Genomic DNA, 57,671 nt, shown 5'->3' on the forward strand with positions numbered 1-57,671 from the left:
ATTTATTCACAATAGAAGAAGTACCACCAAATTTGACGAAGAACCAGATTTTTCTTTTTCATTTCTCATATTCTCATTGGTGGCTGATAAATAACATATAATCAAGTAAATAGCTTATGAGAAATACTTTCTAACATGTATTTCTCATAATATTCCTTCTATTTTAGCTTAAAATTCACCTTATTCTCATAGTATTTCAGGGTATTTCTCATAGTCAAATGCTATCTTCTCCCTTTTCCTGGTTGAAGATAAACAGTAGTTCTGATTGTCCCATATATTATGGGAAAGTGTTCCCTAATATTATGAGAATTTATTCCCATAAAATGAGGGAATCTTTTCCCGCAATATATGGGACAAAGAGAATATGTACTTCCCTGATAATGGTTGACTAGTTGTTGTTTCTTTATTCTTGTTATAGGTTGACTAGGGGTGTGAGTTCAAATTGATTGAAATATAAATTCCCATTTAGTTTATAACGGTTTGATTATGATCACAAAAGTAATTTCAAATCCGTTTTAATTTTGTTGGCCAACTAAGATAACGGAGAAATATCCTTGTTTGTTAAAAACGAAATTTATGCAAAAAAGATGTTTAAAATCAAAATAAACGGTTATATTTGTGGTGTCACAGTAATGTGGCAGACATATTAGAAATTGTAAATACACGAAAGTGTTTAACTGATTCTCAGGAATAAAAGTCTGGAAAACTTAAAGAACGGGATAGGTTAGCATCTCTCGCGTCATAGTATATGGCGTGGGAGACTGTTGCTTATTTTAGTTCAAAGGCATTTCCAGACGCCCTATTCCTTTAAATAAGTTACAGTCCCCGCGCTTTCGTTTTTTAAGGATTCTTCTTTGGGGGGCTGGGAAGAAAGTTTATCATCACACAAATGAAAGAAAGACGGTTTATGTCAGTGTTCAGTGTTGTTTCACTCCTGATTGCCTGTTTCAGCATCTCAAATTCTTCTTTTGGGCAAGTTTCTTCCTCATCCGGTTGGCACAAAATGTGTAATGACACCTTGCAAGGAGTCAGATCAGACGAAGCGCTCCTTTTTCTACAAGCAAAGAAAATCAAACCCGTAAAGTCATTGATAGTCGGCATCATTGATTCCGGCATAGACACTACTGCTGTCGACCTTCAATCGGCTCTTTGGAGGAATCTTAAAGAAAAGGCGGATGGAAAGGATAATGACAAGAATGGATATATTGATGACCTGCATGGTTGGAACTTTTTGGGAACTAAAGATAAGAGTTTTAATATGACCAGTGCGGGTACGGAAGAATATCGTGAATTCAAACGGCTTTTTCCTAAATATAAAGGTATAGATTCAACAGCTGTGAAGGATACAGCGGAATATGCTTATTATGAAAAGATGAAAAAGAAAGCGGGCATTGTCAATTATATTAAGTTTTTTGGATATAATGCAATGAAAGATGTAGCTTACCAATTGATAGATTCTGTGTTGAATACAACTCCCGGAGTTGATATAGATACGTTGACTGTCAATGGGCTTACGCATTTGCCTGTGAAGGGTGAAAAGTGGAATGATGCATGCCGGACATTGTTTGTTGATATGTATAAAGGGGGTAAAGATGCACTTTGGAAAAAGGTGAGAAATACACATCAGGCACAATTTGATTTGATGAAAAAGCGCATTGACGGTATTGAGAATGACGCGGATAAACGGCTGTTGATGGGAGACGACCTGAAAGATCCGGAAGATTGTTTCTATGGAAATCCTATTTTGCAAGTGGAAGGCTGTGACCATGGCACTTTTGTAGCCGGGGTGATTGCAGGACAGGGAGTCGGGGATGCTCGGGTGACGGGGATTTATCCACAGGCTAAGTTGATGATTATTCGTGCTGTGCCGGAGGGCGATGAATACGACAAGGATGTAGCCAGTGCCATTCGCTATGCAGTAGACAATGGTGCCAAAGTTATTAATATGAGCTTAGGCAAATATACATCTCCTGACGCCGGTATGGTGAATGACGCTATTGCCTATGCGGCAAAAAAAGATGTTTTGTTAGTTCAGGCAGCAGGCAATAATAAAAAGGATATTGATACTATAGCCTATTTCCCTTCGGCAAAAGACAAAGTAGGACATACTTTTGCAAATTATATAAGAGTCGGAGCGTCGGATAAACAGGGAAAAATCTGTTCTTTCTCTAACTATGGAAAGAATAAGGTTGATATTTTTGCACCGGGTACGGAAATAACATCTGTCACTTTAGGAAACGAATATACCGAATCGCAGGGAACAAGTATTGCTGCTCCTGTTGTCACAGCTGTAGCTGCTATGATACGTGCTTATTTTCCTAAACTGAAAGCTTCGCAGGTAAAAGAAATCTTAATAAGAAGTGCTCGTCCGATGCAGGAAAAAGGACTTTGCGCAAGTGGGGGTATTATAGATGCATTGCAGGCAGTCAAACTAGCTATGGAATATAAGAAATGAAAAAACTAACTATTGTATTTCTATTAAGCCTTTTCTGCATATTCGTTCCGGCACAGGAGGCCGATTGGCTCAAAGCGGAAAAATATTCTGCAGATTCATTGGAACAATATATAAAGGGTAGGTCTCCTTATCCTAATTGGGTAAAAGATAGTCATTATTTTACTTACGATGTAAGATGCGAAAATGGAAATCAGTATTATTTGGTGAATGCGAGAAATGGGAAAAAGCGAAACATGATAAAGGATAATGAGCAATTTGTTCTCCAATATGCCCGAATTACCGGAGATACTCTGGATGCGAAAGCCATACAGTTGTATGGATTCCGGTTTGAGAAAAATGATTTCAGTCGCTTCTATCTGGATAAGAAAGATAAATCAATGGTTTATAACATGAATACTGGTCTATTGTCCGAGCTGCCTTTTGTCAAGAAGAAGATTGAAAAACCGGATTACAAACAAGCTTGCCATTCTGCCGATTCATTATATTCTATGCTTGGATCTGGCTATGATCTGTTTGTCCGTGATAACCGGTCGGGAATAATTAAAAGAATCACCTTTGATGGAAAAGAGGATGCCGCCTATACGTATCGTAATTCGAAAGATACGCTATCTACTAATTCTAGAGGATTCTGGTTAGGACATCGGTATATTTATATGATGCAGGATATGAGCGAAGTGAAGGAAGTGAGCCTGATTCAGTCGCTCGGTCATTCGCGGCCTGTCACAAATACATTCAAGATGCCTATGCCGGGAGATGCCGGAGTACGCCAATATCGGATATACTGGTATGATGCCGATCATGGAGAAGGAAGATTATTACCAATTGAGAAATATCCGGATCAAGTGGTAGCTATGGATTTTCTACGTTCATCTACCACCTTGTATATTACGCGGAGAAGTCGGAAGGCTGATAAAATAGACCTTTGCCGGATTAATGTAGAAGATGGAACCGTGACCGAACTTATTTCAGAAGAATGTGTCCCCCATATCAACCTCACTTTATTTAATTATAAGATACTGGAACAAGGTAAGTATATCATCTGGTGGTCAGAACGTACAGGGAAAGGAAATTATTATCTCTACAACGGCAATGGAGAATTGTTGAACCGGATTACGAAAGGTGACAACCTTGTAGCAGGCAACATCACCCATGTCGATACGCTGAAAAAAGAAATCATCTTTGCTGGATATGGAAATGAGGAAAATGTAAATCCATATTATACATTCTTTTATAAAGCTCGTCTGGATGGTAAAAAACAAATTTTACTGACACCCGGCAACGGTAATCATGAACTGTCTTTATCAGAAGACAAGAAGTATGCAGTAGATAAATATTCGCGTATGGATCTATTTCCTGTGATGAATGTACTTTCCATTGAAAATCCTGAAAAGAATTATAAAGTAGAGCAAATGGACGGTAGTGAATTGCAGCGAGCCGGATGGAGACCGCCTGCCTTGCTGAAACTAAAAGCCGCTGATGGAAAAACGGACTTGTACGGATTGATGTATCTTCCTTCCTATTTGGATAAAAATCAGAAATATCCGATTATTAGTAATGTATATCCGGGACCACAGGACGATCAGATTCCACAATCTTTTGTACTCGATGATAATGGAAATCAGTCTTTGGCGGAACTGGGTTTTATCGTGATAAATGTTGCGTCTAGAGGTAGTTCTCCTTTGCGTGGACATGATTTTTATTGTTTCGGTTATGGTAATTTGCGCGACTATCCACTAGCAGATGATAAATACGTAATAGAACAGTTAGCTCAAAAGTATTCGTATATAGATTTGGATAGGGTGGGTATTTACGGACATTCCGGTGGAGCTTTTCAGACAGTGGCGGCTATGTTGACTTATTCTGACTTTTATAAAGTAGCGATAGCTGCTTCTGGTAATCATGATAATAATATTTATATTCAATGGTGGGGAGAGACATTTCACGGGTTGAATGAAAAAGTAGATCCGAAGACCGGAAAGACTACTTTTTCCGTGAAAATTCCAACCAATATGGAACTGGCAAACAACTTGAAAGGAAAACTGATGCTAATAACGGGTGATGTAGATAAGAACGTTCCACCTTCTTCCACTTACCGGTTGGCAGATGCTTTGATTAAGGCAAATAAGCGGTTTGATATGTTTATCCTTCCGGGAAAAGATCATGGGGTGATGTGTCCTTATTATCAGAATCTGATACGTTACTATTTTGTAGAAAATCTTCTTTATAAATCACATAGACACGTAGATATTATTAATCATAAATAGGAACAAACTTATGAAGCGTCCGGAAATTTTTAAAACGTTTTTGTTTGGTTGCTTCTGTTGTATTGCTGTAGGTATGTTTGCTCAGTCGCCGAAAGGTGCTGCCACTATTTTGGTCAAGGTAACAATAGTGGATGCAGACAGGAACCCGTTGCCGGGAGCTACAGTAATAGTTTCAGGAAAAGCACAGGGAGTTGTAGCCGACGAACACGGCGAAGTTTCTTTATGGGTAGATAGAAATACTCAAATTGAGTTTAGGTATGTAGGAATGAAATCCTTGTATATGAAGGTGACAAAGCCTGTTTCGGGGTATATCACTTTGGAGGATGAAATGTCGGAATTGGATCAGGTGGTAGTTACTGGTTACCAGCGTACGACCAAACGTCGTGCTACAGGTTCACTGGCGACATTGACTGCAAAAGACCTGAAAGGTGCGCCTACCGCCAATCTGGACATGTTGATGCAAGGGAAAGTGGCCGGGATGGATGTGAAGGCCGTTTCCGGACGTCCGGGAGAATCGGCAAAGATTCGTATTCGTGGTACGAACACGATTACAGGTAATGCCGAACCATTATGGGTAGTAGACGGAGTACCTTTGCAACGGGATATACCAAGTATTGAAACTAGCCGGATTAAGGCAGGAGATTTTAATGATATATATTCCAGTGGTATTGCCGGTATCAACCCAAATGACATTGAATCTGTCACAGTCTTAAAAGATGCTTCCGCAGCGGCTATTTATGGTTCTCGTGCAGCAGGTGGTGTTATTGTAGTAACAACGAAGCGTGGTAAAGAGGGAAAGATGCAAATAAATTATTCAACGAATGTTTCTATTGTTACCGCTCCCCCTCATGATGCCAATCTGATGAATTCTAAAGAAAAATTGGCTTGGGAACAGGAGTTGTGGGATGAGTTTTCCGCCAAAGGATTTGCTGAAGGTGGTCATTATCCAGTAATAGGTGTCGTCGGTATGATTCGTTCAGGATATGAGCGATATGCAGGTATGACTAAAGAGCAACAAGATGCGGAAATTGCAGCATTGGGAGAACATTCCACAGACTGGTTCAAGGAGCTGTTTCAAAACTCTATATCACAAAGTCATTACTTGTCTTTATCGGGTGGATCGGAGAAAAATTCTTACTATGTTTCTTTGGGTTATTCACAAAATAATGGGTTAGTGAAAAAGACAGACTATGATCGTTACAATGTGAGTGCCAAGATTGACATGAAGCCTAACAAAAGAGTAAAACTGGCTTTTACCGCTGATATGGCCATGCAGCACTCTAATTCTCCTTCATTAAATGTAGATCCGTTTAAATATGCTTATTTTGCCAATCCGTATGAGAAGGTTTATAATGAAGACGGTTCTTATTCGGCGGATAATACCTATTATTCGATAGCTAATGCCAATGGGCAGTACAAATGGAAGTTACCAGAAGGAGGGTATAATATTTTTCGGGAAATAGATGAAACATCCAGCAAAACGAAAAATATGTCGGCTTCATTGATTGCTAATTTGAGTGTAAATATCTTTGATAATTTGAGTTTTGAGGGACTCGCTTCGTATGGTTATGTAGCGGATATGTCTGACAATATCAATGGAAAGAACACTTACGCAGCGTGGACAGACCGTCCTTTTAACGATAGTAACACTGATCGTGTATATGGCTCAATTACACAATCATCAGCATATAATACGAATTACAACCTGCGGGGACAGTTGCATTATTTTAACACATTTGGCAGGGATCATTATATTAGTGCTTTGTTGGGAAGTGAGATCCGGGGACAATATGCTAAGAGTATTTATGAAAAGCGATATGGCTATGATCCAGTTACCGGCAATTCTGCTATGCCTACTTATCCGTCAGATACTAAATTGGAATATTCCGATTTATTGTCTTATGCTGCCATCATGGATGGGTTATCGGGACAAAGTATTACAGAAGATGCCTTTGCTTCTTTCTATTTTTCATTTGATTATGTGTTTAAGCAACGTTATATTCTTAGTCTTACGGGACGTACTGATGGGTCGAACAACTTTGGTAGTAAAGAACAATTTAACCCCACAGGTTCACTGGGACTGTCATGGAATGTGGATCAGGAAGGGTTTATGCAATCATTAAAGTCTGTAATCAGTAGTTTGTCATTTCGTGCTGCATTCGGATATACAGGAAACATAAACAAAAGTGTCTATCCGCAACTGGTGATGGACTATGATACGTCATTCCGCCGTACTGATACCGATTATTATCGCATCGGCTCAATAAGAAATGCTCCGAATCCTCACTTGCGTTGGGAAAAGACGCGTGATATGAAAGTATCAATGGATATAGGTTTCTTCAATGATCGTTTCCGTTTGCAGACTGAATTGTATGACCGCCGTACACATGATGCGGTAACTTCTGTTAACGTGCCTTATACAACCGGATTTTCTACACAATCATTTAATACTTCAGAACTACTGAATCAGGGAGCTGAAGTAACCTTGAATGCTCATGTGATAAAAACTAAAGATTGGGATATGACTGTTTCTGCCAATATTGCTTATAATCGGAATAAATTATTAAAATATGATGGAAATAAATCATTTTGGGGGACTAATTATGTAGGCTATCCTTTGGGAGCGATCATTAGTGGAAAAGTACAGGGAATTGATAAGAAAACAGGTGTCTACACTTATGAAACCCGCCCTGATGCAGTGCTTCAAACTGCTGCCGATCGTAATGATAAAAATAATTATGCATTTTACTTAGGAACAAGTACGGCTCCTACGAACGGTGGATATTCAATATCAGTTTCATACAAACAGGTGCATTTAAGTATAGGCGGTACCTATTCTTTGGGTGGGAAAATTCTTAATAATATAACCAGTCCGGTAAATTATGTTTCAATGGAAGGCCACGTTGTGGAAGTTCCTTTTACACAGGAGAATGATTTGTACATAAATTATTTGAATGTGACAAAAGATGCTGTAAATCGTTGGACACCTGATAACCCGATCACTAATGCTCACCCGCGTATAATTGATGCATACGGTGATTATTTGGGATTATCTGATTATGTGATAAACTCAGATGCTATTAATAAAGCCTCCATGTTGGAGAATGTTTCCTATTTTAAGCTTGGCTCAGTTATGTTAGGTTACAATTTTGTAGGAAAGTGGATGCAGAAAGTACATATCAATTCACTGGCATTATCCTTCAGCATGAGCAATTTATTCACAATTACAAATTATTCCGGCATTGATCCTGAAACTCCTGGAGCAGTTTACCCTACTCCACGTACATTTTCAATGGGGCTGTCTGTCGGATTTTAATAAAAAAGGCTATGAAAAGAAAAATTAGTTTATGGATATACGGATTTGTGACCTTCTGCTTGATGTCTTGTAGCAATTACTTGGATATCAAACCTTATGGAAAAACAATTCCCCAGACTGCTGAAGAGTTCTCTGCCTTAATGCATAATCATTTGGATGAGATCGATAGAGGTGAAGATAAGGTATTACTGGGAAATTCATCTGCCTTGATAGATCAAGATGCAGCATATGGAGATGATTTTGAGGTCTGCCTTACATCACAAAGTGGACGTGCTTTAAAAGTCTATATAGGAACTTTGCTTAATACAGCAGGTGTTTCTGACTATTATTGGATGTCCTATCAAATAATACGTGACTGCAATATCGTTTTGAACGAAATGAAGGAAAGCGGAACCACCGAAGCCAATGAAGTGCGCGCTACTGCTTATGCCATGCGTGCTGTTGCCTATTACCAATTGCTACGACTTTATTGCGAGACGCCTCAAACCAGTAATTTGAATAGTCAACAAGGCGTACCTTTGGTAATGACATTCGATATGGAAGAAAGGCCGCTTCGCAGTACGATGCAGGAAACAGTCGATTTGATAGAGTCTGATTTAAATCATTCGTTGTCTTATCATATATCTAACGATCTTTATCGTTTTACGGAAGATGTAGTCAAGGGGTATTTGGCTCGTCTTTACTTTTGGACAAAGCAGTGGGAAAAAGCTCTTCCGTTGGCGCAGGAATTGTTAGCGAAGTATACTTTATTGGAAGGTGAAGCTTATAAAAATATGATGACCACCAATTACGACCTTGCAGGCAACCAATTATTGAAGGCTTATCGAAGTATGTCAAGTACTACGGAGATTACGACTTCCAGAACTCATCTCCAGTATCGTCCTGTGAGCCTGAGATTCTTGGATACATTTACGGAAGAAGAAAAAACAACTGATATTCGTTACACTCTTTGGGTAAATAACAAAAGAATAGCTATAAAAACGTTTTTCTGTGGTATGCGTGCGGCTGAATTTAAGCTCATGGAAGCAGAATGTTATTATCATATAGGTAAACCGGAACTGGCATTACATTCTATCAATGAACTTCGCTCACATCGTATAAGTGATTACAAAGATCTGACAATGAATAATCTGCCATCAATCCAAGACATGGAGATTATCAAGACCGATGCAGAAGGTAATACCTTAACACCATTGATGGGACTAATTTTACGTGAACGTCGAAAAGAACTCTTTTTGGAAGGTGATCGTTTCTTCGAACAAAAGAGGAATGGAACACCGGAATATTGGACAGCATACAATGGACGGAAATATGTGACAAAAAAATATATGTATACACTTCCGATTCCTGCACGAGAAATAGATTTAGTGGACGGATTGGTGCAAAATCCGGGATATACTGAATTAATTGAGAAATAAATAAGAGAAACGATTATGATAAAGAATATGAGACATAAATGGATTTTGATTACATGCCTATTATTGATTGGTAATGTATACTCCGCTTGTGAGGATATAGATGAGGTACCACCATCTAGAGAATCTGTTGGGGTTGGAGATTATTACAAACTTCCTGATCCCGTAGTGTTGAATGCAGATGAAACAGCAATGATAGATGCTATTAAAGAGGAATATAACCAGCATATAGTCCAATAATTATTAATTAAAAATCATAGATTATGAAGAAAGTGTTGTTTTGTTTAATTACAGTGTGCTCACTTGTAATGGCTTCTTGTTCATCCGATGATGATAATCCGGTATCAATGTCGGAGCTTAATTTCGATCAGGCGCGCTATTCTATGGCAAAAGGAGAAGTAGAGTTAAAGATCATTTCTGACAAAGCCGCTACTACAACGGTTTCCATCCCTGTTTCTTTCTCTGGAACAGCCGTGGAGGGAACTGATTTTACTATTTCAGAGAAAGCATTTACGCTGAAAGCCGGTGAAACAGAAGCTGTGCTCACGGTGACACGTATTCTAGAAAACATTGGAGACGATGTAAAGGAATTGGTTGTAAATTTGGGAACAGCTCCTGATGGCTTTAAAATTGGAATTATGAGTTATACAACAGTGGAATTGCTTAGTAATAAAGCGATTCTTATGTCATTTAATGCTAATAAGGGAATTTTAAGTGAAAGTACTTCCTATGGAATCACTCTTGAAACATTGGAAGGGAAACCTTACAAAGTCACACAGGAAACGAAATTGGATATTGAAGTTGATCCATCGTCTACCGCAATCGAGGGTACGCATTTTGAGTTTGTAGGAGGGAAGTATGCAACAGTACTTAAAAACAAGAATAGCGGTGTTGTAGCACTCAAGTTTTTGAAAAAGGAAGAAGGAAAAGATAAGTTGGTTTTGCGCTTGGCAGAAAGAGATGGATACGCGCACGGTGATAATGCTACCATTACGCTTACTATCAATGGTCCGTATTTGCTTGCAGGAACTTGGGCATTCGACAAGGTTTCTAATATAGAATTTTATGAAACGATGTGGGGACAGGATACAAGTACATTCCCAACAGGAAACTCCTCTGATAAAATTCAGTTTGAAGGAAATTCTCATCAGGAATATACTTTTACTCCGACTTTAAATAGTGACTTGAAAAATTATTTCGGAACTTCACCTTGTGTGATAACTTATAAAGGAGAAGTAGAAAAGACGATTGAAGAAGAAAGTGCACTACTGTCACAAGTTATTGCAAAAATAGCTGTATTGCAGTTTCCTGCAATAAATGTAAATTTCTCTGCTGCCCATGTTAATACTCGTGAAGCTGTTGTTGGTTTCCGTATTATTGAATCAGATGGGAAGCAAATATTGGAATGTACAATTGATGATTTTGAACCTACAGATTTCATGAAAGATATTTATGACATGTATAAGGATTTTGGAGAGGATCCTGTTATGAAATCTGCTCCACTTCGATTGCACTTCACACAAGTAAAGTAAAATATGACACAAAAAGAATAGGTAATCACACAGAGATTACCTATTCTTTTTGTGATGTAAATGTGTATAGTTCATCCATTGAAAAAAATGTACTCCCAAGCGACTAACTGAAAATATAAACAATAATTCCGGTAATCGCTACATATACTAATGCATACGGAATAGCTGCTTTCAGTATTTCACCTTCTTTTCCCTGTTGGTTTCCGGCAGAAGTAGCAATGGCAATACTTTGTGGAGAGATAATCTTACCCCCTGTAGCACCTACTGTATTTGCAGCGGACAGCCAATCCGGACTGACATGAATCTGTCCAGCCACACTTGCTTGCAACTTTCCGAAAAGGATGTTGGAAGATGTATCGCTTCCGGTGATAAACGTTCCCAAACAACCGATAACCGGAGCAAATAACGGGTATAAACTTCCGGTAGCCGTAGCCAGTGCTGTGGCAATCACGGCGATCATTCCGGAACTATCCATAATAGTAGATAACCCCACGAGGCAGATAACCGTAATGAATGTTTTCTTCAACTGCTTCACGGTATTCCAAAGAACGATGAACAGATCTTTTACTTTAGCCCCCTGAATCAATCCACCGATAAAAGTACCGATGAAAAGCAATACTCCGGCATGGGTCAGCCAAGAAATAGTATAATTAACGGTGGACGCATTGATAGGAAGGCTGATTCTCGTAATCCAGTTATTCTCTAATGTATGACGTAATCCCGGAAAGAGGGGACTGGTTAAGATAATCAGAAACAGAATCAGTAGATAAATGCTCCATGCATTTAATATATCTTTCGTTTTCAGATGGCTTTTTCGTGCTTTCTCTTCTTTGGATGCAGTAAGTTTTCCATAAACAACGATTACGATAATAGAAAGAATACTGCCGATTATGGCCGGAGATTCAGCACCCATATATTTTGCTGCCACATATTGGCTGGCTAAAGAGACTCCGCCTACCAATAAAGCCAGGAATATATTTTTCGGGAGCGACTTAAGTTTGGAATCAGTAAGGAAAAGTAGAACTAGCGGAATCAGGAACATTAAAACGGATAATTGCAATACGACATTCGTACTAAGATGCAATACGTCCAAATTCGTTTCTTTGGCCAATACTAATACCGGAGTTCCGATTGCTCCGAAAGCAGTGGCTACACTATTGGCAATCAGACTCACCGTTGCCGAAAAGATAGGCTTGAATCCCAGACTGATAAGAATTGCCGCCGGAATAGCTACTGCTGTTCCGAAGCCGGCCATAGCTTCCAATAGACCTCCAAATCCCCAAGTCAGTAATAACACCTGAATACTTTTATCGGTAGAAATAGATGCGAATTGCTGTTTGATAATCTCCATCTTTTCAGCTTTCAACAATACATTATAACTGAAAATAGCCATCAAAATAATGATTAAGATAGGAGAGACAGCTTTTAATGCTCCATATAAAAAGGAGTAAAACAGATTGTCTACCGAGAAAGCAAAGCCGAAAAGAGCAATCAGCATCGTTACAATCAGAGAAATGATACTACTTTTATCACCTGACATTTTAAAAAATGCCATCAGTATAATCAACAGTAACACTGGAATAACAGCAAGGATCAAGGTCATAATTATCAGATTTAAAAAGTGGAACGTCGTTTATTATTGATATAACAAACGAACGCTCCACTTTGGTCGGTTGAATAAATAGATTTTTCTGTTTATTTCATCTTCACACTTAAAATTTGTTGTAATTGTTTTAAGTTGGCAAGGGCAGCTTCGTTACCTAGCTTTGCTGCCTGCTCGAATGCGGCCATGGCACGGTTAATGTCTCCGTTAAGGAAATTGTAGACTCCGGTATTGTTGATGAATTCGGCGGTATTGTGATCGGCTTTCTCCATAAACTTCACTGCTGCATTCAAATCTTTTTGTGATAATGCGACAGCTCCTGCGTTCAGGTTGGCTACAGCGTCAGTAGGATACATGCGTACAGCAATATCGAATACATTAACAAAATCCTTGCTGCCTTTCGGATAACTGTTAGCTACCTGATACATTTCGTTCAGACTAAGATATTTCGGATTTTCCCGGATAATGATGCGGCCTTGTTCAACATCGAAATTGACAACGGTGTAGTCAATTTTGCAATTCACTTTACGCAGTCCCGGATAAATCTCTTTCAACATGGTACGGTAAGGAGCTCCTCCACCTACGCGCATGATTTCCTGTTTACGTTTGGCATCGTCAGTCGTATTTTTGATGATGTTCAGGAATGTTTCCTTCTCCTTCATCGAAGAAGATTGGAGTGCTTTTACCAATCCATCCCAGTTCTCACCACCAAAAGTCACTTTATATAGTTTGGAAGACACTTTTTCGTTCTTAACCAGATAATCCTTCAAAGCTTCCGCACGTTTTTTGGAAAGCTGTTCATTGAAGGCAAGAGGTCCTTCCGGCGAGGCGAAACCTTCGATACTGATACCTTTTACAGTCAGGTTCCGGTCATTCTGTATTTTGTCAAACATGGCATGGATATTCACCAATTCAGCATGATTGTTCATGAAGTCGGTAAGGATCACCGATTTGTTGACCGGAAAATCCAGATGAGCTTCATATTGTTCGCTACGGTTTTTGACCACTTCTACGGTTGGCTGAATATAGGCAATGATAGGAGACATGGCACTTAAACGTTTGGCTTCGGTAGATACATCATTGGTAATCAGTTCCTGTGCATTCATTTCCTGATAATTGCCGCATCCGCATAGATTCTCTACAAGTTGCAAACTGGCATTAGCCATCCAGGGTTTGTAAGGAATCACCTGCGTATAATTAAAAGTTTCCCTTTTATTATAAGGAACGATAATGGCGGTAGGTTCTTGCTTAGTGATTGCCAGACCGCGGATATATGCTTTTTCGCGTCTTTTACCATTGACGATGATTTCTTGCAAGGGTACATTATGCTGTCCGTCCGTCAGCAGGGGAATAAGGCTTAAACTTCGGGCGGAACCTATTGTCAGATTCTTCATGTCGAAGGTCATGCCGACATAAAGAGAGTTACCTTGTTGCCATAAAGATACGTTCGAGAGAGTGAGCGCATCGTTCAGGAATTTTTGTGCATGAGCCGGTAGGATGGCGGCTGCAAAAGCTATAAATAGATAAATAAGTTTTCTTTTCATCATTGTAAGTTTTAGGGAGTTCGATTATTTGATGACATAAATGAAACTAAGACCGATTTTGGTCGGACCGAAATAATTGCGGGTGTTATGTCCCAACTTTTCACCTCCGTCACCACGAGCATACTTATCATATTCCAGACGGGCGTATCCCACTCCAATGGTAGCTTCCATACTCCATCGTTTGCTTATGATCCATTGATATCCGTAGGAAATACCGGCTCCGTACAGATTGCCGTCGTAACGGTCATGTCCCATTCCGAATATATTCAGATTGCTGACATTCATTTCTCCGTAATGTCCGTGCAAACCGAAGAAACTTCCGTTGAAACGTTCGCAGAGCCAATAGCGTAATTCCGGCTGAACGAGCCAATGTTTGATTTGACGGTCGTCACCAAACTTCCACGGATTGTAGTTACCGGATATGTCGAGAGTCAGTTTCTTTGCCAATCCCACTTCGATTCCTAAATTGGGCGTAGAAGTGGCCCAATAGAGAGCATTGGTCTTGATGGCAAATTTGGGTAGATAGGTTTCATTCCGTTGTACCTGTGCATGAATACTTGTACCGAACACGAGCAGGAAACCGGCTGCTAATAAGATTTTAATTGTTCTCATTTTGTTAGGGTATAGGTTTTATTAAAAATGATAAGCGATAAACAGAAAAGCGGAGAAGTTTGTTGTCGCAACCTGCAAAAAAAAGCTCCCTAAATAAATGGATAAAGATGTTTTAAGGCATAAATGCTAACAATTTCCACGCATGATGCGTTCATTATATAAAAGTACCTTTGTGTAATCAATATGACAATGATTTCATTTATTACTGTTTATTTTTACACACACATACAACTTTAATAATTACAGCCTATGAAAGAGCTTATTAGCAATCTGGAAGAACTGAACAGGAAAGCAGAAAAAGGCGGCGGAGACGCTCGCATTGAAAAACAACATTCTGTGGGCAAACTGACCGCCCGTGAACGCATCGATTTATTATTGGAGAAAGGTTCGTTTATCGAACTGGATAAGTTGGTAACCCATCGGTGTACCGATTTCGGTATGGAAAAGCAGAAATTTGCCGGAGACGGGGTGGTGACGGGATATGGTATGATTGGCAAGCGCCTAGTTTATGTATTCGCACAGGATTTCACCGTATTTGGAGGAGCTCTTTCGGAAACGCACGCTAAGAAAATTTGTAAAGTGATGGACATGGCCATGCAGATGGGAGCACCCATCATCGGATTGAATGACTCGGGAGGCGCACGAATTCAGGAAGGAGTACGTTCTTTGGCCGGATATGCCGAGATATTCCTGCGCAACTCTATGGCATCCGGAGTGATTCCACAGATTAGCGCGATCATGGGACCTTGTGCCGGTGGTGCTGTTTATTCTCCTGCATTGACCGATTTTATTTTGATGGTGAAAAACTCCGGTTATATGTTTATTACAGGACCGGATGTGGTGAGAAGCGTGACACAGGAAGAAGTGACAAAAGAAGAACTCGGTGGAGTAGGCGTACACATGACAAAGTCCGGTGTAGCCCATCTTTCTGCGGAAAACGATATTGAGTGCATCAATTATATTCGTGAATTGATCTCCTATCTGCCGGGGAATAATATGGAAGAGCCTCCGTTTGTAGCGACCAGCGATTCGCCGACTCGCCTGACTCCGGAACTGGCAGATTTGATTCCGTCCAATCCGAATCAGCCGTATAATATAAAAGAGATGATAGAAGTGGTGGCTGATGATAATAGTTTCTTCGAGCTTCAGGCAGAATATGCTGCGAATATTGTGACGGGATATATCCGCCTGAATGGAAAAACGGTGGGAGTGGTGGCTAATCAGCCATTGGTGCTTGCTGGTACACTGGATATCAATGCGTCTATCAAAGCCGCCCGTTTTGTCCGTTTCTGTGATGCTTTCAATATCCCTTTACTGACACTGGTAGATGTTCCGGGATTCCTTCCGGGAATTGATCAGGAATATGGCGGAATTATCCGTAACGGGGCAAAATTACTTTATGCTTATTGCGAGGCTACGGTACCGAAAGTGACGGTTATTACCCGCAAAGCATACGGTGGTGCTTACGATGTGATGAGTTCCAAGCATATCCGTGGAGATGTAAATCTTGCTTTCCCTACCGCCGAAATCGCGGTGATGGGACCGGATGGAGCTGTGAATATCCTTTTCCGTAAGGAAATAGATAAAGCCGAGAAACCCGAAGAGAAACGGAAAGAACTTCAGGATGATTATCGCGGAAAGTTTGCCAATCCTTACCGGGCGGCGGAACTGGGATATGTGGATGAAGTGATCGATCCGGCAGTAACCCGTTTGCGGTTGATTCGAAGTTTCGAGATGCTTGCCAACAAACGGCAGTCGAATCCTCCTAAGAAACATTCTAATCTACCGCTGTAAGCCTGTTTATGGATTAAATCCGTGCCTAAAATTATTAAATTGCTCTTTTAAGTTTTGCCTTCTAAAAAGAAAAAGATTATGATAAAAAAAATATTAGTAGCCAACCGGGGTGAGATAGCGATGCGCATCTTTCGGACTTGTCGGGTGATGAATATCTCGACAGTGGCTGTTTATACCCATGTAGACCGCGGAGCTTTGCACGTGCGTTATGCGGAAGAAGCCTATTGCATCTCCGAATCGCCCGAAGATACCTCCTACCTAAAGCCGGAATTGATATTGTCCATTGCCAAAAAGACCGGAGCCGCTATTCATCCGGGATATGGTTTCCTGTCGGAGAATGCGGATTTTGCCCGCCGTTGCGAAGAAGAGGGAGTGATTTTTATCGGACCGAGTGCGGATATTATTTCCAAAATGGGAATCAAGACGGAGGCCCGTAAGATTATGCGGGAAGCAGGATTGCCTATTGTGCCCGGAACCGAAACACCCGTGCAGGGCATTGATGAAGTGAAGAAGGTAGCTAATGAAGTTGGCTATCCCATTATGCTGAAAGCACTTGCGGGAGGTGGAGGAAAAGGTATGCGTCTGGTACGTACGGAAGAAGAGGTGGAAACAGCTCTCCGTTTGTCGCAATCCGAAGCAGGGACATCCTTTGGCAATGATGCGGTTTATATTGAAAAATATATTGAGAATCCGCATCATATCGAAGTTCAGATCATGGGAGATAAGTATGGAAATGTCGTTCATCTGTATGAACGTGAATGCTCCATTCAGCGTCGTAACCAAAAGGTGATAGAAGAAAGTCCTTCTCCTTTTGTGAAAGAGGAGACGAGAAAGAAGATGTTGAAGGTAGCTGTGGAAGCCTGTAAAAAAATAGGTTATTACAGTGCCGGGACATTGGAGTTTATGATGGATAAGGACCAGAACTTCTATTTTCTCGAGATGAATACCCGTTTGCAGGTAGAGCATCCTGTGACGGAGGAGTGCACAGGCGTTGACTTGGTACGGGATATGATAACTGTTGCTGCCGGAAATCCATTACCTTACAAACAGGATGATATTGAGTTTAGCGGAGCAGCGATCGAATGTCGTATTTACGCCGAAGATCCGGAGAATAACTTCATGCCCTCTCCCGGTGTAATTACTGTCCGTGAAGCTCCCGAGGGACGTAACCTGCGTCTTGACAGTGCCGCTTATGCCGGATTTGAAGTCTCTCTGCATTATGACCCGATGATTGCCAAGCTATGTTGTTGGGGGCGTACCCGTGCTTCTGCCATTTCCAATATGGCACGTGCTTTGCGCGAGTATAAGATTCTGGGAATTAAGACAACGATTCCTTTCCATCAACGTGTATTGAAGAACGCAGCTTTCCTGAAAGGTGAATATGACACGACGTTTATTGATACACGCTTCGATAAGGAAGACCTGAAACGTCGTCAGAATACAGATCCGACAGTGGCTGTCATTGCTGCCGCAGTGCGACATTACGAGCGCGAGAAAGAAGCGGCTTCCCGTGCAACAACACTCCCGGTAGTAGGAGAATCACTCTGGAAGTATTATGGTAAATTGCAGATGACTGCTAATAATTATTGATTTGAGACTAATAAATAACGGAACAGATTATGGGTACAACATTAGCTACATATTACGCCAAGCTCCAGGATATGCCGGACAGTGAATATAAGGTAGAAATTCTGGAGGACGGGCCAATCAAGAAGATTGCAGTCAATGGTAAGATATATGAGGTCGATTATAACATGGGTGGCGACTCTATCCATTCGATCATCATCGATCACCACTCGCATGGAGTGCAGATTTCTCCTTCTTCCAATAATTCATATACGATTATGAATAAAGGGGAGCTTTATCAGATTGAATTGCAGGGAGAAATGGAGAAGATACACAATGCCCGCACTGCTGCTGAATCCGTAGGGCGTCAGGTGGTACAGGCACCGATGCCGGGAGTTATCCTGAAGACGTATGTAAAGAAAGGAGATCTCGTGAAGCGGGGTGATCCGCTTTGTGTATTGGTGGCGATGAAAATGGAGAATGAGATACGTTCGGTGACGGATGGAGTTGTGAAAGAAGTATTCGTGGAAGATGGCATGAAGGTGGGATTGAACGACCGGATTATGGTAATTGAGTAATTCTTTGAAAAAAACGGGGTAAATACGTGCTTTTATTCAAAAAAATATTTACTTTTGGCAGATAAGTACGTATTTACACCGTTACATTATGAGCATCGAACAAAGCAAAGAAGCATTATTAGAACAGTTAGAAGCACTTAAAAAAGAAAACGAGCAGCTTAGAAAAGAACTTTCTACCCTTAGGGATGAGAAATATAACGATTGTCCTGTTAGTTTTAAAGAAAAATATGCTGTTAGAATACTAGACTCTCTTCCCGATATGCTGACTGTCTTCAATCAGAGTGAGGTAGGTATTGAAGTTGTTTCCAATGAGGAAACCAACCATGTAGGAATATCAAACAAGGATTTTAGAGGGATGCGTATGCAGGATATGGTTCCACCGGAAGCATATCAGAATATTCACTCCAATATGCGTCATGCTATCACCACCGGAACTGTTTCAACTGCACATCACGAACTGGATTTTAATGGTGAACGCCATTATTACGAGAACCGTATTTTTCCGTTGGATGAGGAATACGTGCTGATTATGTGTCGTGATATAACGGAACGAGTAGCTACCCAAAGGCAGTTGGAAGTTTTTAAAAGTGTGCTCGATAAGGTGAGTGACAGCATTCTTGCTGTGGCGGGAGATGGAACGCTGGTTTATGCGAATAAGCAATTTATAGAAGAATACGGTGTAACGCAAGAGTTGGGTACACAAAAAGTATATGATTTGCGTGTCTCTATGACCGACAGGGGGGCGTGGGAAAAAAGATTGCAGGAAATTCGTGATAACGATGGTAGCTTTGCTTATCGGGCGGCTTATATACCTTACGGGCATACGAAGGAGAGAGTACATCAGGTATCTGCTTTTCTGATTCGTGAAAATAATCAGGAACTCATTTGGTTCTTTACGCAGGATATTACTGATGTTATCAAGAAACGGGATGAACTCCGCGAACTGAATTTATTGTTGGATGGTATTTTAAATAATATTCCGGTCTATTTGTGTGTGAAGGACCCGGAAGATGATTTTAGATATTTGTATTGGAATAAGGCATTTGCCGATCATTCAGGTATTCCGGCGTCTAAAGCTATCGGGCATACGGATTATGAAATATTTCCGGTGCATGGAGATGCGGAGAAATTCCGTAAAGATGATTTAGAATTACTTCAGACTCATAAGCGCATTGATATGCAGGAAACTTATTTGTCCGCTAATGGAGAAGCGCGTATCGTGCAGACTTTGAAAGCACTTGTACCGATGGAGGGACGTAAACCGTTGCTGATTGGCATTTCATGGGATATTACTAATCTTCAGAATATTGAGCAGGAACTGATTAGGGCAAGGATTAAAGCGGAGCAATCCGACAGATTGAAAAGCGCTTTCCTTGCTAACATGAGCCATGAGATCCGGACTCCGCTGAATGCTATTGTAGGATTCTCCCAGTTATTGCCTTCTGCCGAAACTGCTGAAGAGAAAAAACTCTATTCGGATATAATCAATCAGAATTCGGATATTTTGTTGCAATTGATTAATGATATTCTGGATTTATCGAAGATAGAAGCCGGGACACTGGAATATATCAAACGTCCAATGAATCTGGGAGAGGTCTGCCGAACAATTTATACTGTTCATAAAGAACGTGTGAAAGAAGGGGTAACTCTTGTCTTTGATAATGAGGAGGAGGATTTGCTCATGGAGGGAGATCAGAACCGTATCATGCAGGTGATAACGAATTTCCTGACTAATGCAAGTAAGTTTACCTATGAAGGAGAGATCCGTTTTGGTTTTGGACGAATGGATAAAGATATTCGTGTGTATGTAAAGGATACAGGAATAGGGATAGAACCGGAAAAGGTAGATCATATCTTCGAGCGTTTTGTCAAACTGAACTCTTTTGCCCAAGGGACAGGATTAGGTCTGTCTATCTGTCGGATGATTATCGAAAAAATCGGTGGAGAAATAGGGGTGACTTCCGAACTGGGTAAAGGCTCCACATTCTATTTCACGATCCCTTATGAAGAAACCGGAGAGCATGGTAAATTCTTTAAAGAGTCGAAAGTGGTATCTAAAGGAAATACAGTCAATCGTGTACAACAGATTAAGAAGATTCTGGTAGCAGAAGATGTGGAGAGCAATTTTATCTTGCTGAAGAATCTGATTGGCAGGGAATATACATTGCTTTGGGCTAAAGACGGAGTGGAAGCTATCGAAATGTATAAGCAGTACCAACCGGACTTAATCCTGATGGATGTAAAAATGCCGCGTATGGATGGACTGGAAGCAACCCATATTATCCGCTCTTATTCTAAAGAAATTCCAATCATTGCTTTGACGGCTTATGCTTTTGAGGCGGATAAAGAATTGGCATTGGAGATGGGTTGTAATGACTTTGTGACCAAACCGATTTCGGAAAGAACATTGAGAAAGGCTTTAGATAAATATTCGACTACTGTTTAAAAAAAGGATTATGGCTATATGTATCCGGTGAAAGTTACTTATGATAGCCATAATCCACAAAAGAGTACGATTGTTGTTGAGTGAAAGTAGTCGGTGATTACTTTTCTATAGATTCTTTTTTATTTCCGGAACCAGTATAAACTTCGTTTCCGGAAAATACTTTTTCAGCCAGGTCCGGATAAATTCCATTGTATCATTCTGAATCGTCTTGTCTTCTACGGTAGGATATAAATTATATAATACGGTATCTAGTACAATGCCGCGTTTTTGTATTGCTTCGAGACTAAGCAGGGTATGATTGATACTCCCCAGTTTGCCCGAAGTAACAAAGATAAGCGGATATTTTTCTTGGACGATGTAGTCAATGGTTAAAAGTTCAGTTGTCAGGGGAACCATAAGGCCGCCTGCTCCTTCAAGTAAAACAGAGTCATACCGTTCACTCAATTCTTCGGTCGCACGTTTTATTTTATCAAAGTCGATGGGACGGTTATCTAGCTGGGAAGCAAGATGCGGAGAGGCGGGATAAGAGAAAATCTCCGGCATGGTTAGTCCCTCTTGGTCTTCTTTGGTGAAAGGGATTCCCATGATTTGCCGATGTAGGTCAATATCTTCGGAATGACCTACATTTCCCGTTTGAATAAATTTCTGGGTGATGGTGCGATGGCCATTCTTGTTCCATTCACGAGCTAGAAAGCCGGTGGCATAGCTTTTTCCGGCATCAGTGTCGATACCGCTTACGAAATATACATTCTGTTTCATACTTTTTTCTTTTTTGCGATGATATAAATGGGATGATATGTTAAGGACACAGAAGCGCCCTGAGTAAATTCCTGCGTGTAACGTTCACAGAAGAGTTGCAAGTCACGACGAGTCCATTGTTGTTGGGGGAGATTGTTCTTAAAATTATTCTTTGAATTGTTGTCTGATGAACACAAATCGTTCTCTTGTTTTCCGGTAGGAGAGGATTGCGTTGATAAGCCATTGACTCCGGTTTGCTTCAAGTGATATAGTACTTTTATCGGGTCTTCGAACGAAAGCGGGATAAGCTCTTCTTCTGAATACAGTATGTCAAAATGGGGTGACAAAGCTACTTCGAGCTCTTCCCGTGAACGATAAGGAAGTCCGTTGCCGGTAAGTTCGCGTATTTCTTTCATGTTTTCTTTTCCAAAAGTGCTAAAAGCAAAATAACCCTGATTATTGAGTAGGGTATTACACCTTTCGAAAAAGTTTTCTGGTGATTCGAACCATTGCAAGGCGGAGCAGGAAGTTATCAATGTACTTTCGGTGGGGAAAGAGACTGTTTCGGCATCTCCCGGAAGAAAAGAAACCTGCTTCTTCATTAATAAGTCCTCACAGCAATATTTCATATCGGGGCAAAGGTCATTAAGTAATAACTCTTCCGGACGGAGGGCTTGGAGCAGCATACGGGAGTAAATACCGGTTCCGCAGCCAAATTCAATTACTTTCGAACAGGGAGAAGGTATGTGTTCTGTAAGCAAACGAATCATTTTACCTGCTATTTGCCGTTGCACGTTTGCTTCCTTTGGATAGGTAGTGATAGCTTTTGAAAAACGTTCTGCGATTAGTCGTTTATTCATAATCAATATTTATTTAATAGGCTGATATACTTGATAATCACTTTATTTTAAAATGATGGATGCATCAGTTCTCCGGCTGCATGAGTATCGTGTTAAAAAGCTCTTGTTGGTAATGTGCCGCTTCCACTTGTTCAAGAGAGTCCACTTGGTTTTCCCATGCCAAATATTGGTTATCCGGGAGGAAAATGTGGTCGCCTTTTCCTATGATAGCTTTTTGCCATTTAAAATCAGAGGGCGGCAATGATAAATATTGTTGTTGTATAGCGGCAAGTTCTTCTTTGAGTTCTTCCATCGGACGCTGGGGGGATATGGTTTGAAAAGTTTTATAGTCAGCTATTGAACCACACATTCTTCTTTGAAATTTTTGCAAGGTTTGTTCATTCAGCCCTTGAAGTGTGCCATCGAAAATAGAGTGAGCGATACCTTTGGTTTCGTGTATGGGGTAGAGGGTGCCGTTGATGGCGATACTTTGGGAGACAGGCAGATGTGGGTACTGCTTCATGATTTGCGAAGCTGCCCAGACTCCCATCGACCAGGCGATAAGTGTAATCTGGGAATAGGTTTCTAATAAGTCGGTATCAAATGCTAATGAACGGTAATCATAGCAAATCATCCAGTCCTTATCTGTAGGATGAATGGTCAGGAAAGGAGTTTCGTCCATCCCCCAACCGGCGAAGAAAAGCAATAGATGCTTCTGATTATTCTTTATGATAAAATGCTGCTTCATTCGTTTATCAATTTGATGAGTTGGTCAATTTCATGTTCAGTGATGTCCGCTGTCAGTGAAAAACGGATACGTGAAGTTCCGTCGGGTACGGTAGGCGGACGGACGGGCAATGCATAGAATCCTTTGCGCTGGAGTTCTTCTGCTTTCAATATGGTATCTTCACTGGCTCCTATAATCATAGGTACAATATGGCTCACCGATGGGCAATTATATCCTTTGGCTGTAAGGGCTACCTTTAGCTTTTCACTGATTTGTAGCAGGTGAGCCCTCTTATGTTGTAAAGCTGAAAGGCGTTCTAACATCCACGAAGTCCACTGGATATTGATAGGAGGAAGTGCGGTGGTGAATATAAACGTGCGCATTTTATTAATAAGATATTCCCGAATGAGTTGCCGACAGACAATATAGGCACCTGCCGAAGCAATGGCTTTTCCGAATGTTCCTACTAAAAAGTCTATATCGTTGATACAGTCCTGTTCTTCGGCACATCCTAATCCTTTTTTTCCTCGTACACCAAAAGCATGAGCCTCATCTACATAAAGAAGAACATTGGAATAACTCTTTTTGAGTTGAATGAGAGCGGGAAGATCAGCTTCATCGCCATCCATGCTGAAGATACTTTCGGTAACAATAATAAGCTGCTCATAAGCGTTATGATTTTCAGCAATCAGTCGTTGCAACTGGGAAATATCATTGTGACGATACCGAATACATTTAGCTGATGATAATTTAATTCCGTCTATCAGGCTTGCATGCACTAGCTTGTCGGCAAGAATCAGTGTGTGAGTATTGCAAATGGCAGGAAGTATTCCTGTATTGGCATGATAACCACTATTGAATATAAGTGCACTTTCCGTTCCGAACATCGTGGCTAGCTGTTGCTCCAACTTCTGATAGTCACTAAAATTGCCGGTCAGTAACCGGGAAGAGGAGGAAGTAGGCAGGAATGTTTCAGGGGTGAGTGTTTTTAAGAATTCCTTCCTCAATGAAATGTCATTGGACAGCCCGAGATAATCATTAGAAGATAGGTTCAACATTCGTTGTCCGTTCAGCAGAACATCTCGTCCTTCGTGAATAAGCGGTGGGAGAGAACGGTAGTTCTTTTTCTCTTTCAAGGTCTGGAGTTCCTGGTTTATATGTTCTAATGTCATGAATTATTGTTTTAAGTAATAAGTATTCGATATATGGATGGTTGAAAGCGTAATCAGTTGTCTATAAGATGTTTATTGTCTAAAGAAGTATCCCGAAAGTTTCTCACCGACCAAGGCATCCTTCCTCGGTGAGGAAAGGCCCGTTCCTCACCGAGGAACACCCTTTTGCTCACCGAGGAACAGATTCTTGGGTGAAAATCTGGTAATATTCTTCTTATCTGTCATCTTTTTTGAATAACTTTAAGTAAGCCGGAAGTCAGTTCGCTTAATTGTTCCGAAGTGATGATGAAAGGCGGCATCAGATATACCAGCTTGCCAAAGGGACGTACCCAGATTCTTTCTTCCACAAATCTTCGTTGCATATAGGCCATATTTACCGGACGTTTCATCTCAATGACTCCGATGGCTCCGAGTATTCGTACATCAGCCACTTCCGGAAATTCCCGTGCAGGAGCCAGTTCTTCTTTCAGTTGAGTTTCGATTCGCTTCACATTCTCTTGCCAACCGGATTCGAGCAGCAGGCGAACGGAAGCGCAAGCCACTGCACACGCAAGTGGATTCCCCATAAATGTAGGTCCGTGCATAAAAGCTCCCGGTGTGTGGTTAGAGATTGTATCTGCTATCCGGTTGCTGGTCAATACAGCAGAAAGTGTCATATATCCTCCGGTCAGTGCTTTACCGATACACATTATATCCGGTTCTACTCCGGCATGTTCCCAAGCAAAAAGTTTACCGGTTCGTCCGAATCCCGTTGCTATCTCATCGAAAATAAGAAGAATATCGTGCTTCCGGCAAAGCTTTTCTGCTTCGCGCAGGTACTGCGGATGATAAAACCACATCCCGCCTGCTCCCTGTACCACCGGTTCCAGAATAAGCGCCGCTAACTCTTTTGAATGTTTTTCAATCATCTCTTGTAGAGGTAGTATATCTTTCGGATTCCATTCTCCGTCGAACCGGGAAGTGGGGGACGGGACAAAATAACGTACAGGCAATGCCGAACCGAAAAGACTGTGCATACCCGTCACCGGATCACATACAGACATGGCATTCCACGTATCACCGTGATAGCCGGAACGGATAGTCACGAAATTGTTCTTTTCCGGTTTTCCTGCTGCATACCAATATTGTACAGCCATTTTCAGTGCCACTTCTACGGCTACCGAACCGGAGTCTGCATAGAATATTTTCTGCATGGAGGAAGGAACCAAAGGCAATAACAGTTTCCCCAGTTCAATGGCCGGATCATGCGTCAGTCCTCCGAACATGACATGAGATATTTTATCTAATTGTTCTTTTGCCGCCTGATTTAATACCGGATGATTATATCCATGCACTGCACACCACCAGGAAGACATTCCGTCAATGAGCGTTCGTCCGTCTTCGAGGGTAATGGTAGCGCCGTCTGCCCGTTTTACTTTGTAGACAGGAAGCGGATCGGTAGTCGAAGTGTACGGATGCCAGATGTGCTCGCGATCAAATTGGGAATCGGCGAAATGATAGCCTTCTTCCTGAATCATCTTTTTGTCTTCCGATACTTTGGAGCCGAGTGTTGTCAATAGGTCGCCTACGATAGCCGAGTTAATTCCGATATATAATGCCTTGTGCATCGCTTCGGAAGAAAGTTGTGAACGTCCTCCGGCAAAACGCAGAAAAGCGGTCGGATTGATAAAACGAAAGAGTGCGATGGTTTTAAGTATTTCTTCTTCGCTTAGAGGCTGCTCGTTTTCCAGTGGAGTTCCCGGAATCGGACTAAGCAGGTTGATAGGTATGGATTGAACATTCAGTTCTGCCAATGTGAAAGCAAATTCAATCCGTTGTTCCATCGTTTCTCCCATGCCGATGATACCTCCGCAACAGATATCCATGCCTACACGACGGGCTGCATCGAGAGTAGCCAGTTTCTGTTCTTGCGTATGCGTAGAGCAGAGTTTGGAAAAATAAGACGGGGCAGTTTCCAGATTACAGTGATAACGGGTGATTCCCGCTTCATGCAGGGAACGCAATTCTTCTTCATTGAGCAGTCCCAGAGAAGCACAAAGTTGAATCGACGAATGTCGACGCATATAACGGACTGTATCGCAAAGTTGGGTAATCTGTTTGGGAGATGGTTTTCGTCCGCTGGTAACGAGGGAGAATCGATTGACGTCCTGGGCTTCGTTGTATTGGGCCTGTCGAAGACATTCTTCAGCGGGAAGGAGATCGTAAATCTCGGCTTTAGTCTGGTAGTGGGAGGATTGTGCACACCATTTGCAGTTTTCCGGACATCGGCCGGACTTGGCGTTGATGATGGAACACATGTCGAACTCGTGCGAAGCACGCGCGACGGTAATCTCATGCGCGGCGGCATAAAGCGCCTCGCTGTCAGCCATGTTGGCTAGCCAAGCAGCTTGGTCGGGTGATATGTCGATACCCGCCAACACTTGGTCTTTGATTTCCTGAAGTGTCATAAATGTATGATAAGGGATAGTTTGTGCAGCATTCTGCTTACGAAGAGCAACGTCCACTACATTGATATGCAGATGACCGATTTGGAATTCACGTCCCATACTTGCAAAGGCAGCATAGTTCTTTCTTCCCCAGTAGCGAAAGCGGGAAAGGAGCGTGCGTGTGGTCTGTATGTGGCGTTGTTGCTTCATTGATTTTTTTACTTTTGTTCGTTAGAACGTGGCAAATGTACAAAGATTCTTTGGATAAGCAAGCAAGTTGATGATTTCTAGTTTCTGTGGTATTATTTCTTTTTCCTGTATTCTTTGCGGGTGTTGAAGTTGAATCCGGCATATATTTGGAGAGTACCGAATCCATTGTCTACAGAGAAGTTATTACGATGATAATTGTAATTTTTCCCAACAAAAGAAGTGCCTACATAATACTTCCCGGTATTGTAGACAATCCCTGCACGAACCAGAAAATCCAGATTGAATTTGCCGTACCATGCTTTTGCCTCGTTCGTTTCTGCGTCGACATCGGAAGCTTTGTAGGCAATGGCAGGGGTGAGAGATAAACACGCCAGGCAGTTGCGGGCAAAGACCCAATTGTAGGCGTAGCCGAAACTGATGTTGGCATTGGTGTATTTAATATTCTTGACTTTCATGGCAGGATTCATCGCATCCTGGATAAATCCCGGAAGTGCTGTATAGTCGAAGTTGAGATGATGCTTTGAAATGGAAAAACCTGCAATAAATGTACCTGCATTGCGTCGTTGATTAGTGGACTGACTGAATGCGGCAGGATAGGAGAATTTACGGTTATTGAAGATATAATATAGATTCAGTCCTTTGATATCTACCTTTATTCCGCTGAAATCTTCGGAATAGTTAGAGGGGATATCGTCTGAAAATCCTCTGATTTTATGTATTTTGTAATCATTACCAGTGCGGCGATAGAAGATATCCACACCCAGTTTGGAACTGTATAGGCTAAGATCGAATTCTGTTCCTCTGTTCTTTCGGGTACCTTTTTTGAAAATATCGTTCACATCTACAGACCATCCCAGGAAAATCCATCGCCAGCCGAAATACAATCCTATCTTGTTGTGCGGGTTGGGTGAAAAACTAAGTTTCTGTGGCTGCGGCAATTCACTGGTGATAGAATAATACTCAAAGTTGCTGAAATGAGTAACCATCAGCGCATAGTTATAACGGTTGGGACTGATATAGAGCGTATCGAAATCACTGAAGTTCATAAACTTCTTGATCGCTCTTTTAAAAGCACTTGGCTTGGCGGTTGCTGTGGAATCTACTTCTGTACTATTGTTGCCTAAAGAGACTTTCTCTTCAGTCTGCGCCTGTAAGGACAGTGAAAATAACAGAAAAAGATATAGAATAACCCGTTTCCCCATGTGGTTCTTTGTTGGTATAGATATTTTTTGTTTCACGAATGTACTACCTTTCGTTGATTTATACTAGCAATCTTCTAAAAAATGTTTCGTTTCCTAAACAAAAAAGTTCAATGTACTGTTAGTTACAACAAGCAAATAAATCTTAAGCCACAAAATTATGAGAATCTATTTACGTTTATTAGTCGTGTCTCTTCTGCTTTTTGCAGGAAATATAGTATATGCGGAAGCACAGCAGGAGAAACGCGTGACAGGCACGGTGACTTCTGAAGGAGAACCTTTGCCTGGTGTCTCCGTACAATTGAAAGGAGCATCTTCCGGCACTATTACCGATATTGATGGAAAGTATTCGACTGAGGTTCCTGCTACCGGTACTTTAGTGTTCCGTTTTGTAGGAATGAGAACAGTAGAACAACCGGTGAATAACCGGAGTGTGATTAATGTCACGTTGGAATCGGAAAGTAAGGAACTGGAAGAAGTAATGGTAGTAGCTTATGCTACCGCTAAGAAGTATAGTTTTACCGGAGCAGCTTCGACGATGAAAGCTGGTGAGATTGAAAAGTTACAGACTTCCAGCATATCACGTGTATTAGAGGGTACGGTATCCGGAGTACAGGCAAGTGCGGCAAGCGGCCAGCCGGGTACGGATGCGGAAATCCGTATTCGTGGTATCGGGTCTATCAACGCTTCCAGCGCTCCGCTTTATGTAGTGGACGGTGTCCCGTTCGATGGTAGTGTGAACTCTATCAATCCTGATGATATATCTTCGATGACAGTATTGAAAGATGCGGCTTCTGCTGCTTTATACGGTTCACGTGGCGCAAATGGGGTGATTATTATCACAACCAAGCAAGGAGATCAAAATACCAAAGCGACCGTAAAGGTAAAAGCCTCTTTAGGAGGTTCCAATCGTGCCGTGCGTGATTATGATCGTGTCAGTACCGATCAATACTTTGAATTGTATTGGGAAGCACTTCGCAATCAGTACGCCAAGAGCGCGGATTATACTCCGGCAACTGCTGCGGCACAAGCATCCAAAGACCTGGTTACGAAATTGATGGGAGGTGGACCGAATCCATACGGTCCCCAATATGCGCAACCGGTCGGTACAGATGGAAAATTGGTGGCAGATGCCCGTCCATTATGGAATTCAGACTGGAGTGACGCCATGGAACAACAAGCACTTCGCACAGAGTTGAATCTAAGTGTTTCCGGAGGCGGAAAAGCAAATCAGTATTTCTTTTCAGCCGGATACCTGAATGATAAAGGTATTGCGCTTGAATCCGGTTATCAGCGTTTCAATCTTCGTTCCAATATCACCAGCGAAATGACCTCCTGGTTGAAGGGAGGAGTCAATTTGAGTTCTGCACATTCTATGCAGAACTATCCGGTTTCTTCCGACTCTAAAACCAGTAACGTGATTACCGCAGGGCGTACCATGCCGGGATTTTATCCGATTTATGAAATGAATACCGACGGTAGTTACAAATTGGATGAGAATGGAGACCGCATTTATGACTTCGGCTCTTATCGTCCTTCCGGTTCGATGGCAAACTGGAATCTGCCGGCTACTTTGCCTTTAGACAAATCAGAACGAATGAAAGATGAAGTTTCCGGTCGTACTTTTCTGGAAGCTACGATTATTGAGGGATTGAAATTCAAGACTAGTTTTAACTTTGACTTGATTAATTATAATACGTTGGATTATACGAACCCCCAATTGGGCCCGGCTAAAGAAAACGGCGGCGGCGTCAGCCGAATGAATACCCGTACTTTCTCTTGGACATGGAATAATATTGCTACGTATGACAAGACAATCGGTGAACATCATTTTAATGTCCTTGCCGGTGTGGAAGCCTATTCTTACCGTTATGATGAACTGACAGCATCACGTTCCAAAATGGCGCAGCCTGATATGCCGGAACTGGTAGTCGGTTCGCAGTTGACCGGAGGTTCGGGGTATCGCATCGATTATGCGTTGGTGGGTTATCTGACTCAAGCATTATACGACTATCAAAATAAATATTTCTTCTCGGCATCCTATCGTCGCGACGGTTCTTCACGTTTTGCGCCGGAGACCCGCTGGGGAAATTTCTGGTCGTTGGGTACTTCTTGGCGTATCGACCGGGAAGAGTTTATGGCAAGTACTTCCGACTGGTTGTCTGCCTTGACTCTGAAAATGAGCTATGGTGCGCAGGGAAATGACAACCTAGGTACTTATTATGCAAGTAAAGGACTTTATACTATTGTTTCCAATTTGGGAGAAAATGCGTTAGTGTCCGACCGTATGGCAACTCCGAATCTGAAATGGGAAACAAACCTCAACTTTAATGTAGGTATCGACTTCTCCCTGTTCAATAACCGTTTTTCCGGTTCGTTTGATTTCTTTACACGTCGTTCGAAAGACCTGCTTTATTCACGTCCGATAGCTCCTTCCCTGGGATACGGTTCTATTGACGAAAATGTAGGAGCCTTGAAGAATACAGGTATAGAAATGGTACTTAACGGAACGATTATCAATCAGAATGGTTGGGTATGGAAACTGGGTATGAACTTGACGCATTATAAGAATAAGGTGACAGACCTCCCATTGAAAGATATGCCGCGAAGTGGTGTGAACAAGTTGCAGGTAGGTCGTTCGGTGTATGATTTCTATATGATAGAGTGGGCGGGGATAGATCCTGAAAACGGAGATCCGCTGTGGTATAAGGATGAGGTGGATGCAAATAAGAATCCGACCGGAAAACGTGTCACAACAAATGATTATGGTTCGGCTGACTATTATTATGTTGACAAATCGTCTCTTCCGAAGGTGTATGGCGGATTCAATACGTCTCTTTCTTGGAAAGGATTCGATCTTTCGGCTATCTTTGCTTACAGTATCGGCGGATATATCTACAATCGTGATGTTACAATGATTCTGCACAATGGAAGTTTGGAAGGTCGCGACTGGTCGACGGAGATTCTAAGAAGATGGACTCCCGACAATCGCTATACCGATGTCCCTGCTTTGAGTACTACCTCTAATAACTGGAACTCGGCTTCCACTCGCTTCTTGCAGAATAATTCGTATATGCGATTGAAAAACCTGACACTTTCCTATAACTTACCCAAACAATGGATTAGTAAGTTGTCATTGAGCAGTGTGCAGGTATATGTACAAGGAGATAATCTGTTTACCATTCACCGGAATCAGGGACTAGACCCTGAACAGGGAATTACCGGTATCACTTATTACCGTTATCCGGCTATGAGAACCATCTCCGGAGGTATCAATGTTTCTTTCTAAATTCAGACTAAATTATGAGAAAAATAAAAATTCAATCCATTCTTGCGGCAGTTGCCGGACTTTTCCTGGCAACGAGTTGTAGCAGCAGTTTTTTGGATACGGACCCCACAGATGCGGTAAGTTCGGATAAGGTATCTGTACCCGAAAATGCGGAGGCACTTGTGAATGGTGCCTGGTATAATCTGTTTGATTATTCAAGTACCTATGCCAATATCGGTTATCGGGCACTTCAGTGTCTGGATGATATGATGGCAAGTGATATTGTTTCCCGTCCGAAATATGGTTTTAACTCTTCGTATCAGTTTAATGATATAGCGCAATCCTCAAATGGTAGAACAGAGTTTGCCTGGTATCTGATATATAAAACGATAGATAATTGTAACACTGCCATTTCTATCAAGGGGGATTCGGAAGAACTCCGTCAGGCACAGGGACAAGCATTGGCATTACGCGCCTTTTGTTATTTGCACTTGGTACAGCATTATCAATTCACCTACTTGAAAGATAAAGATGCTTCGTGTGTTCCTATATATACCGAACCTAGCAATAGCTCCACTGTACCGAAAGGAAAATCAACAGTGGCACAGGTTTATCAGCTTATTTTCGACGACCTCACTTTGGCGAAGGACTATTTGAAAAACTATGTCCGCAGCGGTGATAATCAAAAGTTCAAACCAAATGTAGCAGTAGTCAACGGTCTTTTGGCTCGTGCTTACTTGCTGACAGGACAGTGGGAAGAAGCTGCGAAAGCTGCTGAAGCAGCACGTGCAGGATATACGTTGATGACAACTACAGCCGAGTATGAAGGTTTTAATAATATTTCCAATAAAGAATGGATATGGGGATTTCCTCAAATTCCTTCCCAATCGGATGCCAGCTATAATTTCTATTATTTGGATGCAACATACGTAGGAGCATATAGCAGCTTTATGGCTGATCCCCATCTGAAAGATACATTTACCGAAGGTGATATTCGTTTACCTTTGTTTCAGTGGATGCGTGAAGGATATTTGGGATATAAGAAATTTCACATGCGTGCAGATGATACGGCTGATCTGGTCTTGATGCGTGCTGCTGAAATGTATTTGATAGAAGCGGAGGCGAAAGTTCGTGATGGTGTAGCGTTGGCACAGGCTGTAGCTCCATTGAATACATTGCGTAATGCCCGTGGAGTAGGGGATTATGAGGTGACAGGAAAATCACAGGAAGATGTAATCAATGAGATTCTGATGGAACGTCGCCGTGAACTTTGGGGAGAAGGATTTGGTATTACCGATATACTTCGTACACAAAAGGCAGTAGAACGTGCTGCTTTATCGGATGAGATGCAAAAGACAGAAGTCGATTGCTGGCAGGAGGGTGGTAGCTTTGAAAAACGAAATCCTCTGGGACATTGGTTCCTCAACTTCCCGAACGGTAAACCGTTTACAGTAAATAGCACCTATTATTTATATGCTATTCCACAGAAAGAAATTAACGCTAACCCTAACATATAAATAGCTCTCTTAATTTTTTGACTTTGACCTTAACTTGTAGACCGGTATACGTCGTGACGATGCATACCGGTCGTTTTCTTTGGAAAAGAGGGAGCGCAAAATGTGACACACCCCATTTTATTTAATCTAATCTTATTCTATTTTTTTCTTCTTCAAATTCGGTAAAAAGAATGTGACCAATCCTAGTAGCGGCATATAAGCACAGATATTATATACATATTCAATACTCGTTTTATCCGCTAAATTACCGAGTACGGCAGATGCTACACCAGCCACCCCGAATGCAAATCCAAAAAATAACCCTGATATTAATCCGAGCTTGGTAGGAAGCAATTCCTGTGCATAAAGCAATATGGCAGGAAAAGCGGAAGAAAGCATTAATCCCACACAGAAGCTAAGGATAATAGTCCACAGCAGATTGGCATGTGGCATTAGTAAGCTAAATGGGGCAGCTCCTAAAATAGAAGCCCAAATCACATACTTCCGACCGATACGGTCACCGACAGGTCCGCCAATTAATGTTCCGATAGCAGTAGCTACCAGGAAAATAAATAAATATAGCTGCGAATCTTGTACACTTACATTGAATTTATGAATCAGGTAGAAAGTATAATAACTGGTGAGACTTGCCATATAAATATATTTGGAGAAAATCAGAATCAGCAATATCGCGATTGAAAGGGCTGTCTTATCCATAGGCAAAGGAAGATGAACTGGTTTTCTGACACTGACAGTCTGTGCTTTCATCCGGTTTAGATATGATTTATACCATTTGCAAATTGGGTACATCACTCCGATAGCAGCTAAAGCCACAAATGCAAATACGATGAGATGTTGCCTGCCATAAGGAGCCACCAACAGAGCAACCAGCAAAGGGCCTAATGAACCTCCGAAGTTACCACCTACCTGAAAGAGTGATTGTGCCAGTCCACGTTTTCCGCCGGAGGCAAGGAACGTGATACGGGAGGCTTCCGGATGCAGTACGGAAGAGCCAATTCCGATTAAGAATACGGAGGCTAATATCCAGTATAGATTATCAGAGAATGCTAAGTTTATCAAACCAATCAGTGTAAAGCTCATTCCGATAGGCAATGACCACGCGACGGGATGCTTATCAAAGAAAATTCCGGTAATCGGTTGAAAAACTGAAGCGGAAAGTTGATAGACTAGTGTGATAAGTCCGATTTGCGCGAAACTAAGTCCTAAATCATCTTTAAATAAAGGATAAGATGCTGATAGCACCGACTGTAAAAGATCGTTGAGGCAATGCGAAAGACTCAATGCAATCAAAATGGAAAATGTAATTTTTCCTACGGGTTGTTCCTGATTCTGTACCATAATACCTATTTACTATTGGAGTGTTCCTGAAAAATCGGCTGCAAAGGTACGTAAACTTCCCGTTTCTCAATATATATTTGCTGTGATTAATTCAATATGATAGGAATAAAGCTCTAAGACTAAGGATTGTAAATTGTCGTTAATTCAGTTTTGAGTGACTGAACTATTCTTCATACCTACTGTTGTTAAATAAAAAAGGAGGATTATATGGGCTTTATATGGTATATCATTATTGGTATTGTGGCTGGATTCCTCGCAGGTAAAATAATGCGCGGCGGAGGTTTTGGTCTTGTTATAAATTTATTACTTGGTATTCTTGGAGGTGTACTGGGCGGTTGGGTGTTTGCCCTTTTCGGACTGGCAGCTTCAGGACTGATCGGAAGTTTGATAACTTCCACCGTAGGAGCTATCCTTGTATTGTGGATTGCTTCTTTATTCTCGAAATCTAAATAGATATTTATATAATTTATTTTTAATCCTAAAAACAGAACTTGATTATGGAATGTAGACATGGAAATTTCTGGATTGGACTCGGAATTGGGTCAATCCTTGGCGCAGTAGCTTATCGTCTTTCACGTACAGCAAAAGCAAAACAATTAGAAAGTGAAATTTATAATGCTATCCATCGCATAGGTCGTGATGCTGAAATAGCTGCTGCTCATGCTGAAAGAAAAGCAGTGGATCTTGGACTTAAAGCAGTAGAAGCCGGTGCGGAAATTGCTGATAAAGTAGCAGATGAAGCCGATAAAGTGGCCGGAAAAGCAAAAGATAAGTGGGGGAAATAAGAACTCCAAAACGGGTAATCGATTTAAATAGAATCGGTTACCTGTTTTATTTTATATACGTTTAATCTTTTATTTCTAGCCTTATCAGTCACTATTTGAATGATGTGTGCACGAACACATATTGGTGTGTCTTCTCCATTATTTTCACTTCCTTCAAGAATCAAAAGCTATTTTCCCTCTGATTTCTCATCTGATAAATGCTTTTTTCTCTATACTATCTTTACTTTTTCTTATGTTTAACAACATGTATACTTCCTGGTTGTTCTGGTTAACTAGTTGATTATTAATAATATGTTCTTTATTGTATGTTATGTGTGTGCGCACACACTATTGCTTAATTCAATAATTCATTTTACTTTTGTCGATGAAAAACAAGATACTTATCAATAAATGGATAAAGAGTTTTCAAATATTCGGATTGTAGACATTGCTAAGATGGCAGGTGTCTCTGTTGGCACGGTAGATCGTGTAATCCATAATCGTGGTAGGGTATCTGAAGAAAATAGGAAAAAGGTACAGGCGATTCTGGAGATGGTACATTACCAGCCCAATCTGATGGCACGTTCATTGGCGGCCTCCAAAAAGCAATATCATCTTCTAGCGATTACTCCTTCTTTTGTTCAGGGAGAGTATTGGGAAGCTATTTCGGAAGGTATAGATAAAGCAGCGTCGGAAATGGAATCGTATAACATCACCATTACCAAACTCTTTTTCGATCAATATAATAACAAGACTTTTGATGATATCATCCGTAATCTGCTGAATGAGAAAGTAGATGGTGTATTGATTGCGACTTTGTTTACGGATTCTGTTATCCGGCTTTCGCAGGAACTTGACAGGAATGAAATACCTTATGTGTATGTTGACTCCAACATTGGAGGGCAACATCAACTGGCTTATTTCGGAACGGAGTCTTATGATGCCGGAGTGATTGCTGCCAGATTGTTGATGGACCGGCTTTCTTCGTCTTCCGATATATTGATGGCGCGAATTATTCATAGTGGGAAGAATGACTCTAATCAGGGAAAGAACAGGCGCGAAGGTTTCTGCCATTATCTCACGGAAACAGGGTTCAACGGAAATCTGCATGAAGTAGAGCTGAAAATAAATGATTCAGTGTATAACTTCATGAAGCTGGATGAAATATTTGAAGCTAATCCGAATATAAATGGGGCTGTTATTTTTAATTCAACTTGCTATATTTTAGGGAATTACCTGAAAGCGAGAGGAATGCAGTCTGTCAAACTGGTTGGTTATGACCTTATCGGGAGAAATACACAGTTGCTTTCCGAAGGTGTCATAACCGCATTGATTGCGCAGCGTCCGGAGCGTCAGGGATATGATGGTATTAAATCATTGTGTAATCATCTGTTGTTCAAACAGGGTAGTGAAAAGGTTAATTTGATGCCTATCGATATTCTTCTCAAAGAGAATCTGAAATATTATCTGAACAATAAATTATAAACATATAAATTTGTAAGAACCATGAATGAATTATTTAACGTAAAAGGCAAAGTAGTTGTTATCACCGGTGGAGCTGGTATTTTAGGTAAAGGTATTGCTGCGTATCTCGCAAAGGAAGGTGCAAAAGTAGTTGTGCTCGACAGAAGTGAAGAAGCAGGAAAAGCATTGGTAGACAGTATCAAAGCCGAAGGAAATGAAGCTATGTTCCTTTACACGGATGTAATGGATAAGGAAGTGCTGGAAGGTAACAAAGTAGAAATCATGAAGGCTTATGGCCGTATTGATGTATTGTTGAACGCTGCCGGAGGTAATATGGCAGGTGCAACTATCGCTCCGGATAAGACTTTCTTCGATTTGCAGATTGATGCATTCAAGAAAGTGGTGGATCTGAACCTTTTCGGTACAGTATTGCCTACAATGGTATTTGCTGAAATTATGGTAGAACAGAAGAAAGGTTCTATTGTAAACTTCTGTTCTGAATCGGCTCTTCGTCCATTGACCCGTGTGGTAGGTTATGGTGCGGCAAAAGCAGCTATTGCCAACTTTACTAAATATATGGCTGGTGAACTGGCTTTGAAATTCGGTAACGGTCTGCGTGTAAATGCCATCGCTCCGGGATTTTTTCTGACCGATCAGAATCGTGCATTATTGACTAATCCGGATGGTTCTCTGACCGATCGTTCAAAGACCATTCTCGCTCATACTCCATTCAACCGTTTCGGTGAACCGGAAGACCTTTATGGAACAATCCATTATTTGATTAGCGATGCTTCTAACTTCGTAACAGGTACAGTAGCTGTTATCGACGGTGGATTTGATGCATTCTCTATCTAATATTGGGATGATATCATTCTGTTTTTAATCATAATTAGTAACTTGTAATCAGGAAAGAATAATATGTATTTATGTGAACAAACTTGGCGCTGGTATGGTCCTAATGACCCGGTTAGCTTGTGGGATATTAAGCAGGCAGGCGCTACTGGTATAGTAAATGCTCTTCATCACATTCCAAATGGTGAAGTGTGGACAGTAGAAGAGATCATGAAGCGTAAGCAAATGATTGAAGAAGTGGGTCTGACATGGTCTGTGGTAGAAAGTGTACCTGTACACGAGCATATCAAAACACAGACGGGCGACTTTATGAAATACATCGAAAACTATAAGGAAAGTATCCGTAATCTGGCGAAGTGTGGCGTGATGGTAGTTACTTATAACTTCATGCCTGTATTGGACTGGACCCGCACAGATCTTGCCTATACAATGCCGGACGGCTCTAAAGCACTCCGCTTTGAAAAAGCAGCTTTTGTAGCTTTCGATCTTTTCATCTTGAAACGTCCGAATGCTGAAAAAGACTATACTCCGGAAGAAATAGCTAAAGCGAAAGCTCGTTTTGAGCAGATGAGCGAAGACGACAAGAAATTGTTGGTTCGTAATATGATTGCCGGACTTCCGGGTTCGGAAGAAAGTTTCACGGTAGAACAATTTCAGCAAGCATTAGATCGTTATGACGATATTGATGCAGAGAAGCTTCGTTCCAACCTGATTTTTTTCTTAAAAGAAATTGCTCCTGTTGCCGATGAAGTAGGAGTGAAACTGGTGATTCATCCGGATGATCCTCCTTATACCATCTTAGGTTTGCCTCGTATTTTGAGTACGGAAGAGGATTTCAAGAAATTGATTGAAGCCGTACCTAACGAATCTAATGGCCTCTGCTTGTGTACAGGCTCTTTCGGTGTGCGTGCCGACAATGATCTTGCAGGTATGATGGAACGTTTTGGCGACCGTGTGAACTTCGTACACTTGCGCAGTACACAACGTGACGAGGAAGGAAACTTCTACGAAGCTAATCACTTGGAAGGAAATGTAGACATGTACAACGTAATGAAGAGCCTTATTCTTCTACAACAGCGTCGTAAATGCTCTATCGCTATGCGTCCCGACCACGGACATCAAATGATTGATGACTTGAAAAAGAAAACGAATCCGGGATATTCTTGCCTGGGCCGTCTTCGCGGCTTGGCTGAACTTCGCGGCTTGGAAATGGGTATTGCAAAATCTATCCTCTAATCGAAGTACATAGTTAGCACTTTATTATCAAACACTACGGCTATTATTGATTGAAATAATAGTTGTAGTGTTTTTCATTTGCTCTTTTTCACTGGTTGAGGAATAAGTGAAGCGAATAAATCTCCAACATGTATATCTTTATCAGCTTTCTTTGTTTTTCTTGCTTTTTTCGGTTCGGGAATAATAAGTAAAGCTATTTGTGCGCAAGCCTCTGCATCTGCCAGTGCGTGGTGGTGATTCTCTAAATGATATCCGCATCGTTCTGCTACCGTATGCAACTGATGATTGGGCAAATCTTTTCCAAAGACTTTCCTCGAAGTACGGCAAGTACAATAAAACTTATAATCAGGATAAGTCATGTCATATAATTCGTGAACCGCCCGGAGACAACCTTCATCAAAAGGACTGTTGTGCGCTACAAGTGGCAGACCGTCTATCAATGGTTTGATTTCCGCCCATACTTCCGGAAATTCGTCGGCTTCCATCGTGTCGTCGTAAGTTAAGCCATGAACAGCTGTGGTCCATTGCGTATAATAATTGGGGCGGGGACGGATCAGACGATAGATTTTATTCGTTATTTTTCCTTCCCTTACGATGACAACCCCAACACTGCATACGCTGGTACGTTTGCCGTTGGCTGTTTCAAAGTCGATAGCTGCAAAGTTTATCATCGTTTCTATTATTTTTTCGGATACAAATATAGCATAAAAAATGAGGTTGGAGAAAATATAGTAACAGGATTGGCAAATAGAAACCTTTTACTAAAAATTGAATTAAAATGGACTTTGGGGAAACATTTCCAATAAAAAACTCTTCTTTTAAAGAATTTACACTATTTTTGTTCGACATAAACCAAAGGCATGGACAAAATGGAAAATCCGGGACCATTTGCCCCCTCCTGTCCAAATCAAATTGATCCCCTGAATCCAATCTAAATTGATCCCTTTTGTCCAGCTGAAAGTGACCCCTTCAAATTGAACGTACGGATATACTGGTGATGTTCCGCTTCCGGATATCACAACGAAAGAAAAGGCGCAGCAATATATCGGTTTGGATATGGCTGCCGAAAAGGTAGGCAAAGATAAATTTCTCGAAGAGATTGTCCCTGAATGGCTTCAAAAGGCAAAGGCAAACGAACGCATCGTTGATTAGAATTTATTTTCGCTATATTTGCGTACAAAATAGATCCATGTATACAGAATATCAGCCTTCTCATTTACTTGTTCCCTACATTGATAGCTATTGGGAGTTTAAGGGCAATCCGGATTATGGTATGCGCATCCATATTCTGCCGGATGGTTGTACCGATTTTATATTTACGCTGGGAGAGGTGGCTAATGCTGTTGAAGAAGGGAGTCTGATTATGCAACCCTATCGTTCCTATTTTGTAGGACCTATGACAAAATATTCGGAACTCGTCACTTATACAGAATCGATTCACATGTTTGGCGTTCGTTTTTTACCTTGTGGTTTGTCTTGCTTTACAAACCTGCCTCTACACGAATTTGTGAATAGCAGAGTCAGTACTAATGAGATGAAGGCTGTTTTTGATGACACTTTTATTGAAAAATTAGGTGAGCAGAAGCATGTCACAGATCGAATACGAGTAGTGGAAGAATATTTGCTGGCATATTTGGCGCGTCATTATCAGCCTGCCGATTCTCATGTCGCTATGGCAGTGAACATGATTAATCATTCCAAAGGAAAACGTTCAGTTCGCAGCTTGATGGATGATGTCTGTTTGTGTCAGCGTCATTTTGAGAGAAAGTTCAAGCATTATACCGGATTTACTCCTAAAGAATACAGCCGTATTGTTAAATTTAAGAATGCTGTGGAATTGTTGAGAACCACAACATCACCCAATCTGTTGACTACGGCAGTTGATGCAGGATACTATGATTTAGCGCATTTTTCAAAAGAGATTAAGTCGATGTCCGGCAATACTCCTGCGTCTTTTCTTTCCCTAACCGTTCCGGAAGAAACCACACTTACTTATATCGAACCACAAAGATAGATTAGGTAAAAGTCGCTTTTTTACAATAGAATGGGAAGATATGCCGTTACCTTTGCAAGGTTAATAAAAAACAATCAATTTATGACCACAAAAACAATGAAAGAGAAAGCAACAGAATTGTTGCAGAGATGTGAAGTAGTTACCCTTGCTTCTGTGAATAAAGAAGGTTATCCCCGTCCTGTGCCGATGAGCAAAATCCTGGCAGAAGGAATTTCCACTATCTGGATGTCTACCGGAGCAGATTCACTAAAAACAATTGATTTCTTATCGAATCCGAAAGCAGGATTATGCTTTCAGGATAAAGGAGACAGCGTGGCGTTAACGGGGAAAGTGGAAGTTGTAACTGACGAAAAGATGAAGCAGGAACTTTGGCAGGATTGGTTTATCGATCATTTTCCCGGTGGTCCCACTGATCCCGGCTATGTCTTGTTGAAATTTGAATCGAATCACGCAACTTATTGGATTGAAGGAATATTTATCCATAAGAAACTCGACTAATTCTACTCGGAAAGATAGAGGAATAGCGGATTTAATGAGGCTGTTCTCGAACAGCCTCGTAATTCATTTAGAATTCAAATTTTTCCAATTTCATTTCAGCCAATTTCTGAATGATACCTACATATTGAGCGAAATGAGGAGATTTTTCGTGTGCTGCCAATACTTCGGCATTCTGCCAAGTTTCGCAAATCATGAAAACGTCAGGACGCGTGCTGCTTTCGAAAGTATCATAAGCAATGCATCCTTCTTCTTTTAAAGAACAGGCAGTCAGTTCTTTTGCCGCTTTTATTGCTTCTTCGCGGTTGGATTCGTTTACACGAACAAAAACATTTAATCTGATCATAGTCTTTTTTATTTATATAATTAAAAGAATTGCTTTCTCACAGTATCTGTGAAAAGTCGGAGGCAAAGATACTATTTTTCTATACTTCTGGTGAGTTTATTTCAAAAATTCATATAAACTTCATGTCATCCTAAAAAAACAATTATATTTGCATCTGAATTCTAAAAGCAATGATTTTGGGCACAATTCTTAAATTTGTTATAGCTTAATATTAGCCTCATAAACCACAGGCTAATTTCTTTCGTTTGAGTAGTTCTATACTTGAACAGGTTTTTCATTTTATCATTTTTATTATTCACTGCATCGTTTTTCAAAACTGATGCAATTAAGGTATTCAGGCTTTTAGTCCGGTTTATGCTAATCAGATGGGAGTGGTGGGTGCGTTGAGAATGAATGGAAAATTTCGTAAGAAATAGTAAGCTGAACATAGAAGAAGAAATAAAAAGGATTGAGCTTCAGACGGTTGATCCTTTGGATAGAATCAGGCAGATCATTGGTGTCGTACAGGTTTCACTGACCTCGCTGAAAACAACTGTTGTCGGATATCAGTTTCGAAGTGCTGAAGAAGAGATTCTTTTCTTTAAAGTCTCGAAACCGCAGATTTCCGGTCTGTTGATGTTTTATGTCCGTTTGTATCAGATTGAAAAGAATCGTATCGACAAATCTCTGTCATCCCAATGCAGATATCTGAAGATTGAATTGGAGAACCTGCAAAAATCATTTTTGAATAATGACTTTTATGAATATTACCGTGCCGGTCGAACAGAGCTTGATAACCGCTATTTTATTCGGGAGAATTATGATATTCTTTCTGATATACATTGTCATCTACTGGATAGAGATATTTCTTTTACCACCTTGCATGATTCGAGTGTTGCAGAAATTCTGGCGAATAATCGCTTGATAGAATATGTGTCGGAGGAAATAGAGCAGCTGACAGAGAAACTTCATCTTAAATTCACTTCCATTGTAGACAGTAAACTGTTGCAATGGACGGACAGTAAAGTTGCTTTGGTTGAGTTTATCTATGCCTTGTATGCAGGTAAATGCTTTAATAATGGAAATACGAGTTTGAAAGACATTGCTTTTTGTTGCGAAACACTGTTTAATATCGAGATAGGTGATTTTTATCGTATATTCTTGGAAATCAGGAATAGAAAGAAAAGCAGAACCCAATTTCTGGATAAGTTGAAAGAACAGATTATAAAGATGATGGATGAGCTTGACAGATAAATTTCAGGGCGTCTTGTGACATCTTGTGAATTATACAAATGGCTATTATCCAACTTTGCGGAGAAATATAATTGATTCACAAAGAAAGATAATCGCTTTTGTATAGTTATGGAAACAACATTTACATGGGAGATAAGGGTGAAGAATTGCCCCTTATTAATTAAGAAATGCAGTCACTGTGATAGTGACCGCTTTTATTGCAGTGATAAGTTCAGGATGAATGCACAGAAGAAAAACATTGATGTCTGGCTGATTTATAGATGTGTGAAATGTGATAACACTTGTAATATGACTCTGTTGTCACGAACTAAACCCGACTTGATTGATAAAAAGCTCTTTCACAGCTTTTCTATGAATGACAGGGAAGTTGCCTGGCAATATGCCTTTTCTGCCGGAGTGGCAAGTAGGAATAATCTTCAATTAGATTATGACAGTGTTGAATATGAGGTGATAAATACCGTCTCTTTAGAAGACATCCTGAATATGAGTAGTGAGATCATAAGTATCCAAGTCAAGTGTGATTTCGACTTGAGCCTTAAATTATCCTCATTGATAAAAAGATGTCTGCCTCTTTCCAGTACCCGCTTGAAGCTGCTGTTTGAAAAAGGGTATATTTCTTTACTTTCCGGCAAAACATCTTCCAAGTGTAAGGTAAAGAATGGCGATACTATTTTGATGGATCGAAAAAGCCTGATTGATTTCTTGGGATAAAATCGGTTTTACAGTTTTTTTTAATAGCTTTGTGAAATGATAATTCGCATTCTGTAAAAGAGGTTGTACTATTAAGATGGAAGATATGAAAAAGGTATGTTTATTAGCTTTTGTTTTGTTTACTTGGAGTATCGTTGTGAATGCACAGGAAAGTGATGGACGATACGTTGAAGTGACCGGTTCTTCTGAAATAGAAGTCGTTCCGGATGAGATTCATTTTCTGGTTCAGATTAAGGAGTATTGGCAAGAAGAATACACCGGTAAATCAAAAAAAGAAGAAGATTTTCATACGAAAGTGCCATTGGCAATGATAGAGAAAGATTTGCGTAAAAGTTTGCGCAAAATAGGAATAACGGATGATGCTATCCGCACACAGGAAATAGGAGATTATTGGCGTCAGAGAGGAAAGGAGTTTCTGATAGGTAAGCAATTGGATATCCGGCTTACGGATTTTGAGCAGATTAACTCTATTATTCGTTCAGTCAATACGTGGGGAATTGAGTCCATGCGCATCGGAGAACTCAAACATAAAGATTTGCCAATGTATCGGAAACAAGGTAAGATTGAAGCACTGAAGGCTGCCCGTGAGAAAGCATCTTATCTGGTGGAAGCGATGGGGCAGCAGTTGGGTGAAGTGATTCGTATCATCGAACCTGCCGATAATAACATAAGCCGTTATCTTCCTTTCGAAGCGCAGAGCAATGTAAGCATGGGTGCGGCAGCTACCGAGCAGTACCGGGTTATCAAGCTACGGTATGAAATGACGGCTCGTTTTGCCATTAAATAAAAATAGTCTATCTTTGTCGCATGACAAGAAATAATAAATCGGATTTGGTTTAGTAAACAATCTGTGTTTCTGATACAGATTGTCCTTTCGTTTGCTCTCGGATGATTCCTTCTGGGAGTACTCTTTATGTCTTTATAATTTCAATTTTTAACTTGCGTACAAGGGTGCTAAAAGTATCGTGGTGCTTTGTAACGTGTACGCTGTATACATTAAGATCATGAATAACGAAAATCAAACAATTCACAAATTCGACTTTAATTTAAACTGGTATGGCTGGAATGATAAACTAAGCCAACTAAAACAAGAATTACTCTACAGCACTCTTCCTCATGGACGTATATCCATAGTACATCGTACCTGCTACGAGGTCGTTTCCGAAAACGGATTGTTTCAGTGTGAACTCACGGGAAACATGATGTATGGGAAATCTGATGCTGAATTACCCTGTACGGGTGATTGGGTGCTTTTTCAACCATTTGATGAGAATAAAGGGATTATTGTCTATATGCTACCTCGTGAGCGGACATTGTATCGCAAGAAAAGCGGTACAGTTGCCGATAAGCAGGCCATTGCTTCTTACGTCGATAAAGCATTTGTTGTGCAGAGTCTTGACGATAATTTCAATGTCCGCAGAGTAGAACGTTTTATGGTTCAGGTATTAGAAGAAAACATCAAGCCTGTATTGGTACTTAATAAATCCGATTTAGATTTTGACAGGCAGAGTGTTGAAGAACAAATAAATCATATCTCCAATCAGATACCTGTATTTTTTACGAGCATTCATCAACCCCAAACGATTCTCCGGTTGCGGGAATCCATATCAGAGGGAGAAACTGTTGTGTTTGTCGGTTCTTCGGGTGTCGGGAAAAGTTCTCTGGTAAATGCACTCTGTGAAAAATCTGTGTTGCTTACCTCCGATATAAGCCTGTCCACAGGAAAAGGCCGGCATACATCAACCCGTCGGGAAATGGTATTGATGAATGATTCGGGTGTTTTAATCGATACTCCGGGTGTGCGTGAATTTGGCTTGGTTATCGACAATCCAGACTCACTGGCCGAAGTACTTGAAATCTCTGACTATGCAGAATCGTGCCGTTTCAAAGATTGCAAGCATATTAACGAACCGGGTTGTGCTGTTTTAAAAGCAGTCAATAGCGGCGTGTTAGATTATAAAGTTTATACAAGCTATCTGAAACTTCGCCGGGAAGCGTGGCACTTTTCTGCTTCCGAACATGAGAAACGTAAAAAGGAGAAGTCGTTTACAAAACTTGTAGAAGAAGAAGTAAAGAATCGTAAGGCAAATCGCTGATTTCTATTTAAACGGTGTAGGTATTGGAATTTATTTTTTTCTTCAAAAGAGCAAAAAAGTTCTAGTTGCGCAAAAAGGCTGCGTACCACTGCATCTATCTTTGTCGAAGAAACAAGAAAACAGGTCAAGTACGGGTTACTTCAACAACTCATTTAAGGTATGGAAATCACTCATACGATTATCTGTTTTCCTGTTTCGTAAAGGGGCAGTAGCTCAGTGGGTAGAGCATCATACATAATCTTGAGATTATCCTGATGAAAAAGGTCAATTAAGATTTACTTCTATCCTGTGACGGTCGTCGGTTCGACTCCGGCCTGCTCCACAAAAATAAATATAGAGGTAGGACAGCAGCTTCGGGATTATCTGAAATGAGGTCAACCGGGGCTTACTTCTTAACGGTGGATAACGCTGGTTCGAATCCGGCCTGTTCTACCTCTTTTTATCAACTAAGGTCAAGGAAGACTTACTTCAAAACCGCAGGAATGCTCCATTGATTCACAGTCTTCCGATTACCTTACTTAAAAAAACAAAGTTATGAATAAAGATTTGTTGAAAGTGTCTATCAGGCAGAATGCAATCTATTTGCCTTTGATAGAAGAAGAGAAAAAGCAGGAAGAGTTGACTTCGACTACCATTGCATTGGTAGCCCAACTCCGTAAAGTAGGATATAGCTTGTCCGAAGAACTGCTGCATGCCATTAATCAGTTATATCCGGCTCAACAGATGATGATTCTTCAGGTGATGAAAGAAGCATTGGGCGTGACGCTAAACTGGTCTCCATTGGTGAAAGGGTGGGATGTACCTACCGGAGAAACGCGCTTGGATCATCTGGTTACATGGATCGCTAACCTGTTTAATAGCCAGAAAGGCCTTAAACTACCTTGCGGACACGTGATCCCTGATAATACATTTCCTATGGAACGATACAACGGTTGCCCGTTCTGCGGAACTCCGTTCCAAACGGCTACTACGGAATACTTCGGACAGGGAAGTAAATTGAAAGTGCTGGAACTTTGGCAGGACAAGGAGCTGAATGCTTTTTTCTGTGACTTGCTTGAATCGCGTACAGCTCTTGATGCCACACAAGCGGATAGCTTGAAAATAATGCTTGGCGAACTTCCGTTACCGGCAGTCGAAATCAAAATGAAGGAGACATTGATGTTGGTGATAGATACATTGGTGGAACAGGATAGAGCGCAGGAAGCGCAAATCTATTTCTCTACTCCGAATGATATATTGCGTTATCTGTGGTATAAGAAAACCGGATTCCTGCAAATCATAGAGCCTAAGACTATTATCCGTAAAACAGGTAGAAACAACACACATATATGTGGAGTTTTGGATAAAAGTCGTTCGGCAGCTCAAGCGAAGCGTGAGGAGTTGAAGTTGAAATATACGCGTCGTGAATGTAAAATGGTAGCTCTTTGGTTGAACAACCTGACAATGGCTCCGGAGAAGGCTTGCGAAATCATGCATCCGAAAAGAGAGATGTGGGTACGTATGATACGTGCGTTGCGTCTGGCGGAATATGCCCGTAAGCCGGAATTCGGAAATTTGAAGGAATTGATGGATATATTCTACCGCGAGGCATATACCGTTTGGCAGGGAGAAGTGGAGCGCAACCGTTTGAAGGCGGATGCGGAACAGACATTTGCTTTGTTAAAGCAGCGACCGGGTATGTTTGCACGTTCTTTATTTGCGAATATGCTTTGGTTCGGAGCGGAAGAGACGTTGGCTGCATTTAAAGAAGTGGTTCATTTGTTGCCGGCACGTTTGGTCGTTACTTTGGGTATGTATGCGGAGAGCTACTTTGAACCGGGACGTAAGAGAATGGTGAAACCTTTAGGGGGGAATGCTCTTTTGATAGAACCACATTATTTGGTAGGTCTGTATATGGAGGATCAGCTAAAAGCGATGGTGAAGGATGTACAGGATTTGTGTAAGGAAGTCGTAGCTGCCCGTTTCGCCAGTGCAACTGTCGAAAGTGAAAACAAAAGTATGTATATTGACCCTATGTTGTTCCATATTCCGTTGGCTATCGGCGATCGTAGCGAAACAATTCAGGATACTTCCTGTGCTTTGCAGGGAACGCGTTTCCCGGTAGAGGGGGATAAAGTGCGATTGTTTATGCAGTGGGGAAAAGGGCTTCCGGCACAGCATCTTGACATGGACTTGAGTTGTCATATCACTTTGCCTTCCACAACAGAAGTTTGTTCCTTCTTCAACTTGCAAGCTATTGGCGCTAAACATAGCGGGGATATCCGAAGTATTCCTAATAAGAAAGGTACTGCCGAATATATCGAGCTGGATTTGAATGAACTGAACCGTGTAGGTGCGGAATATGTCGCTTTCACTTGCAATGCATATAGCAACGGGACTATCTCTCCTAATCTGGTGGTAGGTTGGATGAACTCTGCCTATCCAATGAAGATATCGGAAAGAACAGGAGTAGCTTACGATCCTTCTTGCGTACAACATCAGGTACGTATTTCCCAAAGTTTGCAGAAAGGGCTTGTTTTCGGAGTTCTGAAAGTGAAAGAACGGGAAATCGTTTGGCTGGAAATACCTTTTGGTGGACAGACGATTCTTTCTTTGGATACACAGACCATTGAAAAGTATCTGGATAAGCTGGAAGCGAAAACAACTGTTGGTGAACTGTTAGCTGTCAAAGCACAGGCACAGGGATTGAAGTTAGTTGATATTCCGGAAGCGGACGAGATATATACTCGTGAATGGGCATTGAATACTGCCGCTGTGACTAAATTACTGTTGGGTGATTAAATTCTTGGGAGGAATTGTCTTTTTCCTCCTAAGATTTAAAGGTCGTATCGCATAAAGTTATACCTTTGTATGCGATAGATTAATCGTCTGACAGCTGTTGAACTTTCGTCTGACAACTGTTGTCTTTCCGTCTGACAACTGTCAGACGAAAAAGATACAGCTGTCAGACGATTATTTTTATATGAACTGAAGATTAAAGTTCAATGAACAGGCGATTAAATATACGTAGTGAAAGTAATAAATGTATGAACTAATAAAAAGATATACTTATGAGTGCTCAATATGATTTGTATGAAACACCGGATCCTGATTGTACCGGAGAACAAAAGCCTTTGCATGCCCGTATCGTTCCAAATGGAACTTACTCGAAGAAAGAATTCATGGAACGTGTATCTCGTTCTTCCCAGACTTTTAACTATAACGTGATAGATGCGGTAGTAGGAGTTGTATTGGATGAACTAGCCGAAACGTTAGCAGAGGGATATATCGTAGAACTTGGCGAACTCGGGCATTTTAGCATCTCTTTGAAATGTACGCATAAAGTAATGACTAAACGTGAGATTCGTGCCGAATCAATCTGTTTTGATAATGTGCATTTGCGCACTTCCAAAGAGTTCAAAAGGAAGATTAAGCGTGAAATAGAGTTGGAACGTGTGGATAAATCCAAACACTCTTCTCAAAAAGTGGAATTTTCTATGGAGCAACGCCAACAGCTTTTACAGGAATTTCTAAGGAAAAATGGTGGTATTACCCGATTGGAATATAGTAGCCTGACCGGACTTTCCCGGCTGAAAGCAATAGATGATTTGAATACTTTCATTGAGAAAGGGATTCTTCGTAAACGTGGAGCTGGAAGAACCGTGTTTTATGTTTGGCAACAAGAGTAATAACAATCAATTCAAAGATTTCTTCTTGTTATTGCTAACAATTTTGTACCTTTGTTTGTCTATAGAAAAAACAGTAGGATTATGGCAAGTATAACAATTCCTTATGCAGTAGCAGATTTCATAGAAATGCGTGAACGTGGTTTCTATTATGTAGATAAGACCCAATATATAGCTAAGCTTGAAGATTATAAGGCTCCTGTATTTCTGCGTCCCCGTCGCTTTGGGAAGAGTTTGTTAGTCTCTACTCTAGCTTGCTATTATGACCGTACGAAAGCGCATCGGTTTGAAGAATTGTTTGGTGACACGTGGATTGGAAACCATCCGACAAAAGAACATAACCGTTATATGATAATCCGTTATGACTTCTCCGCAATGGTAATGTCAGACCATATTCAAGGGCTGGCACAGAATTTTAATGACTTGAATTGCGGTCCGGTAGAAGTAATGGTAGCACATAATCGTGATTTATTTGGTGATTTTGAATTTAGCAATCGTGGCGATGCATCTAAAATGCTGGAAGAAGTGCTTACTTACGCCCGCTCTCACGAATTGCCTAAAGTCTATATTTTGATTGATGAATATGATAATTTCACCAATCAATTACTTACTGCCTATAATGATCCACTCTATGAAGAAGTTACTACTAATGACAGCTTTCTGCGTACTTTTTTTAAAGTAATTAAAAAAGGTATTGGTGAAGGTAGTATCCGTACTTGTTTTTGTACAGGTGTGCTGCCTGTCACTATGGATGATTTGACTAGTGGATATAATATTGCAGAGATATTGACTCTTGAGCCTAATTTCCTGAATATGCTTGGGTTTACATACGAAGAAACTGAAACATATCTACGTTATGTGCTTGATAAGTATTCTACAGGACAGGATCGCTTTGACGAAATATGGCAACTAATAGTGAGTAACTATGATGGTTATCGTTTCCGTCCGAATGGAGATCGGTTATTCAATGCCACTATCCTTACTTACTTCTTCAAGAAATTTGCAGCCAATGCCGGTAGTATTCCGGACGAATTGGTAGATGAAAATCTACGTACTGACATTCATTGGATTCGTCGGTTGACTCTTTCGCTGGATAATGCGAAAACGATGTTGGATGCATTGGTAATTGACGATGAATTGCCTTATAATGTGGCTGATCTTGCTAGTAAGTTTAATAAGAAAAAGTTTTTTGATAAAGAGTTTTATCCCATTAGTTTGTTTTATTTGGGAATGACGACGTTGAAGGATAAATTTGTAACCACATTGCCTAATATGACGATGCGTAGTGTATACATGGACTACTATAATCAACTGAACAAAATAGAAGGCAATGCACAACGTTATGTTCCTGTGTATCGGCACTATGATTCCAATCGAAGCTTAGAACCACTCGTTCAGAATTATATCGAACAATATTTGGGACAATTTCCAGCACAAGTTTTTGATAAGATCAATGAAAACTTTATCCGGTGTTCTTTCTACGAACTGGTATCGCGTTATTTAAGTAGTTGTTATACCTTTGCCATCGAACAGAATAATTCAGTAGGCCGATCAGACTTTGAAATGACCGGTATTCCCGGTACAGATTACTATACGGATGATCGTGTGGTCGAATTTAAATATTATCGTATGAAAGAAGCTGAAAAGATGCTTGCGCTTTCCGAGCCTCTTCCCGAGCACGTGGAACAGGTGAAAAGATACGGTGAAGACACTAAGAAAAAGTTTCCTAATTATAATGTACGGACATATGTGGTGTACATTTGTGCTAATAAGGGATGGAAATGTTGGGAAGTATGAGACAATAAAATCTGCAATATTGCACTAACTGTTTATGAAAAATGAGAGTCATATTATCTCTCGAATGATTTCCGGAGATATAAATGCTTTTAAACTTCTTTTCGATCGTTACTATTCTCAAGTGCGTTTCTTCACATTGGGGATAGTGAAAGATTCTTTTGTTGCCGATGATATAGCTCAAAATGTATTTATCAAGGTCTGGACAAAAAGAGAATTGATTGATTGCGAACGGAAGTTTAATAACTATTTGTATTCCATCACAAAGAATGAGATAACAGATTATTTCCGTTCCTTAGTCATTTCAGAACCTTTGGAAAGCATTTCATATCTGAAGGATAGCGATCATACAGATGAAATGATAGAAAGTGTTTATGATCTGTCACATATTAAAGAACTGGTGATGAAAGAAGTGGATAATATGCCTCCGCAGCGTCGTGCAGTGTTTGTCATGAGTCGTTTGCAAGGATTGTCTAATGATGAGATAGCCTCTAAACTAGGAATATCCAAACGCACGGTAGAACGCCATCTGAATATAGCGTTGCATATACTTCGTGAAAAACTGGGAGGATTTCTTTATTGGATTGCTGTTTTGTTCATTCTTTCTCTCTGATTTTAATTTTTCCGCTCTGCCATACTACTTTTTGTTACACCTCTATTCCCAATTAATAGTTTATAAATGTTAAAGTCGAAAAAGCATTGGGTGTACTTTTTCTAGCTTCCGTATATCAGATATAACCAGATAATACGAAGAAAAATGAAACTCTTACCTCCCGGAATATTGAAAGACTATTTCTATAACTTGAAGAAGGATATCACTTCAAGTGCGTTTGGACGATGGTTCATAGAGAATGAGTCTAAACCGGAATTCGATCAGGAATTGCAAGAAATTTGGAAAGAATCGTCTCAAGTAGCCTGTGACCGCGAAATGACCTCTTCTGCATTTGTGAAGGTCTGTGAAGCTATTGGCGGAGTAGCTCCGTCTCCTCAAAAGAGTACATTCACGAGAACAATACATTATCTGATACGTGTTGCAGCTATTCTGTTTATTCCTTTATTGGGAGCTACTCTTTATCTATATCTGGATAACAAGGAATCACAAGTCAACTGGATAGAAGTCTATGCCGAATATGGGCAAAAGAAAGAAGTTATTTTGCCCGACCAGAGTAAAGTCTGGCTGAATTCCGGTACACATATTATCTATCCCGAACGGTTTACCCAAGTTCGCCAGATATTTGTTAGCGGAGAAACCTTTCTGGAAGTGACAAAAGATCCGGAACGTCCTTTTATTGTAGATACAAAAGATTTAAGCATCAAAGTGCATGGAACAAGATTTAATGTACGTTCTTATACGGAAGATAAAGGTACGGAAGCCACACTGCTCGAAGGAAGTATTTCTTTGTTGGTGAAGGGAGATTTAAATCAGCATGATATTTTCCTTGTTCCGGGTGAGAAAGCTATACTGGATAAAAAACAAGTTAAACTTGAAAAGTTTGACGTCGATGGGTATCAATCCTGGCGAAACGGACAGTATACATTCAGAGACAAGACACTGCAAGAGATTATAACGGAACTTCAACGTCTGTTCAATGTTCAGATTGTGATAAGGGATAAAGCGCTACTCAAAGAAATTTTCTTTGTCACATTTGCCCAGGGACTTTCTTTGGATGAGATGCTCGAAGCATTGAATATAGACAATGAATTATGTATCAAGCGAGATCAGGATATTATTGAAATTTCAAGAAAGACGAGATAGACAACCCAGTTATTAACCTTAAAATACATGTGCGGAATGGATGGATAAACAAATAAAAAAATAAACGAGAAAGTGGTTGCGACACTTTCCCGTTTTGGAAATCAGTTAACAAAATTAATTATTAACTTAGATCATTGCCAAAGGTATGAAATATCATGAAAAACCGGCTCATTTTAGAGAGCTATTTAGCAATCTTTTACCAATTCTATTGGCGCTATTTATCTGGACGAATCCGGTATTGGCGCAGAATAATGGAGAACTTATCACGCTTAGTCTCAAAAATAAGACAATTGGTGAGGCGTTGGAAACAATCAATAAGCGATACAATTACACGTTTGTTCTTCGAACACCGGATATTGATACAAAAAGAAAAGTTTCAATAGACGCCAAACAACAAAAGATCGAAGATGTACTGAATAATCTGTTTCGGGGGCAGGATGTCTCTTTCGATATCAATAACAAAACTGTCCGTATCTCCAAGAATGTCAGGCAGAAAGACGCAGAATCTACACAGGGGGCTACTACCAGAAACGTGACAGGACAAGTTACGGATAGTTCCGGCGAACCGATGATAGGTGTCAGTGTGATGGTGAAAGGAAGTAATAATGGAGTGGTGACCAATATGGATGGTAAGTACGAAATCAAAATCGATCATCCTAATCAAGTACTTCAATACTCTTTTCTCGGTTATCTGTCCCAGGAAAAAAGAATCGGAGACAACCGGATGCTGAATGTAACTTTAGAGGAAGATGTGAAAAAACTGGATGAAGTGGTTGTAGTAGGCTATAGCGTACAGAAGAAGAAAGATATAACGGGAGCTGTATCCACTGTTCTGGCAAAAGATATAGAAAATATTCCCGTGAATGATTTCGGGTCGGCACTTGCCGGACGTTCTGCGGGAGTACAAGTTATCACCCCTTCGGGAAAGCCGAATGAGGGTTTCTCTATCCGTGTCCGGGGAGCTACGTCTATCAATGCAGGAAACGAACCTTTGTATGTGGTGGATGGAGTGCCGACCAGTGACACAAAAACGATCAACCCTTCCGAAATAGAAAGTATTACGGTATTGAAAGACGCTTCTTCTGCTGCAATCTACGGAAATGCAGGTGCGAATGGGGTAGTACTGATTACCACCAAAAGAGGCCGGAAAGGTGAAGCGCAAATTGAGTTGAATGCCTACTATGGTTTTTCGGAACGTGCCAAGAGAATAGATGTTTTGAATAAAGATGAATATCAGGATTTACTTTCCGATTTGGGGTATCCGGCCATGGATACCTCCGTGTATAATGCCAATATCGACTGGCAGGATGAAATGTTTCGCAATGCGGCCATGCAGAATTATCAGTTATCCATTTCCGGTGGAAACGAAAAATCCCTTTATTACATTTCAGCCGGATTTATCAAACAGGATGGTATTGTAAAACCATCTTCATTTGAACGTATGAATTTTAAGATCAATCTGGAACAGGAATTGAAAAAATGGGTAAAGATCGGAACGAACCTAAGTTACAGTAAGATCAATGATGTCGATGTTTCGGATGGAAATTCCGAGACCGTTATTCTGCAAGCCATCACCACTCCATCTGTGGTAGGTAAATATAATGCGGACGGAACATTTCCTACGCTACCGTTTTTGTCTTCTTTGGAGAATCCTTTAAGTGCGGTAGAGTCATATACTCGTGATTATGTATATCATAAATTGTTGGGTAACCTCTATGCGGAGATTTCTTTTACTCCGGATCTGAAGTTAAAAACAAGCATGGGCATCGAAATGGGTGCTTCCCGGTACAAAGAATTTCTGGACCCGTTCAGTTCAGCTTGGGGACGTAACCAGCAGGGACAAGCGAGTTATAACACTTCGTTAAATTACAAATGGATCAACGAAGAAATTCTGACTTATACTAAGAAGATAGGAGATCACAGTTTCTCGGCTTTGGCGGGGTTTGTGGCTTCCCGCTATGTGGGAGAATCGGCAAACAGTTCTATACGTGGATTCTCTGATAATAAAATACATTCTATGAACGCCGGAACTGTATTAAACAAGCCAAGTGAAGATTATGGTGCATCTACCAATGCTTCTGTATTGGGGAGAGTGACCTATGACTACCAGAATAAGTACCTCGCCACTGTCAATTTCCGTGCTGACGGTTCTTCCAAGTTTGGCGTGAACAACCGTTGGGGGTATTTCCCTTCTTTCTCTTTGGGATGGAGACTGACTGGGGAGGAATTTATGAAACCATTGGATTGGTTGAGTGATTTGAAACTGCGTGTCGGCTGGGGACAGGTTGGTAATGACCAGGTGGGTTATTATAGTTCTTATGGGATTTATGGAATCGGAGCCAATTATAATATGGATGGCGTTATTTTACCAGGATATTATCAGAGCCAGATAGGGAATGATAAGTTGCGTTGGGAGAGAACTACCCAGACCAATGTGGGACTCGACTTCTCTTTCCTTAATGGAAGAATGACGTTGACTGCCGATGCATACTATAAGAAAACAACCGATTTGCTGTTAATGGTAAAGCTGCCTCAAACTTCCGGATTCGATTCGGGTATGCAAAATGTAGGTAGCGTGGTAAATAAAGGATTGGAGTTCCAACTGACCACGCGTAATCTGACCGGAGAACTAAAATGGACAACAGATTTTAATATCTCCACTAATAAGAATGAGGTGACAGATATGGCAGGAAGTCCTGCTATCTTTACCGGATCACTTGATAAGAAAATCTCCGGAAATGTGTCTATCATTCAGAAAGGACAGGCTTTAGGTTCTTTTTATGGTTTTCAGGCAGCAGGAGTAAACCCGCAAAACGGACGTATGATGTACGAAAAGGCTAACGGAATGTTAGTGTATGAAGAAGATTTGAGCGCAGATGAAGACCGCCGGATCTTGGGTTGTGCACAGCCGAAATTTTTGTATGGCATCAACAATGTCTTTTCATATAAGAATTTTGACCTGTCTTTCTTCTTTCAGGGTTCATACGGGAATGATATTTATAATGCCACCCGTATGTTTACCGAAGGAATGTTCGACTCCCGCAACCAGTCCGACCGTGTCCTGATGCGTTGGCGTAATCCGGGAGACTACACTACTGTGCCCCGTGCGGAGAAAGATAAATACCCGGCTATTTCTTCCCGTTTTGTAGAAGACGGTTCTTACTTTAAACTGAAAAATGTGAAACTGTCATATACTTTGCCGCGTCCGCTGACACGGAAGGCTTTGATGGACAGAGTGACGGTCTATATATCAGGGGATAACCTGGTGACTTTTACCAATTACAGAGGTTATGACCCGGAAGTGAATATCGGTGGAGGCAGTTCTTCGGCTATGGGAATCGACCAGGGTGTCTTCCCCCATGCAAGAACTTATATTCTGGGAGCTACTATTGTATTTTGAGCATTGTTCAACTCATTAAATCTAAAAAAGACATGAAACAGATATATTCTATATTTATATCCGCAGCTTTGCTGCTCAATGTAGGGCTGACCTCCTGTGATAGTTTCCTGACAGAAACACCGCAGGGAGAACTGACCGAAGCCAATGCTTTTACTTCCATAAAAGATGCGGAAGCACTGATTATCAGTTGCTATGACGGAATACAGAAGGGGCATGAAGAATATTATATGTGGTATTATATGATTCTTGCAGACTGTTTTGCGGATAATGCATACAGTGGTGGTGATGATGTGGATATCAATAATGTGTTCTTACGCGACCTGACTCCCCGTAATGCGGTTGTTATGAAATCATGGAAGTCGCTTTACGGAAGTATTATGCGTTGTAACGTAGCTTTGAAATATATACCTCAAATTAATGATCCGTTGTTGGACGCGGAAGCTTTTACCGGAGTGAGTAAACGTGAAGAAATGCTTGGAGAAGCTTCTTTCTTGCGGGCGTTGCATTATTTTAATTTAGTAAAGACCTGGGGATGTGTGCCTGTTGTGACTACTACGGGAAGCACTGCTCCGGCTGATGTGCAAGTGCTTCGTGCCGATTCGGAAGAGGAAGTTTATGCACGTATCATTGAAGATTTGGGATTTGCGTTGACCCGTTTACCGGACAAGCGTGCTACGGAAGCTGAAACCAGAGGATTTGCCAGTAAAGGGGCGGTTAACGCTTTGTTTGCAAAAGTGTATGCAACGAAAGGTGCACCCGGCAATGTGGAATGGGATAAGGTGAAGACCTATTCGGAAGCAGTGATGAATTCGCCGGTATACCGATTGGTGGATACGTATGACCATCTGTTTGACGATGAACATCGTAATAATAGTGAGACAATTCTGGCTGTACAGTATATCGCCAACAGTACGGAAAATAATTACGTACCTGTTCTTCTATTGCCTCCTTCCATGACAGAGCAGAATTGGCGTAAATATCTGACACCTTCCCAAAGTTTGCTGAAAGCTTTTGATGATGAAGGAGATCAGGTTCGTAAAAACTCTACGGTCATCTTTGAGGATATTAACAATATTTGGTTCGACCAGTATTATGCGCAACTGAAGAATGGACAATGGGAAACCCGTACATTGCCTTTCCCTTACAAGTGCAGGGCTAAGAACCGGGTAGGATGGGATTGCGGAGACTTGATCTATATTTTCCGTCTGGCTGATATTGTTCTGTTGCATGCAGAAGCAGTCAATGCTTTGTCCGGTCCGGCAACTGCAATAGCGGAACCTAATCTG

General features: G+C 40.9%; 42 protein-coding genes, 1 tRNA gene and 1 pseudogene (1 of these 44 running past the window's edge). 32 read left to right on the forward strand and 12 right to left on the reverse strand.

Annotated features, from left to right (window positions below; genetic code table 11):
* Positions 1-889: 889 nt before the first annotated feature.
* The 6 genes from DWZ47_RS11550 to DWZ47_RS11575 are packed head-to-tail and all read left to right on the forward strand — an operon-like array spanning position 890 to position 10,982.
* On the forward strand, positions 890-2,455 hold the full coding sequence (locus DWZ47_RS11550; protein ID WP_229086268.1) for a S8 family serine peptidase: 1,566 nt from the start codon (positions 890-892) through the stop codon (positions 2,453-2,455).
* Positions 2,452-4,719, forward strand: a complete 2,268-nt coding sequence (locus DWZ47_RS11555; protein ID WP_117513202.1) for a S9 family peptidase — start codon at positions 2,452-2,454, stop codon at positions 4,717-4,719. Before DWZ47_RS11550 ends, DWZ47_RS11555 begins: the two co-directional genes overlap by 4 nt.
* A 10-nt stretch (positions 4,720-4,729) precedes the next feature.
* Positions 4,730-8,035: a SusC/RagA family TonB-linked outer membrane protein gene (locus DWZ47_RS11560; RefSeq protein ID WP_117513204.1), complete on the forward strand. Its 3,306-nt coding sequence runs from the start codon at positions 4,730-4,732 to the stop codon at positions 8,033-8,035.
* 11 nt (positions 8,036-8,046) lie between these two features.
* On the forward strand, positions 8,047-9,453 hold the full coding sequence (locus tag DWZ47_RS11565; RefSeq protein ID WP_117513206.1) for a RagB/SusD family nutrient uptake outer membrane protein: 1,407 nt from the start codon (positions 8,047-8,049) through the stop codon (positions 9,451-9,453).
* Positions 9,454-9,468: 15 nt separating this feature from the next.
* Positions 9,469-9,690: a hypothetical protein gene (locus tag DWZ47_RS11570; protein ID WP_117513208.1), complete on the forward strand. Its 222-nt coding sequence runs from the start codon at positions 9,469-9,471 to the stop codon at positions 9,688-9,690.
* Positions 9,691-9,713: 23 nt separating this feature from the next.
* Entirely contained in the window at positions 9,714-10,982 is a 1,269-nt protein-coding gene (locus DWZ47_RS11575; protein WP_117513210.1) for a Calx-beta domain-containing protein, read from the forward strand.
* Positions 10,983-11,085: 103 nt separating this feature from the next.
* On the opposite strand, the gene DWZ47_RS11580 is transcribed toward DWZ47_RS11575, so the two are convergent.
* From DWZ47_RS11580 to DWZ47_RS11590, 3 genes are all read right to left on the reverse strand, one after another.
* Entirely contained in the window at positions 11,086-12,585 is a 1,500-nt protein-coding gene (locus DWZ47_RS11580) for an L-lactate permease (RefSeq protein WP_117513212.1), read from the reverse strand.
* Between the two features lie 92 nt (positions 12,586-12,677).
* On the reverse strand, positions 12,678-14,129 hold the full coding sequence (locus DWZ47_RS11585) for a DUF3868 domain-containing protein (protein WP_117513264.1): 1,452 nt from the start codon (positions 14,127-14,129) through the stop codon (positions 12,678-12,680).
* A gap of 24 nt (positions 14,130-14,153) precedes the next feature.
* Positions 14,154-14,741, reverse strand: a complete 588-nt coding sequence (locus DWZ47_RS11590) for a DUF3575 domain-containing protein (protein ID WP_004300526.1) — start codon at positions 14,739-14,741, stop codon at positions 14,154-14,156.
* 249 nt (positions 14,742-14,990) lie between these two features.
* Here DWZ47_RS11590 and DWZ47_RS11595 point away from each other — a divergent pair, with 249 nt between their 5' ends.
* The 4 genes from DWZ47_RS11595 (at position 14,991) to DWZ47_RS11610 (ending at position 21,125) form a co-directional block, all read left to right on the forward strand.
* Entirely contained in the window at positions 14,991-16,535 is a 1,545-nt protein-coding gene (locus DWZ47_RS11595; protein ID WP_117513214.1) for an acyl-CoA carboxylase subunit beta, read from the forward strand.
* 78 nt (positions 16,536-16,613) lie between these two features.
* The gene (gene accC / locus DWZ47_RS11600) at positions 16,614-18,125 is read left to right on the forward strand and encodes an acetyl-CoA carboxylase biotin carboxylase subunit (protein ID WP_004304129.1); all 1,512 of its coding nucleotides are present in this window, start codon (positions 16,614-16,616) and stop codon (positions 18,123-18,125) included.
* A 29-nt stretch (positions 18,126-18,154) separates the two neighbouring features.
* The gene (locus DWZ47_RS11605) at positions 18,155-18,679 is read left to right on the forward strand and encodes a biotin/lipoyl-containing protein (protein ID WP_004297139.1); all 525 of its coding nucleotides are present in this window, start codon (positions 18,155-18,157) and stop codon (positions 18,677-18,679) included.
* An 88-nt stretch (positions 18,680-18,767) separates the two neighbouring features.
* Positions 18,768-21,125: a PAS domain-containing protein gene (locus DWZ47_RS11610; protein ID WP_117513215.1), complete on the forward strand. Its 2,358-nt coding sequence runs from the start codon at positions 18,768-18,770 to the stop codon at positions 21,123-21,125.
* Between the two features lie 105 nt (positions 21,126-21,230).
* Here DWZ47_RS11610 and bioD read toward each other — a convergent pair whose 3' ends face one another.
* The 6 genes from bioD to DWZ47_RS11645 form a co-directional block, all read right to left on the reverse strand.
* Positions 21,231-21,884, reverse strand: a complete 654-nt coding sequence (bioD, locus tag DWZ47_RS11620; RefSeq protein WP_004297136.1) for a dethiobiotin synthase — start codon at positions 21,882-21,884, stop codon at positions 21,231-21,233.
* Positions 21,881-22,723, reverse strand: a complete 843-nt coding sequence (gene bioC / locus DWZ47_RS11625; protein ID WP_008999987.1) for a malonyl-ACP O-methyltransferase BioC — start codon at positions 22,721-22,723, stop codon at positions 21,881-21,883. Before bioC ends, bioD begins: the two co-directional genes overlap by 4 nt.
* 64 nt (positions 22,724-22,787) lie before the next feature.
* Positions 22,788-23,450, reverse strand: a complete 663-nt coding sequence (locus DWZ47_RS11630) for a DUF452 family protein (protein ID WP_099147199.1) — start codon at positions 23,448-23,450, stop codon at positions 22,788-22,790.
* Positions 23,447-24,601, reverse strand: a complete 1,155-nt coding sequence (locus DWZ47_RS11635) for an 8-amino-7-oxononanoate synthase (RefSeq protein WP_004297133.1) — start codon at positions 24,599-24,601, stop codon at positions 23,447-23,449. Before DWZ47_RS11635 ends, DWZ47_RS11630 begins: the two co-directional genes overlap by 4 nt.
* Before the next feature lie 221 nt (positions 24,602-24,822).
* A complete protein-coding gene (gene bioA, locus DWZ47_RS11640; protein WP_117513217.1) occupies positions 24,823-27,237 on the reverse strand; it encodes an adenosylmethionine--8-amino-7-oxononanoate transaminase in 2,415 nt (804 codons plus the stop codon).
* A gap of 92 nt (positions 27,238-27,329) precedes the next feature.
* Complete coding sequence (locus tag DWZ47_RS11645; RefSeq protein WP_022199867.1) at positions 27,330-28,439, reverse strand: DUF4421 domain-containing protein; 1,110 nt, start codon at positions 28,437-28,439, stop codon at positions 27,330-27,332.
* A 157-nt stretch (positions 28,440-28,596) separates the two neighbouring features.
* Here DWZ47_RS11645 and DWZ47_RS11650 point away from each other — a divergent pair, with 157 nt between their 5' ends.
* Entirely contained in the window at positions 28,597-31,725 is a 3,129-nt protein-coding gene (locus DWZ47_RS11650) for a SusC/RagA family TonB-linked outer membrane protein (protein WP_117513219.1), read from the forward strand.
* Between the two features lie 14 nt (positions 31,726-31,739).
* A complete protein-coding gene (locus DWZ47_RS11655) occupies positions 31,740-33,221 on the forward strand; it encodes a RagB/SusD family nutrient uptake outer membrane protein (protein ID WP_004297127.1) in 1,482 nt (493 codons plus the stop codon).
* Positions 33,222-33,353: 132 nt separating this feature from the next.
* Here DWZ47_RS11655 and DWZ47_RS11660 read toward each other — a convergent pair whose 3' ends face one another.
* Positions 33,354-34,559: an MFS transporter gene (locus DWZ47_RS11660; RefSeq protein WP_115484051.1), complete on the reverse strand. Its 1,206-nt coding sequence runs from the start codon at positions 34,557-34,559 to the stop codon at positions 33,354-33,356.
* Between the two features lie 207 nt (positions 34,560-34,766).
* Between DWZ47_RS11660 and DWZ47_RS11665 the strand changes: the two genes are divergently transcribed.
* From DWZ47_RS11665 to uxuA, 5 genes are all read left to right on the forward strand, one after another.
* The gene (locus DWZ47_RS11665; protein ID WP_004304114.1) at positions 34,767-35,012 is read left to right on the forward strand and encodes a GlsB/YeaQ/YmgE family stress response membrane protein; all 246 of its coding nucleotides are present in this window, start codon (positions 34,767-34,769) and stop codon (positions 35,010-35,012) included.
* Between the two features lie 44 nt (positions 35,013-35,056).
* Positions 35,057-35,344, forward strand: coding sequence for a YtxH domain-containing protein (locus tag DWZ47_RS11670; RefSeq protein ID WP_004297124.1), 288 nt, complete (start codon positions 35,057-35,059; stop codon positions 35,342-35,344).
* A 390-nt stretch (positions 35,345-35,734) separates the two neighbouring features.
* Positions 35,735-36,808, forward strand: a complete 1,074-nt coding sequence (locus DWZ47_RS11675; RefSeq protein WP_004297122.1) for a substrate-binding domain-containing protein — start codon at positions 35,735-35,737, stop codon at positions 36,806-36,808.
* 21 nt (positions 36,809-36,829) lie between these two features.
* Positions 36,830-37,642: an SDR family oxidoreductase gene (locus DWZ47_RS11680; protein ID WP_004304110.1), complete on the forward strand. Its 813-nt coding sequence runs from the start codon at positions 36,830-36,832 to the stop codon at positions 37,640-37,642.
* 63 nt (positions 37,643-37,705) lie between these two features.
* Positions 37,706-38,875, forward strand: coding sequence for a mannonate dehydratase (gene uxuA, locus DWZ47_RS11685; protein WP_004304108.1), 1,170 nt, complete (start codon positions 37,706-37,708; stop codon positions 38,873-38,875).
* Between the two features lie 74 nt (positions 38,876-38,949).
* Here uxuA and DWZ47_RS11690 read toward each other — a convergent pair whose 3' ends face one another.
* Positions 38,950-39,546 (reverse strand): 3'-5' exonuclease, encoded by a 597-nt coding sequence (locus DWZ47_RS11690; protein WP_004304106.1) that lies wholly within the window; start codon positions 39,544-39,546, stop codon positions 38,950-38,952.
* A 310-nt stretch (positions 39,547-39,856) separates the two neighbouring features.
* Here DWZ47_RS11690 and DWZ47_RS11695 point away from each other — a divergent pair.
* The 3 genes and pseudogenes from DWZ47_RS11695 to DWZ47_RS11705 all read left to right on the forward strand — a co-directional run.
* A pseudogene (locus DWZ47_RS11695) lies at positions 39,857-40,027 on the forward strand (ammonia-forming cytochrome c nitrite reductase subunit c552); the annotation flags it as partial.
* A gap of 37 nt (positions 40,028-40,064) precedes the next feature.
* The gene (locus tag DWZ47_RS11700; RefSeq protein ID WP_117513221.1) at positions 40,065-40,889 is read left to right on the forward strand and encodes a helix-turn-helix domain-containing protein; all 825 of its coding nucleotides are present in this window, start codon (positions 40,065-40,067) and stop codon (positions 40,887-40,889) included.
* A gap of 81 nt (positions 40,890-40,970) precedes the next feature.
* The gene (locus tag DWZ47_RS11705) at positions 40,971-41,387 is read left to right on the forward strand and encodes a pyridoxamine 5'-phosphate oxidase family protein (RefSeq protein ID WP_117513223.1); all 417 of its coding nucleotides are present in this window, start codon (positions 40,971-40,973) and stop codon (positions 41,385-41,387) included.
* A 67-nt stretch (positions 41,388-41,454) separates the two neighbouring features.
* Here the strand turns inward: DWZ47_RS11705 and DWZ47_RS11710 are convergent, their stop codons facing one another.
* Positions 41,455-41,730, reverse strand: a complete 276-nt coding sequence (locus DWZ47_RS11710) for a putative quinol monooxygenase (RefSeq protein ID WP_004297114.1) — start codon at positions 41,728-41,730, stop codon at positions 41,455-41,457.
* A 393-nt stretch (positions 41,731-42,123) separates the two neighbouring features.
* On the opposite strand from DWZ47_RS11710, the gene DWZ47_RS11715 reads away from it, so the two are divergent.
* From DWZ47_RS11715 to DWZ47_RS11770, 12 genes are all read left to right on the forward strand, one after another.
* Positions 42,124-42,963 carry an RteC domain-containing protein gene (locus DWZ47_RS11715; protein WP_117513225.1) on the forward strand — a complete coding sequence of 280 codons (840 nt, stop codon included), beginning with the start codon at positions 42,124-42,126 and terminating at the stop codon, positions 42,961-42,963.
* 108 nt (positions 42,964-43,071) lie between these two features.
* Entirely contained in the window at positions 43,072-43,674 is a 603-nt protein-coding gene (locus tag DWZ47_RS11720) for a DUF1062 domain-containing protein (RefSeq protein WP_004304101.1), read from the forward strand.
* Between the two features lie 85 nt (positions 43,675-43,759).
* Positions 43,760-44,461, forward strand: coding sequence for an SIMPL domain-containing protein (locus DWZ47_RS11725; protein WP_004304099.1), 702 nt, complete (start codon positions 43,760-43,762; stop codon positions 44,459-44,461).
* Between the two features lie 217 nt (positions 44,462-44,678).
* Entirely contained in the window at positions 44,679-45,770 is a 1,092-nt protein-coding gene (gene rsgA / locus DWZ47_RS11730; RefSeq protein ID WP_117513266.1) for a ribosome small subunit-dependent GTPase A, read from the forward strand.
* 202 nt (positions 45,771-45,972) lie between these two features.
* Positions 45,973-46,092 (forward strand) — tRNA-OTHER (locus DWZ47_RS30425).
* A gap of 212 nt (positions 46,093-46,304) precedes the next feature.
* Positions 46,305-48,551, forward strand: a complete 2,247-nt coding sequence (locus tag DWZ47_RS11740) for a hypothetical protein (RefSeq protein ID WP_117513227.1) — start codon at positions 46,305-46,307, stop codon at positions 48,549-48,551.
* Positions 48,552-48,820: 269 nt separating this feature from the next.
* Complete coding sequence (locus tag DWZ47_RS11745) at positions 48,821-49,438, forward strand: HU family DNA-binding protein (protein ID WP_004297107.1); 618 nt, start codon at positions 48,821-48,823, stop codon at positions 49,436-49,438.
* A gap of 81 nt (positions 49,439-49,519) precedes the next feature.
* The gene (locus DWZ47_RS11750) at positions 49,520-51,232 is read left to right on the forward strand and encodes an ATP-binding protein (protein WP_117513229.1); all 1,713 of its coding nucleotides are present in this window, start codon (positions 49,520-49,522) and stop codon (positions 51,230-51,232) included.
* A gap of 34 nt (positions 51,233-51,266) precedes the next feature.
* Positions 51,267-51,842 carry an RNA polymerase sigma-70 factor gene (locus DWZ47_RS11755; protein WP_004297104.1) on the forward strand — a complete coding sequence of 192 codons (576 nt, stop codon included), beginning with the start codon at positions 51,267-51,269 and terminating at the stop codon, positions 51,840-51,842.
* Between the two features lie 144 nt (positions 51,843-51,986).
* On the forward strand, positions 51,987-52,985 hold the full coding sequence (locus tag DWZ47_RS11760; RefSeq protein WP_004304090.1) for a FecR family protein: 999 nt from the start codon (positions 51,987-51,989) through the stop codon (positions 52,983-52,985).
* Positions 52,986-53,130: 145 nt separating this feature from the next.
* Positions 53,131-56,385, forward strand: coding sequence for a TonB-dependent receptor (locus DWZ47_RS11765; protein ID WP_117513231.1), 3,255 nt, complete (start codon positions 53,131-53,133; stop codon positions 56,383-56,385).
* A 32-nt stretch (positions 56,386-56,417) separates the two neighbouring features.
* On the forward strand, positions 56,418-57,671 hold the 5' portion of the coding sequence (locus tag DWZ47_RS11770; RefSeq protein WP_117513233.1) for a RagB/SusD family nutrient uptake outer membrane protein. It continues 300 nt past the right edge of the window; the window shows 1,254 of its 1,554 coding nt (coding positions 1-1,254); it begins with the start codon at positions 56,418-56,420; the stop codon falls past the right edge of the window.

The organism is Bacteroides sp. AF32-8BH, assembly GCF_003435205.1.
In the GTDB taxonomy this organism is placed as follows: domain Bacteria; phylum Bacteroidota; class Bacteroidia; order Bacteroidales; family Bacteroidaceae; genus Bacteroides; species Bacteroides ovatus.

Bases quoted from the DNA above. Each gene is read 5' to 3' on its own strand.
- DWZ47_RS11550 (WP_229086268.1), top strand. From the start codon at position 890: ATGAAAGAAAGACGGTTTATGTCAGTGTTCAGTGTTGTTTCACTCCTG.
- DWZ47_RS11555 (WP_117513202.1), top strand. From the start codon at position 2,452: ATGAAAAAACTAACTATTGTATTTCTATTAAGCCTTTTCTGCATATTC.
- DWZ47_RS11560 (WP_117513204.1), top strand. From the start codon at position 4,730: ATGAAGCGTCCGGAAATTTTTAAAACGTTTTTGTTTGGTTGCTTCTGT.
- DWZ47_RS11565 (WP_117513206.1), top strand. From the start codon at position 8,047: ATGAAAAGAAAAATTAGTTTATGGATATACGGATTTGTGACCTTCTGC.
- DWZ47_RS11570 (WP_117513208.1), top strand. From the start codon at position 9,469: ATGATAAAGAATATGAGACATAAATGGATTTTGATTACATGCCTATTA.
- DWZ47_RS11575 (WP_117513210.1), top strand. From the start codon at position 9,714: ATGAAGAAAGTGTTGTTTTGTTTAATTACAGTGTGCTCACTTGTAATG.
- DWZ47_RS11580 (WP_117513212.1), bottom strand. From the start codon at position 12,585: ATGACCTTGATCCTTGCTGTTATTCCAGTGTTACTGTTGATTATACTG.
- DWZ47_RS11585 (WP_117513264.1), bottom strand. From the start codon at position 14,129: ATGAAAAGAAAACTTATTTATCTATTTATAGCTTTTGCAGCCGCCATC.
- DWZ47_RS11590 (WP_004300526.1), bottom strand. From the start codon at position 14,741: ATGAGAACAATTAAAATCTTATTAGCAGCCGGTTTCCTGCTCGTGTTC.
- DWZ47_RS11595 (WP_117513214.1), top strand. From the start codon at position 14,991: ATGAAAGAGCTTATTAGCAATCTGGAAGAACTGAACAGGAAAGCAGAA.
- accC (WP_004304129.1), top strand. From the start codon at position 16,614: ATGATAAAAAAAATATTAGTAGCCAACCGGGGTGAGATAGCGATGCGC.
- DWZ47_RS11605 (WP_004297139.1), top strand. From the start codon at position 18,155: ATGGGTACAACATTAGCTACATATTACGCCAAGCTCCAGGATATGCCG.
- DWZ47_RS11610 (WP_117513215.1), top strand. From the start codon at position 18,768: ATGAGCATCGAACAAAGCAAAGAAGCATTATTAGAACAGTTAGAAGCA.
- bioD (WP_004297136.1), bottom strand. From the start codon at position 21,884: ATGAAACAGAATGTATATTTCGTAAGCGGTATCGACACTGATGCCGGA.
- bioC (WP_008999987.1), bottom strand. From the start codon at position 22,723: ATGAATAAACGACTAATCGCAGAACGTTTTTCAAAAGCTATCACTACC.
- DWZ47_RS11630 (WP_099147199.1), bottom strand. From the start codon at position 23,450: ATGAAGCAGCATTTTATCATAAAGAATAATCAGAAGCATCTATTGCTT.
- DWZ47_RS11635 (WP_004297133.1), bottom strand. From the start codon at position 24,601: ATGACATTAGAACATATAAACCAGGAACTCCAGACCTTGAAAGAGAAA.
- bioA (WP_117513217.1), bottom strand. From the start codon at position 27,237: ATGAAGCAACAACGCCACATACAGACCACACGCACGCTCCTTTCCCGC.
- DWZ47_RS11645 (WP_022199867.1), bottom strand. From the start codon at position 28,439: ATGGGGAAACGGGTTATTCTATATCTTTTTCTGTTATTTTCACTGTCC.
- DWZ47_RS11650 (WP_117513219.1), top strand. From the start codon at position 28,597: ATGAGAATCTATTTACGTTTATTAGTCGTGTCTCTTCTGCTTTTTGCA.
- DWZ47_RS11655 (WP_004297127.1), top strand. From the start codon at position 31,740: ATGAGAAAAATAAAAATTCAATCCATTCTTGCGGCAGTTGCCGGACTT.
- DWZ47_RS11660 (WP_115484051.1), bottom strand. From the start codon at position 34,559: ATGGTACAGAATCAGGAACAACCCGTAGGAAAAATTACATTTTCCATT.
- DWZ47_RS11665 (WP_004304114.1), top strand. From the start codon at position 34,767: ATGGGCTTTATATGGTATATCATTATTGGTATTGTGGCTGGATTCCTC.
- DWZ47_RS11670 (WP_004297124.1), top strand. From the start codon at position 35,057: ATGGAATGTAGACATGGAAATTTCTGGATTGGACTCGGAATTGGGTCA.
- DWZ47_RS11675 (WP_004297122.1), top strand. From the start codon at position 35,735: ATGGATAAAGAGTTTTCAAATATTCGGATTGTAGACATTGCTAAGATG.
- DWZ47_RS11680 (WP_004304110.1), top strand. From the start codon at position 36,830: ATGAATGAATTATTTAACGTAAAAGGCAAAGTAGTTGTTATCACCGGT.
- uxuA (WP_004304108.1), top strand. From the start codon at position 37,706: ATGTATTTATGTGAACAAACTTGGCGCTGGTATGGTCCTAATGACCCG.
- DWZ47_RS11690 (WP_004304106.1), bottom strand. From the start codon at position 39,546: ATGATAAACTTTGCAGCTATCGACTTTGAAACAGCCAACGGCAAACGT.
- DWZ47_RS11700 (WP_117513221.1), top strand. From the start codon at position 40,065: ATGTATACAGAATATCAGCCTTCTCATTTACTTGTTCCCTACATTGAT.
- DWZ47_RS11705 (WP_117513223.1), top strand. From the start codon at position 40,971: ATGACCACAAAAACAATGAAAGAGAAAGCAACAGAATTGTTGCAGAGA.
- DWZ47_RS11710 (WP_004297114.1), bottom strand. From the start codon at position 41,730: ATGATCAGATTAAATGTTTTTGTTCGTGTAAACGAATCCAACCGCGAA.
- DWZ47_RS11715 (WP_117513225.1), top strand. From the start codon at position 42,124: ATGGAAAATTTCGTAAGAAATAGTAAGCTGAACATAGAAGAAGAAATA.
- DWZ47_RS11720 (WP_004304101.1), top strand. From the start codon at position 43,072: ATGGAAACAACATTTACATGGGAGATAAGGGTGAAGAATTGCCCCTTA.
- DWZ47_RS11725 (WP_004304099.1), top strand. From the start codon at position 43,760: ATGAAAAAGGTATGTTTATTAGCTTTTGTTTTGTTTACTTGGAGTATC.
- rsgA (WP_117513266.1), top strand. From the start codon at position 44,679: ATGAATAACGAAAATCAAACAATTCACAAATTCGACTTTAATTTAAAC.
- DWZ47_RS11740 (WP_117513227.1), top strand. From the start codon at position 46,305: ATGAATAAAGATTTGTTGAAAGTGTCTATCAGGCAGAATGCAATCTAT.
- DWZ47_RS11745 (WP_004297107.1), top strand. From the start codon at position 48,821: ATGAGTGCTCAATATGATTTGTATGAAACACCGGATCCTGATTGTACC.
- DWZ47_RS11750 (WP_117513229.1), top strand. From the start codon at position 49,520: ATGGCAAGTATAACAATTCCTTATGCAGTAGCAGATTTCATAGAAATG.
- DWZ47_RS11755 (WP_004297104.1), top strand. From the start codon at position 51,267: ATGAAAAATGAGAGTCATATTATCTCTCGAATGATTTCCGGAGATATA.
- DWZ47_RS11760 (WP_004304090.1), top strand. From the start codon at position 51,987: ATGAAACTCTTACCTCCCGGAATATTGAAAGACTATTTCTATAACTTG.
- DWZ47_RS11765 (WP_117513231.1), top strand. From the start codon at position 53,131: ATGAAATATCATGAAAAACCGGCTCATTTTAGAGAGCTATTTAGCAAT.